Annotated in this window: 55 protein-coding genes, 1 CRISPR repeat array and 1 riboswitch (1 of these 57 running past the window's edge); of the genes, 30 read left to right on the top strand and 25 right to left on the bottom strand. The window is 43.8% G+C overall.

Annotation, left to right across the window (positions count from 1 at the left end; all coding sequences use genetic code 11):
- Positions 1 to 100 precede the first annotated feature (100 nt).
- Positions 101 to 970: a CRISPR direct-repeat array (repeat unit 36 nt; unit sequence AATAGAGATGTACCTTTGAGAAAAAAGGATTGAGAC).
- Between the two features lie 135 nt (positions 971 to 1,105).
- From cas1 to bioB, 5 genes are all read left to right on the top strand, one after another.
- On the top strand, positions 1,106 to 2,242 hold the full coding sequence (gene cas1 / locus KFV02_RS06200) for a CRISPR-associated endonuclease Cas1 (RefSeq protein ID WP_252380674.1): 1,137 nt from the start codon (positions 1,106 to 1,108) through the stop codon (positions 2,240 to 2,242).
- Positions 2,243 to 2,330: 88 nt separating this feature from the next.
- Positions 2,331 to 2,606, top strand: coding sequence for a CRISPR-associated endonuclease Cas2 (cas2, locus tag KFV02_RS06205; protein ID WP_252380675.1), 276 nt, complete (start codon positions 2,331 to 2,333; stop codon positions 2,604 to 2,606).
- A complete protein-coding gene (gene cas2 / locus KFV02_RS06210; protein WP_252380676.1) occupies positions 2,606 to 2,884 on the top strand; it encodes a CRISPR-associated endonuclease Cas2 in 279 nt (92 codons plus the stop codon). The genes cas2 (KFV02_RS06205) and cas2 (KFV02_RS06210) overlap by 1 nt, the downstream gene beginning before the upstream one ends.
- A gap of 31 nt (positions 2,885 to 2,915) precedes the next feature.
- Positions 2,916 to 4,043, top strand: a complete 1,128-nt coding sequence (gene csm6 / locus KFV02_RS06215; RefSeq protein ID WP_252380677.1) for a CRISPR-associated ring nuclease Csm6 — start codon at positions 2,916 to 2,918, stop codon at positions 4,041 to 4,043.
- Positions 4,036 to 5,025 (top strand): biotin synthase BioB, encoded by a 990-nt coding sequence (bioB, locus tag KFV02_RS06220; protein ID WP_252380678.1) that lies wholly within the window; start codon positions 4,036 to 4,038, stop codon positions 5,023 to 5,025. Before csm6 ends, bioB begins: the two co-directional genes overlap by 8 nt.
- Before the next feature lie 151 nt (positions 5,026 to 5,176).
- Here bioB and KFV02_RS06225 read toward each other — a convergent pair whose 3' ends face one another.
- From KFV02_RS06225 to bioF, 3 genes are all read right to left on the bottom strand, one after another.
- Entirely contained in the window at positions 5,177 to 5,920 is a 744-nt protein-coding gene (locus KFV02_RS06225) for a methyltransferase domain-containing protein (protein ID WP_252380679.1), read from the bottom strand.
- The gene (locus KFV02_RS06230; protein WP_252380680.1) at positions 5,892 to 6,521 is read right to left on the bottom strand and encodes an alpha/beta fold hydrolase; all 630 of its coding nucleotides are present in this window, start codon (positions 6,519 to 6,521) and stop codon (positions 5,892 to 5,894) included. Before KFV02_RS06230 ends, KFV02_RS06225 begins: the two co-directional genes overlap by 29 nt.
- 111 nt (positions 6,522 to 6,632) lie before the next feature.
- Positions 6,633 to 7,805 (bottom strand): 8-amino-7-oxononanoate synthase, encoded by a 1,173-nt coding sequence (gene bioF, locus KFV02_RS06235; RefSeq protein WP_252380681.1) that lies wholly within the window; start codon positions 7,803 to 7,805, stop codon positions 6,633 to 6,635.
- 86 nt (positions 7,806 to 7,891) lie between these two features.
- Here bioF and rfbC point away from each other — a divergent pair, with 86 nt between their 5' ends.
- The 9 genes from rfbC to KFV02_RS06280 all read left to right on the top strand — a co-directional run bounded on the left by rfbC (position 7,892) and on the right by KFV02_RS06280 (position 18,784).
- Positions 7,892 to 8,449 (top strand): dTDP-4-dehydrorhamnose 3,5-epimerase, encoded by a 558-nt coding sequence (gene rfbC, locus KFV02_RS06240; RefSeq protein WP_252380682.1) that lies wholly within the window; start codon positions 7,892 to 7,894, stop codon positions 8,447 to 8,449.
- A gap of 198 nt (positions 8,450 to 8,647) precedes the next feature.
- On the top strand, positions 8,648 to 10,063 hold the full coding sequence (locus tag KFV02_RS06245) for a mannose-1-phosphate guanylyltransferase/mannose-6-phosphate isomerase (RefSeq protein WP_252380683.1): 1,416 nt from the start codon (positions 8,648 to 8,650) through the stop codon (positions 10,061 to 10,063).
- A 226-nt stretch (positions 10,064 to 10,289) separates the two neighbouring features.
- Positions 10,290 to 10,853: a menaquinone reductase multiheme cytochrome c subunit QrcA gene (gene qrcA / locus KFV02_RS06250; protein WP_252380684.1), complete on the top strand. Its 564-nt coding sequence runs from the start codon at positions 10,290 to 10,292 to the stop codon at positions 10,851 to 10,853.
- Positions 10,854 to 10,867: 14 nt separating this feature from the next.
- Positions 10,868 to 12,922 carry a menaquinone reductase molybdopterin-binding-like subunit QrcB gene (gene qrcB / locus KFV02_RS06255; protein ID WP_252380685.1) on the top strand — a complete coding sequence of 685 codons (2,055 nt, stop codon included), beginning with the start codon at positions 10,868 to 10,870 and terminating at the stop codon, positions 12,920 to 12,922.
- 31 nt (positions 12,923 to 12,953) lie between these two features.
- Complete coding sequence (qrcC, locus tag KFV02_RS06260) at positions 12,954 to 13,721, top strand: menaquinone reductase iron-sulfur cluster-binding subunit QrcC (protein ID WP_252380686.1); 768 nt, start codon at positions 12,954 to 12,956, stop codon at positions 13,719 to 13,721.
- A 3-nt stretch (positions 13,722 to 13,724) separates the two neighbouring features.
- On the top strand, positions 13,725 to 14,954 hold the full coding sequence (qrcD, locus tag KFV02_RS06265; RefSeq protein ID WP_252380687.1) for a menaquinone reductase integral membrane subunit QrcD: 1,230 nt from the start codon (positions 13,725 to 13,727) through the stop codon (positions 14,952 to 14,954).
- 576 nt (positions 14,955 to 15,530) lie between these two features.
- Positions 15,531 to 16,346: a ZIP family metal transporter gene (locus KFV02_RS06270; RefSeq protein WP_289510101.1), complete on the top strand. Its 816-nt coding sequence runs from the start codon at positions 15,531 to 15,533 to the stop codon at positions 16,344 to 16,346.
- Positions 16,347 to 17,184: 838 nt separating this feature from the next.
- On the top strand, positions 17,185 to 17,937 hold the full coding sequence (locus KFV02_RS06275) for an L-2-amino-thiazoline-4-carboxylic acid hydrolase (protein WP_252380688.1): 753 nt from the start codon (positions 17,185 to 17,187) through the stop codon (positions 17,935 to 17,937).
- A gap of 130 nt (positions 17,938 to 18,067) precedes the next feature.
- On the top strand, positions 18,068 to 18,784 hold the full coding sequence (locus KFV02_RS06280) for a putative periplasmic lipoprotein (RefSeq protein ID WP_252380689.1): 717 nt from the start codon (positions 18,068 to 18,070) through the stop codon (positions 18,782 to 18,784).
- A gap of 37 nt (positions 18,785 to 18,821) precedes the next feature.
- Here the strand turns inward: KFV02_RS06280 and cobK are convergent, their stop codons facing one another.
- The 11 genes from cobK to alr all read right to left on the bottom strand — a co-directional run bounded on the left by cobK (position 18,822) and on the right by alr (position 28,603).
- Positions 18,822 to 19,583, bottom strand: coding sequence for a precorrin-6A reductase (gene cobK / locus KFV02_RS06285; RefSeq protein WP_252380690.1), 762 nt, complete (start codon positions 19,581 to 19,583; stop codon positions 18,822 to 18,824).
- A gap of 44 nt (positions 19,584 to 19,627) precedes the next feature.
- A complete protein-coding gene (cobJ, locus tag KFV02_RS06290) occupies positions 19,628 to 20,389 on the bottom strand; it encodes a precorrin-3B C(17)-methyltransferase (RefSeq protein ID WP_252380691.1) in 762 nt (253 codons plus the stop codon).
- Positions 20,344 to 21,123, bottom strand: coding sequence for a cobalt-precorrin 5A hydrolase (locus KFV02_RS06295; RefSeq protein WP_252380692.1), 780 nt, complete (start codon positions 21,121 to 21,123; stop codon positions 20,344 to 20,346). Before KFV02_RS06295 ends, cobJ begins: the two co-directional genes overlap by 46 nt.
- On the bottom strand, positions 21,104 to 21,754 hold the full coding sequence (gene cbiE / locus KFV02_RS06300; protein ID WP_252380693.1) for a precorrin-6y C5,15-methyltransferase (decarboxylating) subunit CbiE: 651 nt from the start codon (positions 21,752 to 21,754) through the stop codon (positions 21,104 to 21,106). Before cbiE ends, KFV02_RS06295 begins: the two co-directional genes overlap by 20 nt.
- An 18-nt stretch (positions 21,755 to 21,772) precedes the next feature.
- A complete protein-coding gene (gene cbiD, locus KFV02_RS06305; protein ID WP_252380694.1) occupies positions 21,773 to 22,828 on the bottom strand; it encodes a cobalt-precorrin-5B (C(1))-methyltransferase CbiD in 1,056 nt (351 codons plus the stop codon).
- A gap of 163 nt (positions 22,829 to 22,991) precedes the next feature.
- Positions 22,992 to 23,768 (bottom strand): precorrin-2 C(20)-methyltransferase, encoded by a 777-nt coding sequence (cobI, locus tag KFV02_RS06310; protein WP_252380695.1) that lies wholly within the window; start codon positions 23,766 to 23,768, stop codon positions 22,992 to 22,994.
- Positions 23,769 to 23,812: 44 nt separating this feature from the next.
- Positions 23,813 to 24,700 (bottom strand): sirohydrochlorin cobaltochelatase, encoded by an 888-nt coding sequence (locus tag KFV02_RS06315; protein WP_252380696.1) that lies wholly within the window; start codon positions 24,698 to 24,700, stop codon positions 23,813 to 23,815.
- 34 nt (positions 24,701 to 24,734) lie between these two features.
- Positions 24,735 to 24,968, bottom strand: a complete 234-nt coding sequence (locus KFV02_RS06320; RefSeq protein ID WP_252380697.1) for a hypothetical protein — start codon at positions 24,966 to 24,968, stop codon at positions 24,735 to 24,737.
- A riboswitch (cobalamin riboswitch) is annotated at positions 24,933 to 25,127 on the bottom strand. (Overlaps the previous gene by 36 nt.)
- A 159-nt stretch (positions 25,128 to 25,286) precedes the next feature.
- Complete coding sequence (locus KFV02_RS06325; protein ID WP_252380698.1) at positions 25,287 to 26,141, bottom strand: EamA family transporter; 855 nt, start codon at positions 26,139 to 26,141, stop codon at positions 25,287 to 25,289.
- An 88-nt stretch (positions 26,142 to 26,229) separates the two neighbouring features.
- Positions 26,230 to 27,435: a mechanosensitive ion channel family protein gene (locus KFV02_RS06330; protein ID WP_252380699.1), complete on the bottom strand. Its 1,206-nt coding sequence runs from the start codon at positions 27,433 to 27,435 to the stop codon at positions 26,230 to 26,232.
- Between the two features lie 46 nt (positions 27,436 to 27,481).
- A complete protein-coding gene (alr, locus tag KFV02_RS06335) occupies positions 27,482 to 28,603 on the bottom strand; it encodes an alanine racemase (protein ID WP_252380700.1) in 1,122 nt (373 codons plus the stop codon).
- A 1,060-nt stretch (positions 28,604 to 29,663) separates the two neighbouring features.
- Here alr and KFV02_RS06340 point away from each other — a divergent pair.
- From KFV02_RS06340 to KFV02_RS06415, 16 genes are all read left to right on the top strand, one after another.
- On the top strand, positions 29,664 to 30,239 hold the full coding sequence (locus KFV02_RS06340; RefSeq protein WP_252380701.1) for a hypothetical protein: 576 nt from the start codon (positions 29,664 to 29,666) through the stop codon (positions 30,237 to 30,239).
- Positions 30,240 to 31,619: 1,380 nt separating this feature from the next.
- A complete protein-coding gene (locus KFV02_RS06345) occupies positions 31,620 to 32,156 on the top strand; it encodes an HPP family protein (protein ID WP_252380702.1) in 537 nt (178 codons plus the stop codon).
- Positions 32,157 to 32,401: 245 nt separating this feature from the next.
- Positions 32,402 to 32,998 carry an NAD(P)H:quinone oxidoreductase gene (gene wrbA, locus KFV02_RS06350; RefSeq protein WP_252380703.1) on the top strand — a complete coding sequence of 199 codons (597 nt, stop codon included), beginning with the start codon at positions 32,402 to 32,404 and terminating at the stop codon, positions 32,996 to 32,998.
- An 806-nt stretch (positions 32,999 to 33,804) separates the two neighbouring features.
- On the top strand, positions 33,805 to 34,077 hold the full coding sequence (gene rbp, locus KFV02_RS06355; RefSeq protein WP_252380704.1) for an RNA-binding regulator: 273 nt from the start codon (positions 33,805 to 33,807) through the stop codon (positions 34,075 to 34,077).
- A gap of 1,180 nt (positions 34,078 to 35,257) precedes the next feature.
- A complete protein-coding gene (locus KFV02_RS06360) occupies positions 35,258 to 35,926 on the top strand; it encodes a hypothetical protein (protein WP_252380705.1) in 669 nt (222 codons plus the stop codon).
- A gap of 422 nt (positions 35,927 to 36,348) precedes the next feature.
- A complete protein-coding gene (locus tag KFV02_RS06365; protein ID WP_252380706.1) occupies positions 36,349 to 36,693 on the top strand; it encodes a 7-cyano-7-deazaguanine/7-aminomethyl-7-deazaguanine transporter in 345 nt (114 codons plus the stop codon).
- Positions 36,686 to 36,937, top strand: a complete 252-nt coding sequence (locus tag KFV02_RS06370; RefSeq protein WP_252380707.1) for a hypothetical protein — start codon at positions 36,686 to 36,688, stop codon at positions 36,935 to 36,937. Before KFV02_RS06365 ends, KFV02_RS06370 begins: the two co-directional genes overlap by 8 nt.
- Positions 36,938 to 37,370: 433 nt before the next feature.
- A complete protein-coding gene (locus KFV02_RS06375; protein ID WP_252380708.1) occupies positions 37,371 to 37,952 on the top strand; it encodes a hypothetical protein in 582 nt (193 codons plus the stop codon).
- 71 nt (positions 37,953 to 38,023) lie between these two features.
- Entirely contained in the window at positions 38,024 to 38,881 is an 858-nt protein-coding gene (locus KFV02_RS06380; RefSeq protein ID WP_252380709.1) for a DUF6920 family protein, read from the top strand.
- 762 nt (positions 38,882 to 39,643) lie between these two features.
- Entirely contained in the window at positions 39,644 to 40,096 is a 453-nt protein-coding gene (locus tag KFV02_RS06385) for a YaiI/YqxD family protein (protein ID WP_252380739.1), read from the top strand.
- Between the two features lie 349 nt (positions 40,097 to 40,445).
- Positions 40,446 to 40,904, top strand: coding sequence for a hypothetical protein (locus KFV02_RS06390; RefSeq protein WP_252380710.1), 459 nt, complete (start codon positions 40,446 to 40,448; stop codon positions 40,902 to 40,904).
- Between the two features lie 210 nt (positions 40,905 to 41,114).
- Positions 41,115 to 41,309, top strand: coding sequence for a YwbE family protein (locus KFV02_RS06395; RefSeq protein WP_252380711.1), 195 nt, complete (start codon positions 41,115 to 41,117; stop codon positions 41,307 to 41,309).
- A gap of 181 nt (positions 41,310 to 41,490) precedes the next feature.
- A complete protein-coding gene (locus tag KFV02_RS06400; RefSeq protein ID WP_252380712.1) occupies positions 41,491 to 42,165 on the top strand; it encodes a class I SAM-dependent methyltransferase in 675 nt (224 codons plus the stop codon).
- A 156-nt stretch (positions 42,166 to 42,321) separates the two neighbouring features.
- Entirely contained in the window at positions 42,322 to 43,221 is a 900-nt protein-coding gene (locus KFV02_RS06405) for an AEC family transporter (RefSeq protein ID WP_252380713.1), read from the top strand.
- A 390-nt stretch (positions 43,222 to 43,611) separates the two neighbouring features.
- Positions 43,612 to 44,403, top strand: coding sequence for a ceramidase domain-containing protein (locus tag KFV02_RS06410; protein WP_252380714.1), 792 nt, complete (start codon positions 43,612 to 43,614; stop codon positions 44,401 to 44,403).
- A 493-nt stretch (positions 44,404 to 44,896) separates the two neighbouring features.
- Positions 44,897 to 45,427 (top strand): hypothetical protein, encoded by a 531-nt coding sequence (locus KFV02_RS06415; RefSeq protein ID WP_252380715.1) that lies wholly within the window; start codon positions 44,897 to 44,899, stop codon positions 45,425 to 45,427.
- Positions 45,428 to 45,544: 117 nt separating this feature from the next.
- Here KFV02_RS06415 and KFV02_RS06420 read toward each other — a convergent pair whose 3' ends face one another.
- The 11 genes from KFV02_RS06420 to gatA all read right to left on the bottom strand — a co-directional run.
- Entirely contained in the window at positions 45,545 to 47,305 is a 1,761-nt protein-coding gene (locus KFV02_RS06420; RefSeq protein WP_252380716.1) for an aldehyde ferredoxin oxidoreductase family protein, read from the bottom strand.
- 63 nt (positions 47,306 to 47,368) lie between these two features.
- The gene (gene recJ, locus KFV02_RS06425) at positions 47,369 to 49,075 is read right to left on the bottom strand and encodes a single-stranded-DNA-specific exonuclease RecJ (protein ID WP_252380717.1); all 1,707 of its coding nucleotides are present in this window, start codon (positions 49,073 to 49,075) and stop codon (positions 47,369 to 47,371) included.
- A 37-nt stretch (positions 49,076 to 49,112) separates the two neighbouring features.
- Entirely contained in the window at positions 49,113 to 49,913 is an 801-nt protein-coding gene (locus tag KFV02_RS06430) for a tetratricopeptide repeat protein (RefSeq protein ID WP_252380718.1), read from the bottom strand.
- Between the two features lie 4 nt (positions 49,914 to 49,917).
- Positions 49,918 to 50,625: an orotidine-5'-phosphate decarboxylase gene (gene pyrF / locus KFV02_RS06435; protein ID WP_252380719.1), complete on the bottom strand. Its 708-nt coding sequence runs from the start codon at positions 50,623 to 50,625 to the stop codon at positions 49,918 to 49,920.
- Between the two features lie 12 nt (positions 50,626 to 50,637).
- Positions 50,638 to 51,261 (bottom strand): guanylate kinase, encoded by a 624-nt coding sequence (gene gmk / locus KFV02_RS06440; protein WP_252380720.1) that lies wholly within the window; start codon positions 51,259 to 51,261, stop codon positions 50,638 to 50,640.
- Positions 51,248 to 51,520 (bottom strand): DUF370 domain-containing protein, encoded by a 273-nt coding sequence (locus KFV02_RS06445; RefSeq protein ID WP_252380721.1) that lies wholly within the window; start codon positions 51,518 to 51,520, stop codon positions 51,248 to 51,250. The genes gmk and KFV02_RS06445 overlap by 14 nt, the downstream gene beginning before the upstream one ends.
- 110 nt (positions 51,521 to 51,630) lie before the next feature.
- Positions 51,631 to 52,512: a YicC/YloC family endoribonuclease gene (locus tag KFV02_RS06450; protein WP_252380722.1), complete on the bottom strand. Its 882-nt coding sequence runs from the start codon at positions 52,510 to 52,512 to the stop codon at positions 51,631 to 51,633.
- On the bottom strand, positions 52,505 to 53,056 hold the full coding sequence (locus KFV02_RS06455) for a DUF4416 family protein (RefSeq protein WP_252380723.1): 552 nt from the start codon (positions 53,054 to 53,056) through the stop codon (positions 52,505 to 52,507). Before KFV02_RS06455 ends, KFV02_RS06450 begins: the two co-directional genes overlap by 8 nt.
- A gap of 374 nt (positions 53,057 to 53,430) precedes the next feature.
- Complete coding sequence (mtaB, locus tag KFV02_RS06460; protein ID WP_252380724.1) at positions 53,431 to 54,726, bottom strand: tRNA (N(6)-L-threonylcarbamoyladenosine(37)-C(2))-methylthiotransferase MtaB; 1,296 nt, start codon at positions 54,724 to 54,726, stop codon at positions 53,431 to 53,433.
- A gap of 104 nt (positions 54,727 to 54,830) precedes the next feature.
- On the bottom strand, positions 54,831 to 55,898 hold the full coding sequence (gene mnmA / locus KFV02_RS06465; RefSeq protein ID WP_252380725.1) for a tRNA 2-thiouridine(34) synthase MnmA: 1,068 nt from the start codon (positions 55,896 to 55,898) through the stop codon (positions 54,831 to 54,833).
- Positions 55,899 to 56,065: 167 nt separating this feature from the next.
- Positions 56,066 to 57,236 carry the 3' portion of an Asp-tRNA(Asn)/Glu-tRNA(Gln) amidotransferase subunit GatA gene (gatA, locus tag KFV02_RS06470; RefSeq protein WP_252380726.1) on the bottom strand. It continues 293 nt past the right edge of the window, so only the last 1,171 of its 1,464 coding nucleotides appear in the window; its start codon lies beyond the right edge, outside the window — the gene reads right to left on this strand; the stop codon is at positions 56,066 to 56,068.

The raw sequence follows: 57,236 nt of genomic DNA on the forward strand, positions 1-57,236 counted from the left end.
CAATCTAGATCACTTAAATTTGCTTGATAACTCTATCTTATCTGCTCTTTTGGTTAAATTTAAACCGGACACTAGTGAAATTACCTTTACTGATAGAAACAATAGAGATGTACCTTTGAGAAAAAAGGATTGAGACCTTCTTAGTTTAATGAAATAAATTCTTTTCATTTTTAATTGCAATAGAGATGTACCTTTGAGAAAAAAGGATTGAGACGAACGCTTGTACGCTTCAAGATTTTTAGTCCACGCCTGCAATAGAGATGTACCTTTGAGAAAAAAGGATTGAGACTAAGCTCTATTCCATATTTAAAGCTAAGAAAACAAGCAGGTTAATAGAGATGTACCTTTGAGAAAAAAGGATTGAGACCTAATTCTCCATTTTCCCAAGCTTCAATTAATGCTTCAATAGAGATGTACCTTTGAGAAAAAAGGATTGAGACTAATTCGCAAAGTTGCCAAGCTTCTCCTTCTGTAAAAGTTGTAATAGAGATGTACCTTTGAGAAAAAAGGATTGAGACAGATTCTTCCCAAGAGTCCATATTCTCTACGTCTGAGTATGAATAGAGATGTACCTTTGAGAAAAAAGGATTGAGACTAAAGTTTTCCCGTTTTTAAATCTTTAAAATAAAAATAGAGATGTACCTTTGAGAAAAAAGGATTGAGACTCAACTTTATATTTTCTTGATTTTACTTTAATTTTATCAAAATAGAGATGTACCTTTGAGAAAAAAGGATTGAGACCCCTTTTGTTGGTTTTTAGGTAAAGCAGGACTAGATAAAGAATAGAGATGTACCTTTGAGAAAAAAGGATTGAGACTAACCTTCGTTGGTTGAATATATACAGTAAGTAAGTGATAATAGAGATGTACCTTTGAGAAAAAAGGATTGAGACATCAACAATATTGCCCTTATCATCAATTTTCTGTCCAACAATTATAGAAATGTACCTTTAGGAAAAAAGGATTGGCGCTGGTTCTGAGTGGTGCGAGTTGTGGCCTGAAAAGTTGTTGTGCAAATGTTTGCCAAACATTGAGTTTTCCCCTGGCTAGATTTTTTTTGCTAAAGTCCCCTTGTTTAGAATTATATTGTGCCAGGGGAGAAGATAATGTCTGTTGTCTATATAACAAAGCCGGGCGTAAAGGTGCACCTGGAAGCCAAGCACCTAGTGGCGAGGGGTGAAAATTTTCAACAAACCATTTACACCTTTAACCTGGAGCGTCTTATTCTGGTTGGCAAGGTTGAAATCACCTATGCTGCTTTATCTCATCTTTTACGTAACAACACTTCTGTTATCTTCCTCACCAGACAGGGCAACTATCTTGGTTCTTTAAATGGCTCTGATCCGAAAAATGTTTTCCTGCGCGTGTGTCAGTACGAAAAATTGCAGGACAAAGAGTTTAAACTCAAAACAGCGCGTTCCATAGTGGCCGGCAAGATTAGGAACATGCGCACATTGGCTATGCGCATGGGCAGGACTTTGCGTTCGGAAGAGTGCTCCGGCATTGCACAGAATTTGTCTCGTTTTTACACTCTTGTTCAATCTGCTGAAAGTGTGGAATCTTTAAGGGGGCTGGAAGGTCAGGCCACGAAAATTTATTTTCAGGCCCTGCGTCTGGGTTTTGCAAAAGAACTGGAATTTAAGAAGCGCACCAGGCGACCGCCAACTGATCCGGTCAATGCCTGTTTATCGTTTGGTTATACTATTTTGATGAATGTTGTGCTTGGAGCTATTTGTGCGGTGGGGCTTGATCCCGCCCTGGGCAATTTGCATGAATTAAGTTATGGTCGTGTGTCCCTGGCCCTGGATTTAATGGAAGAGTTTCGCACGCCCATTGTGGATATGACAGTGCTGGCCTGTTTTAATTTGGGTATTTTAAAAAAAGACGATTTCTGGCGCGATGAGCCAGAAGTAGCAGAAGATGACTGTGAAAGTGGAAAATGGGTAGAGCAGGTGGATATGCTGGCACCGGAGGAGAGTACACAGGAGCAGGCCCGTGCATTGGAGAAAGGAGGGGCAGAAGGGCCTGGGGAGGAGGATGCTGGAGTTGTTGGTGTTTTTTTAAAGAAAGAACCAAAGAAGCGTTTTTTAAACCGTCTGGAAAAGCGCTTGAGCATGCTTTTACATTATCCCAGGTTAGATAAAAAATTAACCTTGCGCCAGGTGATTGAGCGGCAGGCAGAGCATTATGCTTCCTATGTACGGGGTGAGTGTAGTCAATATGAGCCTATTGCGCCCAGGTAGGAGGTTATATGTGTAAAGCCTTCACAGAGCTCACCAAATTCGAAATTCGGATTTAAACAATTTTTAAATATCCTGTGAGCTTATTTATATGTTTGTGGTAGTAACTTATGATATTGCTGATCCCAAGCGGTTAAACCGGGTGCATAGGTTGCTCAAGGACTATGGCGTGCCAGTGCAATACTCGGTTTTTGAGTGTGATCTTGATTGGGGAAAAATTGATGAGATGTTGTTGCGATTAAAGGCTGAAATGGACATGGATGAAGATGCCCTGCTGGTTTATCCTGTTTGTCAGGAGTGCCGCAGAAAAGTGCAGATTTGCGGACAGGGCGAGATTTGGGTGGACAGAGATTGGTGGATTTACTGATGTGGATACTGGTGATTTACGATATTTGCGATGAAAAGCGTTTAAACAAGGTGGCCAGGCTGATGGAAAGCTATGGTCAGCGCGTGCAACGCTCTGTTTTTGAGTGTGAACTGGATAAAAACGCTTTGAGACGACTTCAGCAACAACTGGCCAGAATTATTAACAAGGATGAAGATGCAGTCAAATTTTTTCGGCTGTGTAACAGATGCTGGGAAAAATGTGTTGTCCTGGGACAGTGCGCGCGTGCTTTGCCTTTAAAAGAGATAGAGATTATTTGAAGTTTATTTTTGATTGATATATTAGAAATGGATGCGCAAAATACTCCTTTGCCTTTGCGGTTTGACCCCGCAGGTTATTACCGAGACCATTTATGCCCTTGCAGAACTGCAAAAACCGGCTTTTATCCCTGATGAAGTCCATGTTATCACTACAGGCACAGGCAAGATGCTAATCATGGAAAAGCTTTTGCATCCTGAACAGGGACGCTTTTATGCTTTGTGCCGCGAGTATGGGCTGGGTAATATTCATTTTCATGAGTCCACAGTGCATGTTGTTAGTAGGAACGGAGAAGAGGTTCTTGATCTCAGGGATGAACTTGAAAATAACATTACAGCGGATTTTATTCTCAATATAGTGCGTAAGCTTTGCTCTGATCCAGGCAGCCAGGTGCATGCTTCGCTGGCCGGGGGGAGGAAAACCATGAGTTTTTATCTGGGTATGGCCATGCAGTTTTATGCGCGGCCCCAGGATGAACTTTCTCATGTTCTGGTCAACCCGCCCTTTGAAAATCATCCAGATTTTTTTTATCCGCCTAAAACGCCCAAGGACTATACTGCCTATGACAGGTCAACCGGCAGACTTTATTCCGTAAACAGCCGCAAAGCAAAAATTGTTTTGGCCAGGATTCCATTTGTCAGGCTACGTGAGCGTCTTACGGAGATGGATACATCTCCTGTTTCTTTTACGAGAAAAGTAGAGTCTGCCCAGGAGAGCATTGCAGGGCAGGAATTGCCCTTGCTGTTGATGGACATCGCATCACTGGAGGTGGAATTCAATGGCCGGAAAACCAAGCTTACGCCTGTGGAGGCAGCCATTTATACGCAGCTTATCAAGATCAAAAAAAGATGCAAAAAAAGAGCGCGCTGCAAGCATTGTTTTGAATGCTATATAAATCCCTATGATTTGTCCGTGGAAGAAATTTTGGCTTTCTTGCGCGAGAGATGGGGAACCTTTTCACCCCGGCTGGACTCGATTCAGAAGCGACTGGAATCCAGGCTTGACCTGCGTGACTGGTTTTTGCAGAACCGCTCTAGGGTTAATCGAAAAATTAGGGCCATAGATCCGGAAGAGAGAGCTTTGATCAAGGCGGTTGGGTCTTATGGAAACAGGGTATATGGCATCGGAATAGAAAGGGAAAGGATAGCGCTGAATGGATAGTATGCGTAAACTTTTTTTAGATTTGGCTGAGAAAGCCATCCACCAGGACTTATCTGTCGGGGAGTTGGAGAGTATTGCCCGGGTTAAAGACGAACATGTTTTTGCTTTAATGGCCGGGGCAGACCTTATCCGGGAACACTTTTTTGGCCGGGGGATTCATCTGTGCACGATCTGCAATGCCAAGTCCGGGCGTTGTTCTGAAGATTGTCACTTTTGTGCCCAATCAGCTCACTTTGAAACCGATGTTCCTAGTTACCCATTAAAAGACAGCCAGGAATTAATCTCTTTGGGTCAATCCTTAGCAGAAACAGAAGTGCACAGATACTCTCTTGTTACCTCGGGTAAAGGTTTGTCTGCCACGGAAATTGATCATATCTGTGACGTATTTAATGAGTTAAAAGGTAAAAATATCCATCTTTGTGCCTCGCTGGGAATTATTCATAAGGATGACCTGACAAGGCTTAAACAGGCAGGACTTTCCAGGTACCACCACAATTTGGAAACAGCAGAAAGTTTTTTCCCGAGTATTTGTACCACCCACGAGTATGCTCAGCGCATTCAGACTATAAAGCAGGCCAAAGAAGCAGGGTTGTCAGTATGCTCGGGCGGGATTTTTGGCCTCGGAGAAAGTGATGCCCAGGTAGTTGAACTTGCAAAGACACTCAAAAGCCTTGATGTAGATGCAGTACCCGTAAATTTCCTGGTCCCGATTCCTGGCACGCCCCTGGAAAACAAGAGTTATCTCACTCCCTTAAGGTGTTTAAAGATCATCAGTATCCTGCGTTACGTTTTGCCGGACAAGGAAATAATTATTTGTGGCGGACGGGTGCAGAATCTAAAGGAGCTTCATCCCATGGTCTTTTTTGCAGGAGCAAGTGGGATCATGACCGGGAACTATCTGACCACTACAGGAAGAACATTAGAAGAAGATCTTCAACTTTTAGAAAATCTTGGTTTTTCACCGCGCGCAAACATCGGTTGAGCGATTTTCACCCGATGGGTGAGATTGCCACGGGCAGCTTCGCTGCCCTCGCAATGACAATCTCGCCCCTGTCATTGCGAGGAGCGAGCGTGAGCGAAGCGACGAAGCAATCTCAAAGTTTGAACTGCAAAAAAACGCTCAATTTAGGTACCTAGACCCCTCCCCACAAATACAAAACCACATAGGTTACTGGGATTTTGCCTTCTTCTCCAAAAGTCCTCGTATAGATTTTACAAAAATCCAGATATCTTTTTTTGCTTAAAGCCTTTTTTTGCCGGGTGTATCTGGCCCCGGTCTTTTTATGGCTTTGCAAAAAGTCCCTGACCGATGGATAGTAAATGGTGTAGGTCTTTTTACAGGTGTCAAAGTTAATGTTCAGGCGAGAAAAAAAATCTATATATGTTTTGGCCTGGGCAAGGGGATAAACCGAGCCAAATCCAGTAACCTCACTGGCATAGGCTAGCTCCTTAAATGTTCCCCGGACAAAAAAGGCCAGGGCAAATTGGCCGTTTTTTTTTAAATAAGTAAGATTTTCAGCGATACTTTGTACGCCTTTTTGGTACCATTGCATGGTAGATGAACTCAAAAGGAGGTCGAACGATCCAGGCTTAAACGGCAGCCTTTCTCCATCTGCCTGGATCTGGACAACATCTCTTTCCTGAATGCCTTTTAGCATGGCCAGGGAAAGGTCAACTGCTACGTAATACCTACTTTTTAACCTGCTTTTGGCCGCCTCTGTTAAGAGACCTCCGCCAGCACCGATCTCCAGGATCCAGCCAAAGTCGTTCCTGTTAAGTAATTCAAGACACTCCTTGGCCACTATTTTTTGTATACGGGCCTCTTGTTTGTAAGTATCTTTTGCCTGATCAAAATATTTTTGTATCTGTTTTTGCATAAACAAGCTGCTTTATTGTTTCTTCAGGAATATAATGCCCGGAGGGGACAACAATAAGTTCTGCCTCTGGTAGAAGAGAGCTTAGTTGTTTAGTTGCACTTAAAGGAACAATTTTATCCTCCTGGCCATGGATAATGAGGACCTTAGATTTCAACTCAGAGATTTCAAATTTAATTTTTGAACAAGCCAGAAATTCAAGTCCTTCGATTAGACTTGGTATATCCTCTTCTGGCGCTATATATTGTTCTTTAATGCCGCATTTTTTCCAGAATTTGCTCACCACCTTGTGCACGTCTTCTTTTATACCCTGGATCATCCTGTCTAAAACCCATCTGGGAGTGAAAGAAGTAAAGTCTAAAAAAGGGGCCAGCAGGAATACGTTTTTATTTTTAATTTCACTAAGCTGGTGGAGTAAGATATGTGCGCCAGTGGACCAGGCAATAATGGTTGAACCTTTAAAATTCCGGACATGATTAAGTATCTTTTCCGGACTATCCTGGACAAAGGGCAGCAAAGACCGGGTGTTCTGGCTCAAGCGGGGATAAAGAAACGGATACCCAGCCCAACCGGAGATAAACATTGAGTCTGTTAATGAGTTCATTTTTGAGTTCTGAGTTTTGAGTATGGAGATTCTTCGCCCCGCTTTTGGCGGGATGACTTGCTATACTCGTCATTTTGAATAGAGCGTAGCAGGGTGAAGATCTCCCAAAGTTCACAACTGTTTTTTGAGTTCCTCAAAGCTCCGCACAATTTGCTGCAAGTGTTCTTTTTTAAGATCAATGCGCAGGGATAGCCGCAGTCGGGAAGTATTTTGGGGCACAGTGGGAGGGCGAATTGCTGCTACATAAAGGCCTTTTGTCAATAAAAATTCTTTCGCCTTAAGTGTTGTCTCGATATCACCCAGGATAACAGGGATAATCTGGGACCCGGAGTCGCCCAGATCAAAACCCAGCCGATCAAGCTCAGTGCGCAAATACTTGCCCATATCCAGTAGTTTCTGACCCTGCTTCGGGTTTTGACTGACCAGGTCTATGGCTGCAAGGTTGGCTCCGATTACACCTGGGGGCAAGGCAGTTGAATAAATAAAGGGCCTGCCCGTGGTCGTTATCCAATCTATCCACTCTTTTGCGCCGGCCAGATATGCTCCATACGAGCCCAGGGCCTTGCTGAATGTGCCCATGTGTATGTCTATTTCCTTTTCCAGGCCCAAGGCATGGGCCAGGCCTCGCCCCTTGCCAAACACTCCTGTGGCGTGTGCTTCGTCAACCACGATGATAACATTAAATTTTTTGGCCAGGGAAACAATCTCTTCCAGCCTGGCCAGGTCTCCGTCCATACTGAAGATTGTATCCGTAATTAAAATTTTTTGTGTAGATGAAGCATGTTTTTTTAATAAATAATGCAGGTGTTCGATATCATTATGCCGGTAACGGATATGTTTGGCCCGGGAAAGAATAATTCCATCTATGATGCTGGCGTGATTTAAGCGGTCTGAAAAGATAATAGTTTTTCTTTGAGTCAAGCTGGTTACAAGGCACAAATTAGCCATGTACCCGGAGCCTATGACCAGGGCTTTTTCCTGTGTTTTAAACCTGGCAACAGCATCTTCCAGTTCGCAGTACAGGGAAAAATTTCCAGTGACCAGACGTGAAGCCGCCGCGGAAGTACCCCAGTGTTTGGTGGCCTCGCACGCTGCTTTCTTTAATACTTCTGTCTGACTCAGGCCCAGGTAATTATTAGAGGCCAGGTTGAGTAACCTTTTTCCCTTAAAATCAAGATATAGGTCCGCGCCATGATCTATATCAGGAATAGACCGCAGCAGATTTTGCTTTTTTAGGTCGTTAAGGGAAGAGCAAAGTTGTTTGTTTATCTGTTTATTGTCCACTGTTTTGTACTTATTTTTCCACTTTTTTCTTGTTTCCTAGCTAAAATTAAGCTACTAATCGCGGGCTAATAATAAAGGGGAAAGATATGCGATTTATCTCTACTGAGTTTCCTGGTTTATTTATTATTGAACCCCGGGTGTTTGAGGATCATCGTGGGTACTTTATGGAGTCCTTTAGCCAGGTTGCCTTTGAACAGCAGGGGCTCAATTACAATTTTATCCAGGACAATCATGCCCTTTCAAGAGCCAAAGGGGTCTTACGCGGGCTTCATTTTCAGATCCCTCCCTTTGCCCAAACCAAGTTGGTCAGGGTGACCAGAGGAGCCGTACTAGATGTGGTCGTAGACTTGCGTCAAGGCTCACCTACCTACGCCAGGTGGTTCAAGATAGAACTTTCGGCTCGAAATTTCAAACAATTATTGATCCCCAAAGGATTTGCTCATGGGTATATGACATTGGAGGAAAATACAGAATTTCAGTACAAGGTTGATGCACCTTATGCCCCTGAGCATGACCGCGGTATATACTATGCAGATCCTGATTTGAATATCACCTGGCCGACAGATAATCCTATTCTTTCGGAAAAAGACAAACATCTCCCTCTTTTTCGGGAATTTGACAATCCGTTTGTTTATGAAGGTTAAAATATAAAAAAGTGAAAAGGCTAAGTTGAGTTTTTTTGTAGTTTAAATTGAGATTGCTTCGGTGCTTCGCTCACGCTCACTCCCTCGCAATGACAGGATTTGTGCTATGTCATTGCGAGGGCAGCTTTGCTGCTCGTGGCAATCTCATTCAATGTGTTGAATATAAAAATAATATACTGATTTCACGGGAGTTAAATAATGGAAAACGTATTTGCTATTGTCCTGGCAGGCGGGTCGGGAACCAGGCTCTGGCCTCTGTCCCGGACTCTTTTGCCTAAACAGCTTTTGTCTATAAACGGGAATTTATCCCTGTTGCAGCAGACCATATCCAGGATTTTAAGGTTACTCCCACCGGAAAAGATTTTTGTAGTCACCAATGAGGAACATGTATTTGAGGTCAGAAGTCAACTTAAAGAGTTAAGTCCGGACCTGGATGCTCAGGTTTTAAGCGAGCCTGTAGGCAGAAATACTCTGCCGGCAATTTTACTTGGTCTGGATAAGATTATTGACTTGGAAAAAGAGCCAATCATTGGTGTCTTCCCATCTGACCATCAGATTCAGGATGAAAAGACCTGGACAGATGACATGCATATGGCCGCAAGCCTTGCCCAGGATGGCTGGTTTGTGACGTTTGGCATTAAGCCCTACAAGCCTGAAACAGGCTACGGTTATATAGCCATAGGAGAAGAAATCAAAGAAGGCGCGTTTAAAGTCAAGGCCTTTGTAGAAAAGCCAGATTTGCCCACTGCCCAAGAATATTTGAAGCAGGGTACATATTATTGGAACAGTGGCATGTTCATGTTTCCAGGGCAAAATTTTATTCAGGCTGTCGAGACTCTGCAACCCGAGCTGTTTAAGTGGTGGAAAAACAGAAAAGATAAGCCTCTGGAACAGGGATACGGCAGGATCCCCGATATTTCGGTGGACTATGGAATAATGGAAAAGGTGGATAATGCCGCGGTTGTCCCGGCTGATTTTGGTTGGGATGACTTGGGTAACTGGGATGCCCTGTACAGGCTGGGGGAGAAGGACGAGAACGGTTGTGTCATAAGTGGAGATGTCTTGCCTCTGGAGTGTAAAGATAGTCTTTTGTTTTCCACAGGTGGCAAACTTGCTGCCATAGGCCTCAAAGATATGATTGTTGTCCAGACCAGGGATGCCACTCTGGTGTGTCCCAAACAAGAGGTACAAAAAGTAAAAAATGTTGTTTCTATCCTGAAGGAGCAGGAGAGCCAACTGGTCGAGGCCCATGTGACTGTGAACAGGCCCTGGGGCAGCTATACGGTACTGGAGGAGGGTAAATTCTATAAGATTAAGCGTATCGTAGTTAAGCCAGGAGCTAAACTCAGTCTGCAAATGCATTACCACAGGAGTGAACACTGGGTAGTGATTAAAGGTACAGCAGAAGTAGTTGTCGGGGACAAAGAGATTTTACTTTGTGAAAATCAATCAGTGGATATTCCCAAAGCAACCAGGCATAGGTTGGCCAATCCGGGAAAAGTACCAGTAGAAATTATTGAAATCCAGAGCGGACCTTATCTGGAAGAAGATGATATTGTTCGCTTTGAGGATGTTTATGGGAGACACAGGGCAAGGAAAAAGGCTGAAGAGTAAATAATTGGGCGTTCAATCATGGACAAAAAGTTGTGTCTTGTGCCATGTGCTTATTCTGTTGCTCCTCTTGCTTTGTATCTTGAATTTTAAAGATTAAAATTTTGTATAAATACTTCGTGAATTTTTTCCTAAACTCTTGACACTCAAGTGCTACCTTGCATAGTGTGGCAGGGATTTAGCCTGGTGTATTGGTGTGCAATTTTCAAATTTCAATGAGGAATGTGGTATGGAGGGAAAAAAAGTGGCAAAAACAAAGAGTTGCGCAGTGCTCCCTTTTGTAACCTTTATTGTTGGTTTTGTGGGTGCGCTCGTCCTCGGTTGGTGGGGATTCCCCAAGGTGCTGTATAGTGAAAAGGCTCAGCCCATCCGGTTCAGTCACAAGGTTCATGTGGAGGACCAGGCCATGGACTGCGAGCAATGTCATTCTTACAGGGAAGACGGCTCGTACGCTGGTCTGCCCACGACTGAACAGTGTGCTGAGTGTCACATGGAAGTGATGGGTGAAGATCCTGATGAGGCAAAATTTGTGGAAGAGTATGTCAACGAAGAAAAGGAAGTGCCTTGGCTGGTTTATCAGAAACAGCCAGACAATGTTTACTTCTCCCATATTGCTCACCAGGATTTTGATTGTACCGAATGTCACCTGGATGTGGCTAACACTGATACACCGCCTGTCTTTTATGAAAACAAGCTGAGCGGATACAGTAAGCATACAATGAAGATGTGGCAATGTGAGAGATGCCATGCCCAAAATGGCGCCAGTAATGCCTGTTATATTTGTCATAAATAAAGAGGGGTAGAAATATGGGACTTGATCGCAGAGGATTCATCACATTTTTAGTTGGCGGCGCAGCCGGTACACTTTTTACCCCTGTGCCCTGGAAGTTGCTCGATGATGTATCCATTTGGAGCCAGAACTGGCCATGGATCCCTAAGTTAAAATATGGGGCCAAGGGGGTTACTCCTACAACCTGTAAACTGTGTCCTGCAGGTTGTGGATTGGATATCAATACCGTAGGCAAGAGGCCGGTTACTGCGGAAGGAAACTTCAGTCATCCTTTGAGTCAGGGCGGAATCTGTCCATTAGGGGCTGCTGCTGTTCAACTTTTATATAGCCCTGCCAGAGTGAAAGGGCCATTGAAAAATAATGGAGGCAAGTTTGAGTCCATTTCCTGGGATGAGGCCAAGAAAATTTTGGCAGAAAAACTGTCCACCCAGAAAGGCAGTGGCAATGTAGCCCTTATCAGCGGAGATGAGAATGGCACTGCCAATGAGGTCTTGGCAGCATTTTTAGCTGCTTTGGGCAGTTCTGACTACTATTTTATGCCGAGTGATGCGACTGCCTATGCCACCGCCTGGAATAAAATTATGGGTGGTCAGGGACAGATTGGCTTTGACCTGGAGAACTCCGATTATGTTCTTATGCTTGGGGCTGACCTCTTATCCAGTTGGGGCACAGTGGTCAGAAACCAAAAGGCATTTGGTCAGAAAAAAGGTCAATATATTTACGTAGGCCCGGTACAAACGGGATCAGCATCTGTTGCTGACAAATGGGTTCCAGTTCTACCCGGTAAAGAGAGCGTATTTGCCTTAGGTCTGGCTTATTATATCCTGAAAGCAGGAAAAACATGTTCCGCCAAAGGTTTTGCCGAGTTTAAAGAGTATGTTCTGACCAATTATACACCGTCTAAAGTTCAAGCTTTAACCGGTGTTCCTGCAAATGATATTAAGAAAATAGCTGCCGAACTTATAGCTGCCAGGAGGCCGGTCGTTGTTTCCGGTTCCGACTTTGGACAGGGAAGCGGTAGCCTGGATATGGTGGCAGGCATTTTCCTGAATCTACTTCTGGGCCGTTTGAATCAGCCTGGAGGTCTTGTGGCTCTGCCAAGTGTTCAGGCCGTGGATAAGGCACCTGACTTGAATCAACTTAGACAAAACAGCCTGATCAATTTTATTAGTGATGTGCAAAAAGGTGCTAAACGGCCAGATGTTCTGTTTATCTATGAGGCTAATCCTCTGTATGCCTTGCCACAAGGTGCTCAGGTAGCTTCGGTATTAGATAAGATTCCATTTAAAGTAAGCTTCAGCACTTTTCTCGACGAAACTGCAGCCAAAGCGGATCTGGTTTTACCTACTCCGCACTTCCTGGAAAGACTTGATGACGCATACACTCCCTTTGGTGCCGGGGCAGTTACTTACAGTGTAAGTACTCCCGTGATTAAGCCTGTTTTTGACGCCAAACCGACTCCGGATTTTATCCTGGAACTGGCCGGAGCACTGGGAGTTGACCTGGGTATTTCTTCTTTTGAGGATGTTTTGAGTGCCAAAGCTGAAAAGCTGGGCGCAGATTGGGAAGAATTGCAAGGTGGTCAGGCATACGTAGGGGACAAAAAGGTTTTTCAATCTGCTCTGGCCTTACCAACTCAGATTCTGTCAGGCGGCCTGAAAATGCCTTCTTCCGAATATCCGATCTATCTTGCTCCAGTGGCCAGGCCTTACATTGGTAATACCAAGCTGGCCACGCCTCCATTTGGAGTGGTTACAATCCGGGAGAACGAGCTCAAGGGAAAAGATTTTTATGTGCACCTGAACAAGGCTACAGCGAAAAAGCTTGGGCTTAAACAAGATAAGAAAGTCAAACTTGTTTCAGCCGCAGGTCAGTGCAAGGCCCTGGTCAACATCACTGAAACAGTTATGAATGATGTTGTTGCTGCACCTTTAGGTTTTGGCCACACTGCCTGGGATGACTTTAGTAAAGGCAAGGGTGATAATGTTTTTAACGTGCTTACCGTGACTCAGGAGAAGCCCACTGGTCTTTATGTGTGGAATAATTCTCAGGTAAAAGTTGTTAAAGCCTAAATTCAAGATAAAGATTTAAAAGAGGTAACCCATGCAAGTTAAAGAGTTTAAAGTTAAGTGGGGAATGGTTGTTGATCTGGACAAATGCACAGGCTGCGGAGCCTGTATGGTTGCTTGCCAGGCAGAAAACAACATCGCCCCCGTAACTGAAGGATCTAATAAATTGCGCACCTTGACATGGATGCTCGTATATGAGCTTTCCAATGGCAAAGACTTTCCTGAACATGATATTGCTTACCTCCCACGGCCATGTATGCAATGCGGCAAGCCATCATGTTCAACTGTTTGTCCTGTAGTGGCGACCACAAAAGATGAAGAAGGCGGTATTGTCAGCCAGATTTATCCTCGTTGTATCGGTTGCCGGTACTGTATGGCTGCTTGCCCGTACCACGCTCGCTATTTTAACTGGTTTGACCCGGTTTGGCCTGAAGGTATGGACAAGACCTTAAATATTTCTACTTCGGTTAGGCCCCGCGGTGTAGTAGAAAAATGTACTTTCTGTCACCATCGTTTTGCAGCAGCCAAAGAGAAGGCACGTATGGAAGGCCGTGATCCAATGCATCTGGAAGAAGAAGATTATATCCCTGCCTGTGTTGAAGTTTGTCCCACCGGAGCCATTGTCTTTGGTGATTTGAATAACCCTGAACACAAAGTAGCTAAACTGGCAAAAAGCAGGTACGCGTTTAGACTACTAGAAAGGCTGGGCACCGATCCCCAGGTTTATTACATGAGCAAAAGGGAATGGGTGCGCAGACAGGGTGATAACTACCTGGAAAACGAAAAGACCAAGGGAGAATAGACCATGCTGGATAAAGAATGGATACCCGAAGGAGTTGAACGTTGCTCGTTTGGCAAATTTATAGTCTGGCTGGGGCTTATCGGAGCTGTTCTGCTCTGGGGTCTCTATGCCACTATAAAAATCTTTGCTAACGGCATAGGGGTAACAGGGCTGGATAATTATTTTGGATTTGGCTTGTGGATCACCTTTGACCTGGCTGTGATTGCTCTGGGGGCCGGGGCATTTTTCTCCGGATTTTTAAAATACATTATCCGCGTCGATCAACTGAAAAATATCATTAATCTAGCCGTTATTGTTGGCTTCATTTGCTATTCCGGAGCCATGCTCATTTTAACATTGGATATTGGTCAGCCCTTAAGGGCCTGGTTTGGTTACTGGCATCCAAATGTGCATTCAATGCTCACTGAAGTTATTTTTTGTATTACCTGTTACTGCACTGTTCTGATTATAGAGTACATTCCTCTGATTCTTGAAAACAGAAAATTAAATAAAATTCGTTTTCTCCATCATCTGGCCCATAATTTCCATGTCTACATGCCACTTTTTGCCGGTATTGGAACATTTTTATCCACATTCCATCAGGGTTCTCTTGGTGGTATGTACGGTGTCCTTTTTGGTCGTCCCTTTGCTTTTCGTGAAGGCTTTTTTATCTGGCCATGGACATTCTTCCTCTTTGTATTCTCTGCTATTGCTTCCGGCCCGGCTTTTACCATGCTTGTAGCCACGCTGATGGAAGTAATAACAGGACGTAAACTGGTTGACTACAAGACAAAGGCATTAATGGGTAAGATTGCCGGTACACTCCTTGGTGCCTATCTCTTCTTTAAAATTCTGGACACCTGGTTTTGGGCTACTGACACTCTGCCAAGAATGGGCCTGACCTTTGACCAGATGTTTAATGATGTTTATGGCCAATGGCTGTTGTGGGCAGAACTCGGTTTGTGTGGTATCATCCCCGCTATCCTGTTGATCGTCCCCAAGTTCCGCAACATTCCGGCACTTTTGTACATTGGGGCCATCCTGGATTGTATAGGTGTTTGCATCAACCGTTTCGTCTTTACCGTGCAGACAATTGCCCTTCCGGTCATGCCTTTTGACAAATGGTACTCTTATACACCCAACTGGGCTGAATGGGCCACCACCTTTGAAATCATTGCCTACGGTGCCTTGGTCCTGAGTCTGTCCTATCGTTACCTGCCTGTATTTCCGCAGGAGAAGAAGTTGAATTCATAAAGTGGTGCTGATTGCTGATTATAGATCAAAAAGGTCGCCCAGATGGGCGGCCTTTTTTTGTGGATATCCATAAATCAGCATTTCCATGAGTTTATGCACGCCATTAACTTTGGTGGATCCGATGGCTGGAGTTTGGTTGAGTAGGTGAGTAGGGTTGGGATGGATGATATGAAAATGACTTTTGAGACTTTAGAAGCTTGGCCAATGCAGATGGAGTAGAGAGGGTATGGGGTTCCGGAGTAGAATTTTTCCCGGATTACCGGCGGATTCAGGATTATTACCACTGCCTAGGGCATCCGCAGCGGATGCGCCCCAAAGAAGTAAGCAAGAGGTTAAACTTTAAAAGAGGGAATCAAGTTAGTTACCACTTACCCCGTATCCCTTAATTCTTATCCCTTAAAAGGTCTACGTGGGTCTGCGGTTAAAGTATAATCTTTCATAAATAGCAGGTGCAACTAACGGGTGTCCCCGGATGTTTGCCATTGACGGCTGTAAATTACCAGGCAATGCTCCTAAGGAGTGGCGTGGTACCAGGGCTGATTTTATGAAAAAGGCAGGTAAGTTAGGAGACTAAAAATGATAGATTTCATACAACAATTCAATCCGGTTATGCAGGCGCTCATTGCCACACTCTTTACCTGGAGCGTAACTGCTGCAGGAGCAGCACTGGTTTTTTTTACAAGAGCTGTAAACCCAAAGATTATGGATTCAATGCTTGGCTTTGCTGCTGGCGTAATGATTGCTGCAAGTTTCTGGTCTCTTCTCGCCCCGGGGATAGAGATGGCGGGACAGTTGGGACATATACCATGGCTGACCGCAGTCATTGGATTTATGGGCGGTGGGACTTTTATGAGACTGACTGACAAATTCCTGCCACATCTTCATCCAGGGCTAAGTGTTGATAAAAGTGAAGGGATAAAGACCTCGTGGCAACGAAGTGTCCTTCTGGTACTTGCCATAACCCTTCACAATATACCTGAGGGTTTAGCTGTCGGTGTTGCTTTTGGAGCTGTAGCAGCTAATCTTTCTTCTGCCACAATTGGAGGTGCAATTGCTTTGGCAATCGGCATTGGGATTCAAAATTTTCCTGAAGGGGCTGCTGTATCAATACCATTGAGAAGAGACGGGATGACTAAGTGGAAAAGTTTCTTGATGGGGCAGGCTTCCGGTATAGTTGAACCCATTGCTGGAGTTATCGGAGCACTTTTTGTCCTGAAAATGCAAATGATTCTACCATACGCTCTCTGTTTTGCTGCAGGAGCCATGATTTTTGTCGTGGTGGAAGAACTAATTCCGGAATCTCAGAGAAATTATGCAAATATCGACTTGGTAACAATGGCAACAATGATCGGTTTTTCGGTAATGATGATTCTCGATGTATCTTTTGGGTGATAGGTCTAAATTTGGGTTGAGTAGGTAGGATGGTCAGTGGATATGGGATTCCGTAATAGAATTCTCCCCTGATTGCCGCCGGGTTCCGGATTGATAGTACTGCACAGAGCATCTGCACAGGTTTGATTTTTAATTATGGAGTCTGTGGCCAAGCCTTACTTAAGAGGACAATTTTTCATAATTATTTTCAATCCTGATTTCTTTCAAGCTCGTGCAAATGCCTGGATCCATCTATGGCTTGCTTGCGGGTAGAGCATAATGGGATATTTTGGGTAAACAAATAGTCTTTTAATTATACCTACGTTTTGCGATTTTCACACAATGGGTGAGATTGCCACGGACAGCTTCGCTGCCCTCGCAATGAGGAACTCGCTCCTGTCATTGCGAGGAGCGAGCTTGAGCGAGGCGACGAAGCAATCTCAAAGTTTGAACTGCGAAAAAATCGTTCAATTAAAACTATATAGATAGTCATGGCAAGTAGTCCTGGATACTTATAGCTTTGTCTCCCCGATGCTCTGCTTATCCGCAAGCTTCGTCAAGGTGGGTTACCCAGCCCTTTGCAATGCTTTCAAGAAACCAGGCTTTCTAACCTGGTGGTCAAAATGGGGTTTGGCTACAGACTCTATGACAAAAATTTGCTAAATATGAACAAGAAAAGAGAAAACAATCAGCAGGTGCAATGCCAAAATTAAGGCTTCACAAAGATCAGTGCAAATAGCTGATGCGTCTCATCTGGACGGCTTTCCTGTCTGCAGCTTACCTTCAATGTTCGGTCCTAAGATGTAAAAGAGGTTGTCCCATTGACGTGAGGAACGCGAAAAATGAAGAGGCGGACTTAATGCCAAGTCAAATAATGGGCTATTACAGCTCGCGTAAAGAGAAGCTCCTGAAGGATTTTGACAGAACCTCTGAGTTGATGAAAGGCTCGCTTGTCGCACGATACAACGAGAAATTCGCCAGTATGCTGCAGAGAGAGGTCCGTCAGGAATATGAGAAGCTCATTCCAGAGATTCCTTACATTAAAAAAGGAGTGCGAGCGAGGGTGTTGAACACCTTTCTTCTCATCACCGCCCAAGAGCTCGCTGCTTATAAGGCGATGAAGAAACAGGGGAAGCCACCTGCAGAGGCTTGGGAACTATGTCATCAAGCGCTGCGTTTGAGAGTCGCGAAGATTCCTCGATGGAAGCGGTGGCTGTTGAGGCGTCTCATGTTTTCAGGCCTTATGAGGAAGATTATTGCGAGGCGAGCGAGGCAACAGCAAAAGGTCCCTTTTGGCGACTTCGAGGTCGAGTATCTTATTGGCGAGGGGGATGATTTCGATCTGGGCGTCAATTACCTTCAGTGTGGCAATTACCGCTTTGTGATGAAACATGGAGGTGAGGCGTTTGCCCCTTACATCTGTATGTCAGACATCGCCTTAAGCGATGCCATGGGATGGGGCCTTATCCGCACCCAAACGCTTGCCGACGGCTGTCATTATTGCGATTTCCGGTTCAAGAAAGGAGCGGCAACGCAGATTTCCTCGAAAACGCATGAAGTGCAGGACACGATTGAGAGAATACGCCGCACTGAGGCCGAACACTCGCTTTGAAAAAATTCTGCTAGCGCAGATCATAATTTGACAGTAAGGCTAGCTTCTGGAATTTAAACTTACAGTTTAAATAATTCACGATTTGATATTCAACACCCAGAGTTCTGGGCTCATAAGAGAGGAGGAAAATATGAAGAAGATTTTTTTATTTATTTTGTTGGTCGGTTTTATTGTAGGCTGTGCACCGACCCATCCACTGCCTCAGCCCAGAAGAGTTGTTGACCCCAGTACCATCCAGGGCGCAGTGCATACTGAAAAGTGGGATATAGCAGCCTTGCGTTATGTTTATTCAGGCCAGGGGCTGAATTACACCAAAGCAAATCTTGAACCGGTTTTTCTGGTCTTTAAAAATAAAGATTTTGCCATGCCTGTTGTACGCAAAGATGATGTCCGTGGTATTGGGAAAACAGGCGAATTTTTGCCCTATACGGAAGACGAGGCCTTGCGTCTTGTGTTTGCCTCGGAGTCTTTTAAGCAAACCACGCGCAATGCCCTGCGCTCAGGCTCTCTGGGTGCGTTTGTAGGGGCAGGTTTAGGTGCCTTGTTTTCTGTCATTGGCGGAGACAATGCCCTTTCCGGGGCAGCCATTGGTGCGGGAATTGGCGGAATGGCACTGGGTGTATCATCCGTGCCAGAGGCCGAAAGAAAGTTAAAAGTGATGATCGAGCAGGAAATTTACGATTATGCCTGGAAAGAAGATTCTATCCCTGCCAATATTACCCGCATGGGCTACATATACCTGCCAGGCAACCAGGGTATAGACCGGATAAGAATCGCGGTCAGGGCGGATGGAGAAATCTATTCTTATGAACTGAAACTTCTGGATCCCCCGTTCACAGCCAAATAAAGATAGAGACAAAAAAAGGAGGCTTTGGCCTCTTTGTTTAACCTATCAAGTTTTTTAACTTTTCCACTAAATCGTCGGGATTTAAAAACCTTATCCCTTCAGGTTTATCTGGCCGTCTGACCATCACTACATAAGCACCAGCCTTTTTGGCGGCTTCAATCTTGGCTGGTACTCCGCCAGCCTGTCCGCTATCCTTGCTTACCATACAGCCGATTTGATATTTGCGTAAAAGAGACAGGTTCTCCTCTACCGAAAATGGACCCTTGGCGGTAATTATATCCTCCTGTTTTAACCCGGCTCGAAGACATATTTCTTGTGACTCCTGCCTGGGCAGGACCCTGGCAATGATTTTCAATCCTTTTTTCCGGGCCATTTCAACATAAGGGGCAATATTTTTGGAGCCAATGGTGAGTAGGATGGGTCGGTCAAAGGAAGCGGCAAGCATTGCTGCCTCTTTGTGATCGTTTGCCCATACGACTTTGTCGTATGAAATTCTGGTCACAGCCCGCCTGTATGTAAAATAGGGGAGATTAAGCCTTTGGCATATTTTAAAGGCCTGGAGGGAAATTTCTTGGGCATAGGGGTGGGTGGAGTCAACAACAGCCACAAACTTTTTATCAGCAAGGAGTCTAAAAAGTTGTTCTTCACTCAGCGCACCAGTCCGTCTGGTGATGTTTTTGGCTCCTAAATCCAGAGGCTCATCAGTGGCCGTGCTCACCAAAACATTATAGCCGGCTAACGCCAGGGTTCTGGCAATCTCTCTGGTCTCTGCCGTGCCTGCCAGATGGAGAATTTTCATATCACAACACTCACAGACTGGTGTCTGGAATTCAACATCCAACATTAATTAAGAGAATATCCCCTGGGCGTGACTAACCAGGGGCCGATTTTCCGGGTCTCGCTGCTGGCAATAATAATTGCCGAACGCATGTTTATATCGTGCTCCAGCATGTGCTCCAGGTCGGTGATAATCACCTTTTCCTCGTCAAGAGTTAAGTCAGTACCAATGGAGACCAGGTTTTTGGGGGAGCGATAAGATAAAAAGATCTCTTGGGCCTTTTGAATTTGCCAGACCCTTTTTTTGCTTTTGGGATTGTACAGGATCGTGGTCATGTCAGCTTGGGCCACAGCATGGAGTCTTTTTTCGATTACACTCCAGTCCACCAGAAGATCACTTAGACTTATGCAGGCAAAGTCAAGCATGAGCGGGGCACCAAGCTTGGCTCCCAAGGCCAGACCGGCTGTGACACCGGGCACGATCTCCACGGGTAAAAATTCGTTTTTCTGCCCCAGAATTTCCAGGGCCAGGCCAGCCATGCCATAGACCCCGGCATCACCAGAAGAGATCAAGGCCACCCGGTAGCCTGCGAGAGCTTTATCTACAGCCAGATGGCAGCGCTCAACTTCCTTGGTCATGGCAGAGGAATAAACTTCCTTTCCCTGTAGCAGATCCTTGATGTGTTCCAGGTAGCGAGGGTACCCGACCACAACATCGCTATTTAATATCGTCTGTTCACAGCGGAAAGTGCGGTCTAATCTATGCCCCGGACCTATGCCGACTACAGCAAGTTTTCCTGGGCCAGGGCAATGGTCACTCTGTTGCATATGGTCTTCTCCAGTATCAACCTGGTTCGCGTTCCGGCCAAAAGAGCAGCAGGCTCGGCAACACCAGGTAGTCCTATTTTTTGCTGGACAAACTCAGACGTGTTAAATTTGAAGTTGGTTTTTTTTATTTCCTCGGCCGGAATAAACCTGAGCGGTAAATTTAATTTTTGGGCCGCCAAAATAAGGCCGCTCTCGTTCTTTTTCAAGTCAACCGACGATAGCATACGCACTGCATCCAGTTTTTTGCCTACTTTATTTAAGGCCATGTGCAAGCAGGTAATAATCTCCTCGGCCTGTACCCCTTTTCTGCACCCGATACCGGCTATGACGTCCTTAACGGCCTCGGTCGTGGTGGTAATTATCGGTTCAGCGCCTAATATGTTGGCCACCTGGCAGGCCAGGGCATTTGCGCCTCCTTCATGACCGCTAAGCAGGCTTATGGCATATCTGGCACCTGCATCCACAACTACCACGGCTGGGTCGTCCAGTTTATTTTTCAGAAAAGGCGCAATGGCCCGCACCACTACCCCACAGGGGGCAAAATAGACGATTTTTTTGAAATTTTGAAAAATATCGCCAGAAAGGTCAAAAATGCGCTCAAAATAGCTACAGCGAAGGCTCTGAGTCTCCCGGGTCCATTTTTGATGGACAAAGATTTCTCCATCTATTTCCGCAGCCAGTTTTTTTGCCAGGTAGGCCCCGGGAAGAGACAGACTAACCAAGGCCAGGTTCACTTTTAGCCTCCAGGATTAACATGGCTTGGCCGTTTATGGATTGATTCAAATCAGCCTCTTGGCTGAGCTTGTCCAGCCTTTCGTTTTCAAGACTTAAATTTTGCACCAAATATACCTCAAAATTTTTATTAAGCTTTGGCCATAATGCTTTAAACCAGGTTAAATCTCTGCCCAATAAAATAACAACTACTGGATAAGATAAAAGTTCGCTGGCCTCAAATTCAGGTTCGCGGCCGTGTACACTGACGATCTTCGCTTTTGTCCACTCGAGCTTAAGCCGAGAGAGGGCAAGTTGCACCGAGCTAATTCCCGGGACTAGATGGCAATTTTCCGGGCCAAATTTGTGCACAACCTTCTGGCTAAAACTAAAACAGCCGGGGTCGCCACTGACGAGCACGGCTATCTTTTGGTCTTTAAAACTGGTCTCTATGAACTCAAGGGCTTGGTCTATGTCCGCACCTAAAGAAAATAGCCGGCCTTTAAACTCTGGAAAAAGCTCAAGTAGCCTGGGAGCACCAACCAGAATATCTGCTTTCTCCACTTCTTTTAGCGCGGCCAAAGTTAGAAAATCTTTGTCCCCCGGTCCGCAGCCAATAATAGAGATTTTGGGTTTATTGAGCTTGTTGATCATGATGCGACTTGGACGATATCAAAGGTTCTTGCCTAAAATTTCACCTTTTAGGTTGATTAAAACAACTTGTAAGAGAGGAACAGTACTTAGCCTTTGCTGTACCTTTTCGAATACCTGCTTGGCCAGGTGGTTGCCAATAACCTGTCGCTCTTTGGCTGCCAGACAGGAAAATCCTCCTTCCACGGTAGTCACATCTGTAAGTTTGATGCCCAGTACCTGTTTTACTGCGGCTAGAAATATGGGCACTGCTGAAGGAGAATTTTGGCTATGAGTCTGAAAGTGGCCGTTTATAAATTTTAAAAGTTTTCCAGCATGGCCGAGGATAGTTACTTTTCTAAAGTCATAGTTTTTGAGCTTGTCCAGAGCATAGGCCCATTCATTACTTACCTCAACAACTATATCCGCATTAAACCCAAGGCTCGTTGCAGCCCTGTTCCCGATATTTCCCGGCACCAGGACCAGTTCCCTGTAGCCCATTTCCCAAACCATATTTATATTTAAGCCTATGGTTTCTTTAATGGCCGCTACGGAATAGGGTCTGACCACACCAGTGGTGCCCAAAATCGAGATGCCACCCTTAATGCCTAAACGGGGATTAAAGGTCTTGTGAGCAACTTCTTCGCCGCAGGGAATGGAGATTTTTATTTGCACACCTAAAGCAGTTACTTCCCTGATGGCCTGGATGATCATCTGTCTTGGAACGGGATTTATGGCTGGCTCACCCACTGGTACTGGCAGGCCTGGTCTGGTCACTACGCCTAAACCTTTGCCGCGGACGAACTCAATTCTATTGCCTTCGCTGTTAAATCTTGCCTGTACATGAACCTCCAGACCGTGAGTTACGTCCGGGTCATCGCCGGCATCCTTTTCTACCCAGGCGCAGGCCAAATTATCCTGCTTGCTCCACCCTTTAATAGGGACCTTGATTTTTTTGCCCGTGGGCAGGGTAATTTCAACTGCCTGAACTTCATCTTTGTCCACGCTGCCGCTAAGTAGTAAAACTGCAGCCTTGGCCGCGGCAGCTGCACACGTGCCAGTGCTCAGGCCTGTTTTTAACTTGCTCTTTACCGGCATACCTTCTTCCAGACCTCTTTTCCTCTTAACCTTTTAGCTCCTTCGTCTTTTCACCTCTTCTCTTTTGAGCCAGTGGACACACCCTATTTTAACCGCTGATTGAAAGTCTTTGTACCAGCATGACCAGCATGAAAGAAATCAGGACTGGAATAAACCATGGGGATTAAGTTGAAAAGGTGTGGTCACAGGCTCTTTTATGGTTATTCCACTTTCTTCTTCCAATATTCACAATCACTGTGGCCAGGTAGCCGGGCATGGATTTCAAGGCCTGGGCCAGGTCTTCACAGACAAACTCTTTATCTTCCTGTTCTACATAACAGACCATTTTGGCCCTATGTTCCAATCCATGTTTTTTAAGAAGAGCGTAAAGCTCGGAAATTTTCTTGCCCACCTTATATAACACCAGTGTTTCACATCTGGTAAGGCATTTCTCCACTTCCTGCATGTCTGTGCCAGGAACGAGCAAAAGTCTATCTTCCTGCATGGTCAGAGGATAACCAAGCTTTGCACTCACGGCCTGAAATGCAGTGATGCCGGGCACCACATGGATCATCGAGCGATGCATTCTTTTGGATAAAAGGTGCAGAAGATAGCAACTGGTGCTATAGACCAGCGGATCACCAAGTGTGACCTGCACCACTATTTGGTTTTGATTGCATCGTTTAACAACCAACGAGGCCATTTTCTCCCATGACGTCCATGTCTTTTGTTCATCCCTATCCATAGGATAGACATGCTCGACTATTTCCTGGCGATCAAGCCATGGCTTGATCGCCTCTAAAGCGAGGCTGGTTTTAGAACGGGCTGAACAGGGGCAGATGATCACATCTGCCCCTTTAATCATGTTCACAGCCCTGATAGTCAAAAGGTCTGGCGCACCCGGGCCAACACCCAGGGCATAAAAATGTCCTTTCTCAGGATAAGTAACATATCGATGCATAAACTGATACGTCCTGTAGATGCGGGGTAACCCCCTTTCGTACTTTAAAGTTGGTCCACTACAGTTTTTAAGTGTTCGACCCAGATATCTACAATCTGATCATATTCAGCCGTGCCTTTAAGTACCGGTATACATTCTATTCCTTGTGCAGTGAGCACTGATTTCCAGGAGTCTGGTTCATCTCCGGCCATATCGTTGCGGGCATGGTCACCAGCCACAGACATAAACGGAAGGAGATACGCCTTTTTTATTCCGCGGCTTTTTAGTTCCTTGACAGTATCCTCAAGGGATGGCGCACCTTCTACAGTGCCCACGAAAATATTTTTGTCCTTTTGCCACAAGTAATATTGCAGGGCCGGATAACAGGCATTGGCCGAATGGTACGACCCATGCCCCATGTAAAGAACTGCCTCTTCCTGTTTTCTTTGTGCCGGGATGTTTTTGAGCAAGGCCTGAACTGTTTTTTGAAAATCTTCGTGTGTTGCCAATAACGGATGACCTACCAGGATTTTTTGTATGCCCTTGGGCAGACCTGAAAAGCTTTGTGCCACCTGGACCAGATAATCATATTCCGCGCCTGGAATAGTGTGCAATGATTGCACAGCCACATGGGTAAAGCCTTCATCCATCATTTTGGCCAGGGCCTGGGCCGGAGAAAGGAGTTTTTGCCCTTTCTTAGCCAATTTATGGCGGATAATCTTTGACGTATAGGCCCAGTACACAGGTATGCCCGGAAAGGCCTGACGCACTTTTTTTTCTATATTGGTGAAGGCTTTTTGAGCCTGCGTATAAGTCGTGCCGAAAGCCACCAATAAAATACCTATTTTTTTCTCTTGCTTATGGCCATGAGCAAGGACATCACTTGCCAAGGTAAGTAAGAAAAAAAGTCCCACCACAACGGGTAAAACCCGCAATCCCAAAAAATTACGCATAATAAACCTCCCAAAATTTTTTTGGGGCTAATAACTAAATGGTGTATATGGGGATAAATGCGACAGGCCTGCTAGGTAGCTTATAGCTTCTTTTAGCCGGGCACTCAAATTTTATGTAGTTTGGGCGCCCGGTATCAATTTTTCTTCGTTTTGAAGCTGAAGCTTTGAGCTTGATCGTTCCCAGCAGGTAGTCATACACCCGGCCTCCTGAACAAAGCCCCCGTTGTTCAGGAGAAAAGGATATCTTTTGGCAGGTCTTCCGGCTCATCCCATCAGCCTCGGCCTTCCCATCCATTTTGAGAACTCAAAATAGGACAGTGGCGCACACGGAGACTGACTTTTGTGGGAATCACGGCGGCGGGACCGCTCCCGATTTTCACGGGATTCCCTATTAAGCTTTACAAGCACCAAAAGATAAAATGAACAGTGACATTTTTTTAGCTCAGGACGCAGAGGAAAGCAAGGGAATTAGTTGAGTGGTCGAGTAGTCGAGTGGTTGAGTGGTTGAGTGGGAGAGTGGGTGAGTGGGGTGGTGGGAGTCTGGAAGTTGAGGCGGTTCAGTCCATCCAAGCTAAACGAAATTGAATCAGGCCGTCATCAGGAAAACTCCTGCCAGCATGATCATGGCCCCGCAAAGCCTTAGCTTTAAATCCTTTTCCTTAAAGACTAGTGCACCAATAATCACCCCGAAAACAATGCTTAATCGCTTGATGGCTATTACATAAGGTACCAAGCCGATGTTTACTGCTGACATTTGGGAAATGAGCCCCATTGCTGTAAATAGTCCGATTAGGCTCAGCAAAAAGATGTTTTTTCTGGAGCCAAGGGAAATACTTTTTTGCTGTTTGAATAAAAGCAAGGTCAGGCCGGAAGCAATAAATGCTTGAACGCAAAAGGCCCAGAAAAAAGGGGATGTCTCCCTTATGCCCATTTTATCCACATTGGCGGCGATGCTCCAGATAAGGGCTACACAAAGCATAAGCCTGGGGCCTTTTTCTGAAAACAGTCCCTTGATGGGCCCCCAAAAGCCAGGTTTTGAGCTGCCTAAAATATATGAACCCAGAAAAATCAGAAACACGCCCAAAAAACCAGTAGGTTCTGGCTTGTCGCCGACCATGAGCGGAGAAGTAAAGAGCAAAAAAATCGGCGTAAAACTAAGGAGAGGCAGGGTCAGGGATAGGTCAGAGGCTTGGATGGCCCGGATATACAGGATCGTGGCCAGGATATTTAATCCGCCTCCAAGGGCCAGGATCCCCAAAAAACGCAGACTTAAATATTCAGGGACAGGGGTTATGAAACTTAAAGGAAGGAGAAACGGCAGGGAAAAGGCCTTCCATGCCCAGGCAATGACCAGAAAATTATTACCCTGTAGTCCCTTTTTGCAGAGGCCATCTTTAATGGCCTCGCAAAGGGCGGTAAACAAAGAGAGAACAATCCACATCAGTTCGGTTAGTATGCAGGTTTCGGGCCCAGGTGAGGGTATTTAATAAAGTTATTCACGTGAAGGACACATTATGAACAAGCCTGGTTTATATCCTGCGATCTACCAGGGCGTTGCGCTGATAGGCCCTCAAATGAAATTCTGGCAAGGCAGCCAGGATATGGTCAAAAATATCGGCCTGAATAGCCTCGTAATTGGCCCAATTTGTATCATTCACAAAGCAGTAAATCTCCAGTGGCAGACCTTTATCCGCCGTAGGCTGTAGATGACGCACGATCAGGGTCAGGTCTTGTCTGATATTGGGATGGGACTTAAGATAAGCCAGGATATAGGCCCGCAAGGTACCCAGGTTTGTCAGGCGCCGGCCATTGAGCACTGATTCCGGACTGGCTCCTACATTTTTATTGTGCTCCTCGATTTCTATCCTTTTTTGCTCCAGATAACTTTTGAGAATATCTATTTTTGATAAACGCTCCATGAGCTCGTCGTCCAGAAACTTGATGCTGGACTGGTCTATTAAAATAGATCTTTTAATCCTGCGCGCTCCGGCCTCTTCCATCCCCCGCCAGTTTTTAAAGGAATGATCCAAAAACTTAAATGTAGGGATTGCCACAATGGTCTTGTCAAAATTTTGCACTTTGACTGTATGCAGGGCAATATCAATGACATCGCCGTCAGCTCCAAACGCAGGCATCTCAATCCAGTCACCTTTTCGCAAAAGATCGTAACTGGCAATTTGAATGCTGGCCACAAAGGATAAAACCGTATCCTTAAAAATGAGCATGAGCACAGCGGTCAAAGCACCAATTCCACTTATCAGGCCCCAGGGAGATTTATCCAGGATAATGGAGATAAGAAAAATTCCCCCAATAATATAGACAAAAATTTTGACTAGTTGCAGATAACCTTTGATGGGGCGCCTGGCTGAAATGGGGTAGGTATTGTAGATGTCAACAAAGGAATCGAGAAGTTTGTTTACGACAAGAATAATAATAAAGGTTACATAAATAGAGACAATTTTCTGGCCATAGGAAAACAATGTGGGGAGGGCCTTTAGACCATAATAAAAGACCATGGCCGGGATCAGTAAGATCAACTGGTTAAACACCTTGTTCTTGATCAATACATCGTCCCATTTGGTCTTGGTCTTTGTAAGAATTTTATTGATCAAACCGAGCAGGTATTTTTGGCTCACTACATAACTTAACCAGCTGACAATAAAGACAAAGGCTAATTTAACCAGGTCGATACCGTAAGGGATATTCGCTAATCCATCCCAGATTTTATCCAGCATAACTTCTTTTACCTCTTAAACTTTTAGCCTTTCTGAACATCGTGTTTTACTCATATTCCCTGGTGTTTTGCCCTAGTAGACAAAAAACCTCATAGGTGATGGTTCCCCACCATTTGGCCAGCTCTTCCGGCAGGATTTTCTCTTTACCCTGTCCACCCAAGACATAGGCCAGGTCCCCCGGCCTGGTCTGCGGAATATGGCTTATGTCTATGGCTGTGAGTTGCATACAGACGCGGCCGATAACGGGGGCTCTTCTGCCATGGACAAGCATCCATCCTTTGTTGGACAGAGCGCGGGAGTAATTGTCTGCATAGCCACAGGCAACAAGAGCCACTTGCATGTCTCGCGGGGCAGTAAAAGTTTGACCATAACTTATACTTTGTCCTCTGGACAGGTCATGTACGGACAGGACCGGGGCCGTGACCTCCATTGCCGGAGTAAGCTTCTGTCCCTTTGCCTCCCACTTGGTTCCCCAAAATGGATTGGAGCCGTACAGGGAAATCCCCGGACGTTGGCCATCATAATGAAGTTCAGGGTAGGCCAGTAGGCCGGCAGAATTGACCAGAACCCGGGCAAACGAAAGGCCCCCTTTGTGCAGGTCCAGGCAAATCGTATCAAATTTCTTGCCCTGGGCCAGGACAAATTCCTTGGTTTCCGGATCATCAGCCGTGGCCAGGTGAGAGCAGACCATCTTTACTCGCACGTGGGGCATGGATTTAAGCTTGTTGATAAGTTTTGGCACGTCGTCCCTGGTAAAGCCTAGTCTGGCCATGCCCGTATCAAATTTAAGGGCGATACTTACCTGCCTGTCATTTCCAATATATTCTTGCAAGTAAGCCATCTGTTCCCACGTATAGATAAAAGGCATGATTTTATGGGGCACAATCTTTTCATAGTCTTCTTTTGTCACAGGTCCGAGTAAAGAAATGATCTCCCCGTCAAAAGGAACCTCCCGCAAAACCACTGCCTCATCAACGGTACCAACAGCCAGGATTTTGGCCCCGGCCTGGGCCAGAGTCGTGGCCACAGGGGCCAGCCCATGTCCGTAGGCATCAGCTTTGATCACAGGGATAGGGTTAGGGGCCATGGTTTTCAAAAACAAAAAATTTGCCCTGATCTTTGACAGATTTATCCTTGTTTTTACCAAATTATACCAGATAGTAGACATATTTGCTCACTTTAATCCAGTAGATTTTGTTTTGCTGTATATTTTTTCTCTTTTGGTTTGTAAACCATTATTATGCCAACGAAAACAGTTCTTGCCCATGTCCTCCATTTGATCGGGTGGACCCGCTAGCGTTCTAACTCAAAAGTATTTTCCACTTTTCGTCATTCTAAGGGAGCGGAAGGACCGAAGGATCTCCTGCCGTAGCGAACGGGATTCTTCGCTTTGCTCAGAATGACGTAATCAGAGCAACTAGCTGATGCACCCGACAAGACCTATGTAACATTTGAGATGGTTCAGGTTTTTAAATCGATTAATATCCTTGATTTCAGTAAAAAGGTAATGGTCGTTTTAATCCTTGCCTTCGGGAAGGGATGTTGCGAAAATAGTGTACGTCATGATTCCGTTTGACTTCCCACCTTATCTCACAACGCATTAAAATAACATAAAATCAGACCCCATCCTAATATCTAACCCCTAAATAATTAAGCGATTTTTAATTGAGTTTTACATTAACTATTTGGAATAAAAGTAGATTTTAAGCCAGCGATTTTCACTCAATAGGTGAGATTGCCACGGGCAGCTCCGCTGCCCTCGCAATGACAATCTCGCCCCTGTCATTGCGAGCGGAACAAAGTGGAGCGAAGCAATCTCAAAGTTTGAACTGCAAAAAAATCGCGCAAGTTAGGATTTAACTTACTTTTAATCTTTCACGTCTCACGCAGTACGCTTTAAAAGAATAATTAAGAGAAGCGAGCCAATTTTTATATTATTATATTAGGTTGGCAAAAAGGAAGTTTTTTTAGATCTAATAATTCCTATGGAAAGTTTTAATTTTTACGCTAACCATTGAGTATAATATGTAATTTTAATGCAGGTGGTCTGATTAATAAAAATTTTATATTGTCATAAAGTCTTTTTTTTATTTTTTTCTTGTTATAAAGGTGAGTTGATGTTATCTTCTTTGGAATTCCTTTAGGGGAAAGGATTTGTGTTAAGTATCTTAAATTTATCTAATTTATGTTAGATCTCTGAATGTATCGAGGGGATCTGAGGAGGAAGCATGTATTCTATAGCCAAACGAAAAGGCCAGTATTTTCTGCTTTTGCCGCTTGTACTCTTTATTGTAGGCTGTCATTTATGGAACTCAAACAATAATACACAGTCTAATGAAGCAGTCGTAGAGGCTAGGCAGAAAATCGCGCAGTATAAAGAAGAGGCTACGCTATTGGCCTCACGCATTAAGCGTCAATATGAAGGTAATGAAAACACGCAGAACTATATCAAGGCCCGGGATTTGTACGATATTGCTATGACTCAGAATAACAGCTGGGTGACTTCGTTGAAGCTTGGCATCGCAAATAATGAAGACCTAGAAAAGACGCAAGCGTTTAAAGACAAGGCAAAGTCTGCCGCTGAGGCCTCTAAGACATTTAGAGAATTTGGTAATAGTGTAATGCCTAAGACTAAGATGGTTGGGGTATCATATATAGTGGTGAGCAACCTCATAGGATTACTAGTCGAGAATGGGCTCGTTATATGGAATAACTACAGGGGAGAGCAAGAAGCGGCCAGAGTAGCCGCAGCAGAGCGAACCGAGAAGGAACTTAGATGGTCTAGGTGGGAAGACATTAAGTAATCACGCCAATGAAAACGATCTAACCCTTCATTCCAACCGACCGGCTCCGCCAGCGGCTGGGTCCACATAATGAGCCTATAGAAAAACGCCAAAATGGCTGTTTTTCTGGAATTCGGGAATAGTAGTAATTTCATGTAGTTACAAACCCATAAGTTGTGAAAAATGATTTTTTCTACAGACTCGTTGGGCTCTAAATAAATGGAGGAGGTAATGTATTATCCAAAAGGCAAGAAGGAAATTTTCCAAAAGTTCCTTCAATTAGCGTATAAAAAATTGGTGATGAATAGATTTTTTCATACGGGTTATTAAAAGGTTATAGGTATAGGTTTCCTGAAGGGCGGAGTCTTTACGAATTGCAACCTAGGCAACCTCAATAATCACATAGCGTAGGTACTTGTTTTGCCTGTAAGTAATTCCTCTGTCATGATAATTTTCTCCTGATGAATATTGAAGAGACAAGACAGGGTGCATCCGCTAGTGTTCTAGCTCAAAAGTATTTTTCACCTCTCGTCATTCTGAGGGAGCGGAACGACCGAAGAATCTCCTACCGTAGCGAATGAGATTCTTTGCTTTGCTCAGAATGACGTAATCAGAGCAACTAGCGGATGCACCCGACAAGACCTATGTAAGATTTGAGATGGCTCAGGTTTTTAAATCGATTAATATCTTTGATTTCAGTAAAAAGGTAATAGTCGTTTTAATCCTCCCCTTCGGAAAAGGATGCTGCGAAAATAATAAGCGTTCATGATTTCGTTTGACTTCCCACCTTATCTCACAACGCATTAAAATAACATAAAATCAGAACCCATCCTAATATCTAACCCCTAAATTAAGCGATTTTCACTCGATAGTTGAGATTGCCACGGGCAGCTCCGCTGCCCTCGCAATGACAGGATGTGCGCTATGTCATTGCGAGGAGCGTTAGCCTTGATGCAATCTCAAACTTTAAACTGCAAAAAAATCGCGCAAGTTAGGATTTAACTTGTTTTAATCTTTCACGTCTCACGCAGTACGCTTTAAAAGAATAATTAAAAGAAGCGAGCCAATTTTTTATTTAAAATATTATGATTATATTAGGTCGATGAAAAGGAATTTTTTGGGCTAACTTATTTCTATGGAAAGTTTTAATTTTTACGCTAACCATTTAAGATAATATGTAATTTTTATACAGATAGTCTGGTTAACTTGATTTTTTGATTGTCAAAAAGCCTATTTTTTATTTTATCTTAATACAAAAGTAAGTTAGGGTTATTTTAATTAAATATTATTAAACCATATTAATTTATGTTAGCCAGTATCATAAACGACTAGTTTAATGTGTAATCTTATCAGATAGAAGTATCACTTATATTCTTTATAGGTGGTAGATGGAGATGTTTTATGAACTACTTTGACAAAATGAAAGGCGTAAAAAGAAGTCCGCCGCTTGTAAATTTATCTGAAATTTTTTGGTCCTGGGTCGGCGCTTTTTCAGGCATCTCATCTGTTGCATATGTTCATTACAATCTCCTAGGACAAACGGATTTAGTTATGATAATAGGCTCTTTTGGGGCTTCAGCAGTTCTTATTTATGGGGTTATAGAAAGTCCTTTAGCTCAACCCAGAAACCTAATAGGTGGCCATATTTTTTCGGCTATAATAGGTGTAGCCGCCTATCAGCTATTTCATAGCCATATGTGGCTTTCTGCGGCGGTTGCCGTTGCGACAGCTATTGCTATCATGCATGCTACAAAAACCCTTCATCCTCCAGGAGGGGCTACGGCATTAATTGCGGTAATCGGAAGCCAAAAGATTCATGACCTTGGTTATCTTTATGCAGTTATACCTGTTGGCTTGGGAGCGGTCATCATGTTGATTGTTGCACTTTTGGTAAACAATATCCCCAAAAGTCGCAGATACCCACAGTTTTGGTTATAAAGTGTTAAATTCACCGTAACTTTCGGTCCACCGCTAATGGAACTAAAAGAAGAAAAGTTATGATAACTTCTGGCTATTGTTGCCTAATTTAAAGAAAATGCGGTCTAATCAGTCGTTGAAGTCAGATGTGCGAAGGCTAGCGTTTTTATACGCCGCTGAACTTAATGTATTAGGCAAAAAGATGTCAGCAATGGCAAAAATTATGAATAAATACCAGGCGGTTAAGTTATTATAAGGAGAGGAATATGAAGAAGATTTTGGTGCTGTATTATTCAATGTATGGTCACACTGAAACAATGGCAAAAGCGGTTGCCGAAGGGGTAGGTTCAGTTGATAGTATTGAGGTAACGGTAAAAAGAGTGCCTGAGCTTGTGCCCGAAGAAGTCGCTCGTAAAGCCGGTGCCAAAATGGATCAGGAAGCTTCCGTAGCTGACCCCAAAGAACTAGATAAATACGATGCCATTATTTTTGGTTCTCCAACTAGATTCGGGAACATGGCATCTCAAATGCGTAATTTTTTAGATCAAACAGGATCCTTATGGCTCAAAGGTGCCTTGGTAGGAAAGATAGGCAGTGTCTTTACAAGTACTGGTACTGGTGGAGGAAACGAAACAACGATCCAATCATTTCATACAACACTATTTCATCACGGTATGGTTGTCGTTGGTTTGCCATATTCTTGTCAAGATTTACTGGATATATCTCAGGCAAGAGGCGGATCTCCATTAGGTGCCGGGACGCTAGCGGGTATTGACGGTTCAAGGCAGCCATCTGAAACTGAGCTTTCTATGGCAAAATTTCAAGGTAAGCATGTTGCCGAGATAACAAAAAGAATGACATAAAATTGCCTAACGATGAGGCATATCCGGACAGGACGTATCCAGTGTCTATACCTGTTGAGGTAAAGTTTAATTCTCTTCTTTTTTTAACCGCAGACCCACGCAGACTAACGCAGACATTTTTGTTCGGCAGATGTTGCCGAACAAGAACCTGACGGCCTTATAGGCCGTGTTTAAGCTTAGTAGCAATCACTTTCTGGGGTGATGATAGCCGTTCCGATTTTTTATTTGAAATATTATGATATTAGGTCGCTGAAAAGGAAGTTTTTTAGGGCAACTACATTTTAGGAGAAACTTGAATTTTTACGTTAACCATATAAGATGATATGTAATTATAATTCAGTTAGTTTGAATGGGCAAAATTTTAGAAAGTCAAAAAAGTTTATTTTTTATTTTCCTTGCTATAAAAATTAATTAATGCTAATTGTTTTGAATAACATTTAGGATAATGCATATATCGACAAAATGATTACGTTTTAATACTTGAAGTAAGAAATGGTTCTTACGGTTGGTTGCCAAAGGACGCGTGGGATTGGATAAGTGAAAATGTGCTACGTTAAAACATTTAAATAAGAGCATGCACCCGCCTACAAATCGGCGCTTTTCCGGCCGCTTGACTCCCGCTTAAAGTTTCGTGTTTTCAAAATGTTGTTGCCCAGCAATGTTAGCGCCAGGCGATGACTGTCGCTATTTGTTGCTGTTGTTATCAAAAAATAGCCAATGTATGGCTGATCGCTATCGATTAATTTGTGTGGTTGGTTATTAGATAGCGTTTTATCTATCAAGCCGCAGAAAAAAAGGAGTGTTTTATGAATATGTATGTTGGCAATCTTGCCTTCAGCGTGACCGAAGATGATCTGAATACTGCATTCTCAGAATTCGGAGAAGTAGAAAGTGTGAACATTATAACGGAAAAGTACTCAGGACAGTCAAAAGGTTTTGGCTTTGTTGAAATGTCAGACAATTCAGAAGCTGATAAAGCGATAAAAGCCTTGAATGGAACCGAACTGAAAGGGCGCGAAATAAAAGTAAACCAGGCAAAACCTCGTGGCGAGCGTTCCTCGCGCAAACCAAGATATTAACACCTGACAAGTGCATCAAGACTGACAGCTAGGCCATTGGCCTAGCTGCAGCTTATGCTGGCCGTTGTGATAGTAGAAAAGCCAGATTTTTATATAAACTAGCCCGTAAGGGCTAAGATCTAAGATTTTTATCTGCCACTCGGTGGCAGGAAAAGAAAACTTTGAGCCTTCCTGCCCTGTTGAATCCTGCCTTCTGGCAGTCAAGAAATGAAAAGGGTGCAGCGAAAAAAAACAGTATGCTCTCATCATTTCGTTAGACTACCCGCCTTATCTCTCAACATATTAAAATAACAGAGAATCTGAATTTATTCTTGTTGGTAATGCAACATCGTCAAAATTATATCTAAAAGCAAGTTTTGCTTCACCTTTAATTTTTAACGTCTCAAGCAGTACGCTTTAAAAGAATAATTAAAAGAAGCGAGCCAATTTTTTATTTGAAATATTATGATTATATTAGGTTGGCGAAAAAGAAGTTTTTTAGGTTTAATAATTTCTATAGAAAGTTTTAATTTTTACGTTAACCATCTAAGATGATATATGATTTTAATATAGATGCCCTTATTAATCGTAATTATAGAGCTCCAATAAACCTATTTTTTTTATTTTTTCTTGATACAAAGATAAATTGATGTTAGAATAGCAAATATTACTTATGAATCTAAATTTATGTGCTAGAAATACATGAAAAAAATAGAGATTTAAGATATAAATAAATGCTCGCTCTCATATAAAGAGTTCTATGGTCTTATGGACGAGCTTTTATTTAAGATTTTTGGACGTCTCACAAAAGAAATTCTAAAATTTGTACTCTTTAACGATGAGGTTGTGAATGTTTTGAAAAAAGTTCTTAAAGCTCCTAGTTACATAATTCACAGTATTTTCATCGAAAACTCGGAGTTACTTTTAAATAAAGAAGGATGAAATGAATTTTTATCAGAGGTTAAAAGCTATTAGAAATACAATCAATTCAGCATACCAATTGCTAAGTCAGGTCGTAGAAAGCCTAATGGAATCAAAGAGGTTAGAGTCTAATAAGATATTTAATAATATCGAAAGAAGATATGAAATGTAACTTTCTAACATAGCGCATCCACTTTGACCTCAAAAGCCTTGTGGCTTTGGCGTACGTGATGCGCACCGTTAAACAACCAAACCGTGCCGTAAAAAGGAGGGACAAGTCATGGAAGAATTATTCGTCTTTAGACTCAACAAATTAAAAATTCTGGACAGTCGTGAGTGGGGACCTGGCGAACTTAAGATACTAAGTTTCATTACAGGTGAAGACGTGAACCTTCCCGTGTTGGATGATCTTCAGCGCACAACAGATCCGGAGCGAAAAAAACAACTGATCAAGGTCGCTACCCAATCGGTTCTGAGTTCAAAGGTTTTAATGCAACTGGACAACGTAAGAGACGGTCATCAAATGACATTCGGTGACACAGGATACGCACTGTATACCGCTCAAAAGATACCGGAATCGTTCAACTGGCGTCTAATAATCCTTGAGATTGACGAAGATGTAAACAATCTAGGACGAAAGCTAGACAATGTGATTAACGCTCCGGAATTCGATGGTTTCGTGGGCAACGTTTTAGCTCTGGCCAGCGCTGCAGCGAATCCTGCTGCTGTAGCTGGAGTTGCTATTGCAAAGTACGTGTTTGGCATAATTGCAGATACGATGATTGAAAACAAAGACGACCAGGTGGGTCTAGTTTATCAGTCGTTTACTCGAGAAGAACATTACCCCCACGGAGAGAGAAAGCGTGATAATGTTCCGGACCTGAGCAATAACGTGCTGGTTGACTATTCGATTTTCGGGACGACTTACGAGAGACCTAAAGTTGCCTAACCATTAGGATTAATCAGACCGCAAACTGCGGAGCACATATTTCAAAAGGCTGCAGCCCTGTTGTCGGTCTGATTAATCCACACCTTGAAATTGTAGATAAGCAATTTTTTTATATTGCTGTTGTATTGTCTTATTCTTGAACTAAGAAAATTACATCAATTCGGCCTTGGATTTGGATGTCAGGTTAAAATTTTAGCTGAGTGTTCTTGTTTTTAGACCGGAAGTTGCAAACAAATTAGGAAAAAATAAGTAAATAATCAGCTCAGAATCCATTTTCACAAAGATTAGTCTGAAAGCCGCTGTTCAAATAGGCGGGAAGTAAACGTTGTATTTGTTTTTTTCTACAAACTCGGTAGCTCTGTTAATTGAAACTGCGGCGCACAGGACGCTTCAACGAATTTTCTGTAGGGAGGTATTTTTAGATGAAGGAAAACTGTGAATTACAAGCGCAGCTTACGTTCAGGATAGTGGTTATCGGAATCGCGTTCCTTTTGATTGCATTCGTTGTCTCTGTCCTTGTTTTCAAGAACTCGGAAAATCCGGCAGAAAGCATCGTCGCTGTGTTGGGAGCCGTTACAGGAGTGCTGGGGTCGCTAGTCGGCTATGTGGCGGGTCAGGCAGGAAAGGAGAAGGCAGAGGAGCGTGCTTCTAAAGCCGAACGTCAACTGACAGCAGTTGTCGATAAGGGTGGGCAAGGCATATTAGAGCAAGCCAGGGAGGCCTACCCTGACATATTTAATATAGTGAGGGATAGACAAAATGTATAAACATATCGAGGATAACGGAGATATTCATATGCTTGTAAACAGCAAAGGTGAAACATTGCTTGTATGCGCTGAATGTGGGCGGAGATGGCATGGAAGGGTTATCTCGTTCAAAGACGATAAGCCGCCGAGTCATCCCCAGAAGTACTTCGCTAAGCTGCATTCTGCTGGTTCAGCAGTTGTCGATAAGGGTGGGCAAGGCATATTAGAGCAAGCCAGGGGGGGCTACCCTGACATATTTAAATAATATAGTGAGGGGTAGACAAAATGTATAAACATATCGAGGATAACGGAGATATTCATATGCTTTAAATAGCAAAGGTGAAACATTGCTTGTATGCGCTGAATGTGGGGGGAGATGGTATGGAGAGTTCACCCCGTTCAATGACGATAAGACAAATACTACCCGGCAGTACTTTGCTGAGCTGCTTTCTGCTAATCCAGAGCTTCTTGTGAGTTTGAATATAGACTTGGACAAATTATTATAGTTTTATGAAGAGCTAACGAGCCAATTAAGGCGTCTCCTCGCTACGCTCGGTCCGCTTATTGGTGACGTTGAGCCTGTAGAAAACACCCAAAATAACCGATTTTCTGAAATTCGGGAATAGGAATTTCAGGTAGTTATAAGTCCATAAATTGTAAAAAAGGGTTTTTTCTACAGACTCGTTAGGGGGATAAAAATGAAATACAATGCTGATGTTTTCTGTGTACAGTTTCCGATCGTCAAACAATTTATTTATCACTTGATATGCTACAGGGAATTAAACCGTGTCCTCCAGGATCTTGACCTTAAGAACGAATTCTGGACATACACCTCAAATGCTCACCTTTTGCAATGCACCATTTTATGGTGCATGGTTTTCGGTTCAGATGGATGCAATCGGACACATTGGAAGAATTTATGTGGTTCAGATTCTGTCAAGCTTAAAGATAGCTTTAGGCAAGGTCTCTTCAAGTCGACAAAATTAAACCAGGAAACTTGGCAGGTGTATTGGAATAAGATGAATAGTTTCAGAGGTGGTTATGCCGCCCATCGGGAACTAGAATTTACTGATCCCGTTCCAGATTTTACTACTGCTCAAGAAGTCGCTTACTTTTACGATCAATGGATTCGTGAGGTGATTCTTCCAGATGTTTTTGATGAGCCGCCTTTAAAAAAATCAGCGTTTAAAATACAGCAGGAAATTAGGCCATTAGCTGTGCATTTTCTATCAGAAACTTATCTATTAAAATTCCACGCCAAGCAAAACGCTGGACACTGACTGGCAAAATTCGCTACGCTCGTTTGTCAGCAGGTCAGCGCTGGTGTTATGCATTTTAGGACCTAGCTCACATGGTTTTATGGCTAAAAATACCGCTTGTTCTCGTTGCCCTGGGCATTTTGGCTTTGATATTGGCCGCATGGATTGGAACAGTTATCTGGGACAAATCAACATCTCGCCTTGTTGAAACGCTTTCAGCATCTCAGGAGAACCATTCACAAGATAGAGTTAATTTCAAGGAACTTAATAGCTTGCCGGAGCCTGTAGCAAGGTATTTTCGTCTTGTTTTAAAGGAGGGGCAGCCAATAATTCGTTCCGTCAAGCTTTCCCAAAAAGGAGAATTCCGGACAAGACCAACGGACAAAAAATGGGCCAATATGGAAGCAGTGCAGCATTTTACAGCAAGAGGCCGGGGGTTCGTTTGGGATGCTAGTATTCGAATGATGCCACTTTTGACGGTGCGTGTTCGTGATACATATGTAAAAGGACAAGGGTTTATGACTGCTAAGCTTATGTCCTTAATAACCGTGGTTGATGAACACGATAAATCAGAGCTAAACGGTGCTGCTCTCCAACGATATCTGGCTGAAGCGGTCTGGTTCCCTACAGCACTTCTTCCCAGTCAAGGTGTAGAGTGGAGCGAGATAAATAATCACACAGCCAGGGCAACTCTCAGGGATTACAATACATCGGTATCACTGGAGTTTCATTTTAACCAGGTCGGCGAGATCGTAGGAATTTACACTCCGGGTAGATATCGTGAGGTAAATGGAAAGTACGAGCTGACACCCTGGTCTGGTCAATATAGAAGGTATGAAGAACGAAATGGTATCCGAATTCCTCTGGAAGGGGAAGTTAAATGGGAGTTATCTAGCGGCAGCTTTCCATATTGGAAGGGAGAGCTTGTTGAGATTGAGTATGTCTTTTAAGCGAACGCCGACATACAAAAAGAGAATTGCATAACATGGCGTTCACCTGACCGCTATTCCTCTGCTCTTCATTGCGCCTTTTGACTACCCGCCTTATCTCACAACAGATTAAAATAACATAAAATTTGAACCCTTCCTTATATCTAACACCTAAGTTGAGCGATTTTTAATTGAGTTTTTCGTTAACCTTTTGGAATAAAATTAGATTTTGAGCCAGCGATTTTCACTCAATAGGTGAGATTGCCACGGGCAGCTTCACTGCCCTCGCAATGACAATCTCGCCCCTGTCATTGCGAGCTTAAGCAAAGTGGAGCGAAGCAATCTCAAACTTTGGACTGCAAAAAAATCGCACAAGTTAGGATTTAACTTGTTTTTAACTTTTCACATCTCACGCAGTACCCTTTAAAAAAATTACGAGAAGCGAATTAGTTTTTTACTGGAAATAATGTTATTATATTAAGTTGGTGAAAAGTAAGTTTTAAGGCTAACTAACTTCTAGTAATAATTTAAATTTTTACATTAATCGTTTAAAATGATGGTATAAGTTTAATACAGGTGATCTGATTAATAATGGTTTTAAATTATCATAAAAGCCATTCTTCTCATTTTTTACTTGAAATAAAAATGAGTTAATCTTATAAAAAATAAGTATTAAATGACACATAAATTTATCTTGTTGGTATGTAACATACAGCGGATACAACAGAAGGTAGGCGAGTTTTGAGGTTTCCAAAAGCGAATATAGCAGGAAAAGATAATTTATTGCGAATTTGGGTCGACGCCGATGCATGCCCAAACGTTATTAAAGAGATCCTATTTCGTGCAGCTGTAAGAGTACAAGTCATTATCACTTTAGTGGCCAACCGGTCGCTGAGAATACCCCACTCACGTTTTATCAAGAACGTCCAAGTGCCACCCGGTTTCGATGTTGCAGATAACCACATCGTTCAACAAGTACGCCCAGGGGATCTGGTTATTACCGCAGATATTCCTCTTGCTGCCGCCATTATTGAAAAAGGAGGCCACGCACTTAACCCTCGAGGTGAACTTTATACAACTGATAATATCCGGCAGCGCTTGGCAATGCGTGATTTTGGGGAAGAGTTAAGAAGTACGGGAGTGGATACCGGTGGTCCATCACCTTTTAGCCGGCGCGACCGCCAAATTTTTGCTAGTAAACTAGATTGTTTTCTAGCTAAGTGCAAAATTGCGTAAAGGGTTGCAAATGCACATATCAATGGCATGCAGCTGACCGCATTTGCCCTCGGTGGTTTTTTGAAGCCTTGTCTCCCGCATGAAGTTTGGTGCAATTTTAAAGTTGTTTGCTCCGCGTGTTTGGCGCAGCTTACGCCTATACGTTGAGCCTGTTGAAAATCTCCAAAATGGGCGATTTTTTGAAAATTGGACATAGTAATTTCAGCTAGTTACAAGCCCATAAATCGCAAAAGATGGATTTTTTTACAGACTCGTTGTGTGGAATGAGGTGGCATGCAAAGACTTTAATAAAATTAGTTGAACAAATAGATATTCATATTAGAAATAGAACCTAAAAATAGGGGAATAAATGAAGAAAATATTGACCGTCTTGGGGGGTATTTTTGTTGTTCTTGTAATTGTGAGCATTATTGGATTTCTAATATTGAACTATTTCGGTAATAATTTAGATACAGAAAGTATGGCTTATGTTGATGAAAATATACCCAAAATTATTAGTGCATGGGATTCAAATGAATTAATCAACCAAGCAAGTCCTGAATTACTCCAAGTTATGTCTAAAGAAAAAATAGAATATTTTTTTAAATTTTTTTCAGATAGGTTGGGTTCATTAAAAGAATATAAAGGTTCTAAAGGTAAGGCAAATATTTTTATAACTACAGGAGAAGGGAAAGTAATTACTGCCGCATACTTAGCCGAGGCATTATTTGAAAAAGCTCCTTCGACGATCCAAATTCGCATAATAAAACATGACGACAAATGGCAGATTTTAGAGTTTCGTGTAAATTCCGATGCTCTTATCCCATAACTGTTTGATTTAATGATATCTTTTGCACACAACAAGGCTTTGTATCCTGAATGCGTTCCTGCTGGCATGTTGCCTTTAACGAGTATCGAATAAGCCCTAAACGTCATGCCCGTTTTCGCGTTCGGGGGGATGCGTCCGGTGAGCGTGGCCGTTAGTTGAAACATATATAATGTTCAAAAACATAGGGGTAGAAAAGATGAGATTAGAAGTATGAAAGGTGCAAATCGTGTAAATATAAAGCCAGGTTTGCGGGTTTTAATTGTATTAAAGAAGGACCAGCGAACAGGAAAACTAACGGAAGGAATAGTGAAAGGTATTCTGACAAAATCTTCTACTCATCACCATGGTATTAAAGTCCGCTTAGAAAGTGGTGAAATTGGGCGAATTAAAGAAATGTTAGGTTAAGGGTGTCAAATAATAAAAGGCAATGGCTAACAACTGGATGACCTCGGGTTTGCTGTAAGCTATTTGCTAGTATGAATTGCAAACTAAATATTGAATAAAAAATTTATTTCCTGACTACAACAGAGTATGGGGTGAAAGATAGGCCGCTAATTTCCGGTTGTAGGAATAGGTTGTAATGATAATGGGTGGCAAATTACAGGCGAAACTGAATTTTAAAAGCCAAACTTGTCCATTATGCAAAAAAGCGGAGCTTAGCAAAATCCACAAGGACAGGCGCCGTGACTATTTTCTTTGCCAGGCGTGTAAATTAGTCTTTGTGCCATCGGCGCAGTTTTTATCTGCGAAAGATGAAAAGGCCGAATATGATTTGCACCGCAACTCTCCGGATGATCAAGGCTATCGTCATTTTTTAAGCCGCTTATTCATCCCCCTGCAAGAAGTTTTGGCACCCGGAAGTCATGGCCTGGATTTTGGTTCCGGCCCCGGTCCTACGCTTTCTATCATGTTTGAGGAAGCCGGACATTCCATGGTAATCTATGACCGTTTTTATGCGCAAAATCCACTTGTGCTGGAAAATCAATACGACTTTATTACTGCTACCGAAGTGGTGGAGCACCTGCATGACCCGAAAAAAGAGATGGATAGATTGTGGGGTTGCTTGAAGCCGGGTGGCTGGCTGGGCATAATGACCAAGTTGGTTTTTGACCGTGAGGCGTTTGCACATTGGCACTATAAAAACGATCCTACCCATGTCTGTTTTTTTGCCCGGTCGACGTTTGAATGGATAGCCGACCAGTGGCAGGCTAAGCTGACTTTTGTTGGTAAAGACGTGATTCTTTTTTACAAAAAGAATTAGGAAAAGAGCTTTATCTGTGAAGGTCATAAAAAAGACAGCTATCAAAGCGGCTGCACCTGCGTTCCAATGCGCCCGGTGAGTTTTGACCTTCGGAGGAAAACAATGTAAACGTGCTAGTTCTTTTTATCGCTCTAAATTAGATATTCGTTACCTGCCATGGATAATTTTATCATCATTATAGCATACCTCCTTATAGGTATATTGTTGCGCCGAATATCTCGATTCCCGGATGAAACGGGAAATGTACTTAATCTGTTCGTTATTTATGTCTCCTTGCCAGCCCTGGTTTTACTAAAGATCCCAGAATTAACTTTTTCAAAAGAACTATTGGTTCCTACATTAATGCCATGGGCAATGCTCTTATTGTCTGCTTTTGTGGTTATAATTTTATCTAAAATTCTAAAATGGGACAGAGAAGTTACAGGCGCTCTTTTGCTTCTAGTGCCACTGGGCAACACTTCATTTCTCGGCATCCCTATGGTGAAGGCTTTTTTTGGGGATCAAGCTGTTTCTTATGCTGTGCTTTATGATCAATTAGGCTCCTTTCTGGCTCTGGCCACGTATGGTTCCTTGATCCTGGCATTATATGGGCAGCGTAAAAGCACTCCCTCAATATATGATGTAGCTAAAAAAATAATCACTTTTCCCCCTTTTATTGCGCTTGCTCTTGCATTTCTTCTCAAATCTTTTTCATACCCGATTATCATAAATTCTCTCCTTCAAACCCTGGCGGCAACACTGGTGCCGGTAGTGATGATTGCGGTAGGGTTTCAATTTACCTTGCGTTTAAGAAAACAAGTGGTCTCGCCTCTTTGCATTGGACTTGCGATTAAACTTGTTGCCGCGCCTCTTGCTGCCCTTTTTATATCCAAACTCTTTGGTTTTAGCGGACCTGCCGCAAAGGTCTCAATTTTTGAAGCGGGTATGCCCCCAATGGTATCAGCGGGTGCCTTGGCTATCCTGGCCGGTCTTTCTCCTGCCCTGACTGCAGCGCTGGTGGGGCTGGGTATTATTTTGAGCTTTGCTACACTTCCATTATTATACCAATTCCTGTAATTACTTATTATGATTAATTTTTGTCGTGAGATTAAGATAAACTTAAGTTGAGCGATTTTTAATTTAGACTTACATTAAAAACATTGGAATAAAAGTAGATTTTGAGCCAGCGACTTTCACCCAATGGGTGAGATTGCCACGGGCAGCGTAGCTGCCCTCGCAATGACAATCTCGCCCCTGTTATTGCGAGCTTAAGCAAAGTGGAGTGAAGCAATCTCAAAGTTTGAACTACAAAAAAATCGCTCAATTTAGGGTAAAGTAATCCAGGGTCAGAACCGGATGAGGGGCATGAACCCCCATATCACCAAAGCCATATCTCCATAAAACATTACTCAAAAAACCAGGGTTTATTTTCATAATTGCTTTTTCTACAATCACGTGAGGCGTATTTTGGGAAAGTCAACGAGGGATGGACATCAAAGATTTCGAAAAATTTTTACTATATATAGCGTCGCATTAATTGGCGTTCTCTTTGTGCTGCTTGCGCCACCAATCCCCCAAGACCCTGAATACCACAACTTTTCTGACCAGCGAACAATGATTGGAATCCCTCATTTTTGGAATGTGGTTACAAGCCTGCCTTTTCTTGTTGTAGGTATCATTGGTTTACTCACACTATTACACAGGAAATCTTTGAAATATTCACGTTCACTATTAAAATGTTATCTGGTTTTTTATGCTGCTACTTGTGCTATAGGGATTGGTTCGGCCTATTATCATTTGCATCCAACTAATGAAACTCTGGTGTGGGATAGATTGCCAATGACAGTAGCGTTTATGGCTTTTTTTTCCATTATCATTGGAGAGTATATTTCTGAAAAAACAGGGAAAAGGCTGTTTCTGCCACTAATTATTGCAGGTATTATTTCTGTAGCATATTGGTACTTTACGGAGAAGTACGGTCACGGTGATCTTCGTCCATATGCTCTGGTGCAGTACTTGCCACTTTTTCTAATCCCAATGATTTTAGTCATGTTTCGTTCGCGATTTTTACGTAGTAAATACATTTGGATTATGCTGGGTGTTTATGTTTTTGCAAAGGTTTTTGAAATATGGGATGGATATATGTACAATCTTACCGTTTTCATGGGAGGTCATTCTATCAAGCATGTTTTGGCCGCACTCGTGCCCTTGATTTTTATTGTCGCGCTTAAGAAACAAAATGATAACGAAGCCAACTAGTCTATTTTTGTACTTTTAAATATGGTATGGTTAGAAACTAGAGTAATCAGGGGATGCAACCATTTTGTTTCTCGCCTTCCAGAATTCAGGAATGGAAAATAGGGCAGTGAAATCATCTATTGCCCATGTTTCCGTTTAACTTCCTGCCTTGTCTTGTAACATATTTAGATTGATAAAAATCAAAAAACTTTATTTGGAATGCAAAAGGGGCAAGATTATATCTACAAACAAGACGTCACCTATTTTTATTCCTCATGTCTCACGCCGTACTCTTAAAAGATGTAAAAGAAGTCACCAAACTTTGTTGAAAACAGTGTGATTATATTATGTTGGTTAATGTAAATTTTTTATAATTTAAATATATATCAGCGTTAGATAAATTTATTTGTCAATTTTCCTTGACTAAGAAAGTGCTTAACAATAATAGGCAAAAGTTCTTGGAGCCATATAAATCTATGTTCTGCTCTCAGATGACTTGATTAATGGAGTAACAATGACCGACGTTATTTTAGAGAGTTTACGCGCAATGATAATTGGTTCGATATTTTTCTTTTTGTTCTTCAGTCGCGACGTGAAAGAAGTGCGTAAGATTGATGGGTGGTTTCATATTGTGATAGGGTTTGCTCTGATTTTTTGGGGAACGATAATCGATGTAACTGACGATTTCGAGAGTCTGAACCGTTTTATTATTGTCGGAGATACCGAGTTCAGGTCTTATTTGGAAAATGTTGTGGGCTATCTTTTTGGCTTCTTATTCCTCGCTATAGGCATTTGGAAGTGGCTGCCTAAGATTGTTGAGCAAGACAAACAAAACAAACAACAACTCAACAAGGCGATTGAAGAGGTTAAGGTTCTGAGCGGACTGTTGCCAATTTGCTCTTCATGTAAAAAAATCCGCGATGATAAAGGCTATTGGAATCAACTTGAAGCTTACATCAGTAAGTATTCTGAAGCTGAGTTTACTCACGGACTGTGCCCGGAATGTGCCAAAGCACTTTATCCTGGTATAAAATACAAAAAATGAGTTTAGATTAATTAAACTAGTTACGATTTAATCTGATATACTCCCGGAAAAGAATACCCTGTTAGATTTTACATTGACTAGTACCGTTTCTACTCACGGCACTATTTATCGAATCCTTTAATCCGTTCGCTCACTGTTCCACCCGCGCAATTTATAATATTCCCCAAGCATATATTCAAATTCTTCTTTGTTCAGGCTCTGGCCGTCTGGCAGGGCTTCGCTGTGCAGCCGCTTTGGAAGGCGGTCATGTTCGGGTTTTAGGCCTTCACGCAGGTTAAATTGCCGTGTCATATCGGCAATGGATGCGGCTATGTTTTTCAAATCCTCTTTGGTGACGGAAAGACCGGTCACCAGGTGTACGAGTTTGGCCAGCTCTTCCCAGGAATACAGGTCGCGGTAGAAACGACACAGGATCAAGCTGTCAAAGATGGTCAGCCTGTCTTCATAATCGATCAACATCTCGGCCTTGCCTTTAACTGCGTCAGGCGAGATATGTCCGGCCAGTTCCGGCTTGTAAAAAGTGCTACGCAGATGGCAGGCGCCGCGATCTGCTACAGCATAGGCCAGGCCCATGCCTTTGAGCACTCTTGGGTCATATCCGGCCGGTTCCAGACCTTTGACGTGGATGGCCAAGTCTTCTAGGCCCCAGGTTCTGGCAGCAAAAACAATGCCCTCGGCCAGGACAGAGCCGATTCCTCTGCGCATGGCTATATCCTTTAGCAGGTCGGCCACGGCCTGAGCCTGGCCGTAATCAATGGGATATTTTACTTTGCCCCGCCTGACCGCCTCAATGGTAAAGGCACAAAGATTTCCGCCAGTTATGGTATCCAGCCCCAGACGATCACAGAGGTCGTTTAAATAGGCGATCTGGTCCATCTCCTCAATCATACATAGCCCGCCAAAGGCATAAATGGTCTCGTATTCGGGTCCCTCAATGGTCAGGCCCTGGTGAGGACCGCTTTTTATTTTTGCCTTGCGGCTACAGGCCATAAAACATTTGGCACATGCGTGTGGGGTAACCTGATGTTCTTTATGATATGTCTCGCCACTGATCTTTTCCCAATGTGCACATGTACCTTGTTGCCAGTAACGGCTCGGGAATGCCCCGACAGTGTTCATCATGGCTACCATCATGGTCGTGCCCAGGGTTTTGTAAGCCTTGACCCCGGGATTATTCTTATTGGTGCTTACAAACTTTTTGCTATAGGCGGCCAGGTCCCTGGAGCTATATAGTGGACGTCTGAAGTCGCCCTGGAAAACAATGGCTTTGAGTTTTTTGGCGCCCATTACCGCACCGACGCCGGTTCGTCCTGCAGAGCGCCAGTAGTCGTTTTCAATTACAGCCAGCCGGACCAGGTTTTCGCCAGCCGGACCAATAACGACTGCTCCGGGATTGCGGTATCCGGGTTTGTTGAGACTAAACCTGGCCTTGGCTTCGTCTTCGGTTTTATAGCTGTCCAGTCCCCAGAGCTCTGAGGCGTCAAAAAAAGTGCAACCATCAGGATGAATGGACAGGGCAGTTGGTTTTTTGCTCTGGCCCTTGATGACCACGGCGTCGACACCGATAGAATCCATAGCCTCTGGCACTTTGCCCCCGGCATACGATTCCGTATAGAATCCGGTTAACGGGGACTTGGTAAACACGCCATAACGGCTTCCTCCCCAGATAAGGCTCTGGGTAACAGGTCCGGTGGTAAAAATCAGGTGGTTTTCCGGCCCCAGGGGATCGGTTCCGGGCGGATTCATTGTTAAAAGGAGATAAGTGCCAAGGCCTTTGCCTCCAAGGTGGGCAGCCAGGATATCATCAGGGATTGATTCAAAGGTATAAGATTGATCGTCAAGATTGATGACAATAATGCGGCCATAAAATCCAAACATGTTTGCTCCTTAAAGATAGTAGTTGAGGATCTTTTTACAACTACTCAATCCAGCCAGCTTCCACTATTCCACCTGTAAGATTTCCTTAATATTTAGGTCTATACTTACAAGACCGTTATAAAGTGAGAGTTTTGGGGTGAAGGCAATGGTTATGGATTTATTTTCCAGGTTGTTCTGGCCCCATTTTTCGCCTTTGCGCCAGACCTGCCCCCTCAGCGTGATTTTTCTTTGTTCGTCGCGCAAAAATAGTCCCAGATGTTTACCTTGACCAAAGAGTTTCTGTTTCTGGACGCGTAAATCTTTGCCCAAAAAAACTGGTCTGGGATTACCAGGTCCAAAGGGTTGGAGCAGCTCCAGTTCTTTTAAAAGCGTTGGCGTCAGGTCCTTGAAATTAAGACAGGCGTCGAGGACAATCCTGGGTTTCACGGGCTCTGGCCCTAATTCTTCTATTACCTGCCGGTTAAAAAGAGATTTTAATTGATCCAGGTTTTCAGGAAGCAAACTTAAGCCTGCTGCCTGCCTGTGTCCGCCAAAACCATGCAGAACATGACTTAAACCAGAGAGCCCCTGGTAGAGGTCAAATTCAGGGATGCTGCGACCGGAGCCCTTTAGCAGCCCGTTTTCTTTGGTTAAAATCAGGCATGGCCGGTAGAATTCATCCACAATGCGCGAGGCCACAATGCCAATCACTCCGGGATGCCAATCCGGAGAGTATAGGACCAGGCCTTGTTTAGCCTTTATCTGGGTTAGATGCGCTGCCTGTTCCCTGGCCTGCTCAAGGATTTCATCTTCTATTTTTTTCCTGTCTGTGTTTAATCTGTCCAGTTGCCTGGCCAGGGTGCGGGCGGTTTGTATATCTTCAGTTAAAAGTAGTTCCAGGGCAAGTTCCGGCTGGCCAATGCGACCGGCAGCGTTGATCCTGGGGGCCAGGATGTAGCCTACATCACCAGAGCCCAGGCTGGACGACTCTCCCAGGCCGCTAACCTCTTTTAAAGCCCTGATTCCCGGCCTTCTGGCTTCATTTAAAAGAAGAAGGCCGTTTTTGACCAGGATACGGTTCTCGCCGGTCAGGTCGACAATATCCGCAATGGTTCCCAGGGCCACCAGGTCCAGAAACTGCCGGATATCCAGCTTGTCTCCCGGTAGGACGGTGTTTAGGGCTGCACAAAGAAGAAAGGCTACGCCTACACCTGCCAGCTCAGGACAGGGACAGGAGCTGAGTTTTGGGTTGACGATAATATCGGCCGGGGGAAGGTCTTTTTGGGGCAGATGGTGGTCTGTAACAATTAATTTGAGTCCCAACTCTTTAGCTCTGGCAATTTCAGCATGGCTGGAAATGCCGCAGTCAACAGTTATCAGGGTCTTGACTCCTTGCCCTGCCAGTTGTTCCAGTCCTTCAATATTTAAGCCATAGCCGCTCTCAAGGCGGTTAGGGATATAATGGTCAATCTTGTATTCGCGGCGGGAGAAAAAATCTTTGACCATGGCCGTGGCTGTAATTCCATCCACGTCATAGTCGCCCCAGACCGCCAGCTTTTCCCCACGAGTTATACTCTGGGCCACAAGCCTGGCTGCGGAAAGCAGGTTAGGCCAGTTTTCAAGTGGGCTTAAATAGCGCAGGCCAGGGTTTAGAAAAAAGTGCATTTGTGAGAGGGTTGTGAGGCCTCTTTGATATAAAAGCTGGGCCAGAAGGGGAGATATATTTAGTTTTTGGGCCCAGGAATAAAGCTTGGCCGGGTTGTCTGGCTGGTCCCTTAGTTCCCAGTACATTGTCAGTGAGCAGCAATCATTTATCACTATAATGGATTCAGCTGGTTATGGTATTGATGGTGCCTTCTGGAATGAGGCGTTTTTTTTCTAAAAATTCAATGAATTTTTTTGCCTCTTCCAGATCCGGATTGAGTTCCAGGGCCTTTTTGAGATGGGCTAATGTCTGATCAATTTTGTTTTGGCCAAAATATGCCCGAGCAATATTGTAATGCAGGTTTTCATCATTCGGACTCAGTTCCAATGCCCGGCTATAATAGTCTACAGCCTGGTCATACATCTTTTGCTTACGCAGATTTATACCAAACTCATTGAATAAATGCTTGTGTTCGGCCTCAAAGGCAGCATCTAATTTGACCAGTCGTTCAAAGATGTCATTGGCCTTTTCTTTGTCTCCTCTTTCCAGATAAGTAAGCCCCAGGCCAAAATTGGCACGGATGTTTTCTTCGTCAATATTTAAAGCATTCTTGTACTCAAATTCAGCGCTGTAAGTTTCGCCTCGTTTACGGTGTCGATCGGCCCGGGCAATGGTTTTGTTTAGTTCACGCATTTTGGGGTAAACCGTGTAGGTGTAAAACTCTGGTTCCGGAGAAAATTTGTCCAGAAATTCATCCTTAGAGATGAGCTTCTTTGGACCGGAAGGGACGTAATTGACGTTGAGTGGCTGGACTTCTATCATGTCATTCTCGACTTCTTTGGCAAACCAGTAATTTTTCTGGATGGTCTTTCTCTGGGTGGTCCCGGTACCTACCTTCATGAGGGTTTGGAGAGAAAAGACTCCTTTGATTTTGTTGTGTTCTTCTTCTTTTTTTTGTGTATTTAAGTTTGCGTCATTAGCCATGAGTTTATCTCCTTGTAGCCGGATGAATTTCCTTTTGAAAGAGCCTGGCTGCTCTAACCGGGTCTTGGGCACAGGTAATCGGTCGACCAACTACCAGAAAATTGGCGCCCAACTTAACCGCTTCCCCAGGAGACATGGTTCTTTTCTGGTCATCACTTTTTTGGTCCAACCGGATACCAGGAGTCAGGTAATATAAACCAGGTTCAAGTTTTGCTTTTAAAAGGGCAAGCTCCTGGGCAGAACAGACCACTCCGTCCACCCCCCAGTTCTGACCCTTTTGGGCCAGATCCAGAACTACCCGGGAAATCTCTCTGCTTTCAGGCCAGGGCAAGTCTTTTCTTTCCAGGCTTGTGAGTATGGTTACTCCTAGGACGAGAGGCTTATGTTCATTCTCTCCTTGCCCCAGTTCTCTGCCTTTTAATGCTGCCCTGATCATAGACTCCCCACCCAGAAGATGGACAGTGAGCATGTCTATGCCGAGTGCTGTAGCACTGCGCACGGCTCCCAGGACTGTATTGGGAATATCCAGAAATTTAAGGTCTAAAAAGATATTGAAACCAAGAGCTTTTAGTTCTTTGGTTACCTCCGGTCCATAACGTGTGTATAGTTCCAGGCCAATTTTTAGCCATTTAACTTCATTTTTGAGCTGTTTGGCCAGGGATAGCGCCTGACTTTTTTTACTGAAATCCAATGCAACTATAAGTTCAGCCATGGTATTCCTGATTTATTCTTGTTTCAAAATATTTTCTGGTAAATGGGGGCGAAAACACGGCCTTAACTTTTCAGCAACAACAATGGAGCGTAGTTGTTCATAGGCTTTATTCAGGTCATCGTTTATAAGCCAGTAATCAAAAAAATGACTTTGGCTTATTTCAGCCTTGGCATTTTCAAGTCTTTTAGCAATAGTTTTTTCGTCATCCGTGCCCCGTTTTTGCAGACGCTCTTTTAGAGCCTCAAAAGATGGTGGAAAAATAAAGACATAACAACCTAGGCCCAGACTTTCTTTTAATTGTCTGGCTCCCTGGACATCGATATCAAAAACAAGATCCTGTCCCTGCTGAAGAGCTCTTAAGGTCATTTCTTTGGGGGTGCCGTAAAAATTGCTATGAACCAGGGCCCATTCAGCAAAGAAGTCTTTTTGCTTTAAACGCAAAAATTCATCTTTAGACACGAAAAAATAATCCCGGCCATGTACCTCACCTGGCCGTGGTTTCCTGGTGGTATAGGAGATGGAGAAATTAAGCTCAGGAAAATCTTTTCTAAGCATGGAAATAAGGGTGCTTTTCCCTGTGCCTGAAGGAGCACTGATGACCAGAAGCAGGCCCTTGCTTTCGCTATTTTTTTTCATTCTCATCTTCTTCCTGTTCTAGACGTTGGGCAATGGTTTCCGGCTGGATAGCCGAAAGAATAACATGGTTGGAGTCAGCAATGATGATCGACCTGGTCTTACGTCCCTGGGTAGCATCAATAAGCCGGTGGTCGTCCCGCGCATCCTCCCGCAACCTGCGCATAGGAGAAGATGTGGGATTAACAATGGCCACAACCCTGGACCTGACCACATAGTTGCCAAAACCAATATTGATAAGTTTCTGTTTTTGTTTGGACATACGCAATAGAAGAAGTTGAGAAGTCGGGAAGATAAGAAGTTTGGAGAATAAGGATGAGATCGTCCTGTCTTCTTAACTTCCCATCTTCCCAACTTCCTATTTTCTTGATTTTATTCCAGATTCTGTGCCTGTTCGCGGCATTTTTCCAACTCGGCTTTAAAGTCAACGGCAATTCGGTTCATTTCTATATTGTGGCATTTGTTGCTGCAAGTATTTATTTCTCTGAATGTTTCCTGGAGCATAAAATCCAATTTACGGCCAATTTCTCCTGGTTTGTCAATCAGTTCTTGCATGCTATTAAGGTGACTTTTAAGTCGAGTGAGTTCTTCAGACACATCCAGACGATCGGCAAGCAAGGCAAGTTCCTGGAGCATCCTGGATTCATCTGTTTGTATAGAATATTCCTGGAGAAGTTTGTCTACCCGTTGTTTGAGCTCGGCATAGCGATTCTCGGCATTGTCAGTGGCCAGTTCTTCCAGCTTGTAGACAAGGTCGCTAAGCTTGCTCAGGCGCGTCTTTAAATCCTCAGCCAGGGCAACACCTTCTTGAAGTTTACTTTTATCCCAGTCTATCAAGGCATTTTTTAGAGTTTTATGGAGGTCTTCTTTTAGGGCAGGGTCGATTTCTCCGCCTTTATCCCGCCACAAATTGGATAAATTTAAAAATCTATTTAAGTCCGGGCGAAACTCAGTGTTTGTTTCCTCGGCGAGGTTAGCTAGTTGCCCGAGCATGGCCACGGCCGTAGCCCGGTCAAAAGTTAAACCCAAAAGGGAAGGATCTAGAATTTGCAGGTTTAAATATAATTCAACTCTTCCTCTTAAGGCGTGATCCCTGACGACCTTCTCCCATTCTGGTTGCAATGCGTTCAGGCTGTGTGGAGTTTTCCATTTCAGATCCAAAAAGCGGCTATTTACACTCTTTATCTCCCAGGAAATGGCCCACTTTTCGGTTTGCATCTGAGCCTGTCCAAATCCTGTCATGCTTTTAGCCATTTTTAATACACTCCTTGTGGTATTGTTCTCTTATTTTTCGCAAATGTATTTTTACTTTTTCTGAAGCATAGTCGGGAAAAGTCCAGGGCAGATTTTGAAAGTCGCCTTTGGTAAAAATGAGAGTTAAATCAGCCCAGATGCCATCTCTTAAGTAAATGCGGTGGGTAAAGTTTTTGCCTGTGGCCAGAACCAATCGTTCATGGGTCAGGATGCCGGGGTCTAAGTTGAAAATGCGCTTGTTGCCGGGTGTACTGTTGGTGGTTTGCGCGTACTCGTTTTCAATGGAGTTGGTCCAGAGTTTGATTTCAGGCAGGATATCGAGTGGGACCAGGGGAGAGAAACTGAGTATACGTCTGAATATGGGGGTCCCCAGTTCCTCATCATAGTATCTGGTTTCGGTGAAAGGGATAAGCTCACTTTGATAGTCAACTCTCCCCATTTTCTTTTCCAGGGTCGATAAAAGTCCTGGCCAAAATAATTCCCACTTGGCGCTTAAGATTGAGAGAATAAGTTTGCCTGGTTTTGGTATTTGGGGAGTGCTCATTTTTCCTTCAATTATAATTATTTCTATTTCTTTTAATTTGACTCATATCTCTTTAGAGCCTGTAGTCGAATCTTTTTATCAACTTAATTTCCCTGGTTTATTTCAGTCTTGGTTTCTTTCATGCTGGTACAAAGACTTGGACCCATCTAAAGCTTGCTTGCGGACAGAGCATAAAGGGATATTTTGGGTAAGCAAATATTCTTTTTATTACCGATGGTTATGGCAAATATCGCAAAGTGTTTAGCTCATTCACCCCGATGCTCTGTCTTTTTCGCAAGCAAAACTCAAGATTGGGTTGCCCAAGTTGTTTGTAATGCATTTCAGAAACCAAGACTTTCAATCTGCGCTTAAAATATGGTTTGGCCATAGGCTCTTTATAATTCAACATCCAACATCCAACATTCAACATTAATCCCTTTTGGCTTGGCCTTAATTATTTGCCTGGCACAAAGGGATGGGTCGGGATTTTTGAGCCTGGCCTGGACATAATACTCGGTCATCCCCTGGTTTTCATTTTCCACTACCAGATGTACCTGGGGCAGTTTTACGAGTTTATTTAAAAACAATGTTTTCTTTTTTTGGATTAATTCTCTTAGGGCTGCAGCACGTTCTTTTTTGACGCTGGCCGGGATTTGATCGGGAAACCTGGCTGCGGGCGTACCCGGTCTTTTTGAATAAGGGAAAACATGGGCGTAAGACAAGGGGATGTGTGCGCAAAAATCATAAGTGGTTTGAAAATCCTTTTCGGTTTCTCCCGGAAATCCAACGAGGATGTCCATCCCCAGTCCAAAGAGAGGCCAGATATCTTTTAATTGATGGACAAACTTTTCAAGTGATTGTGGACGATAGTGTCCTCTTCCCATGCGTTTCAAGACATTTAAACTTGCACTCTGCATGGATATGTGCAGATGGGGGCAGACCAGACTAGACTGACTTAAAACGTTCAGGGCCTTGTCTGTCAATTCTGACGGTTCCAGGGAGCTGATGCGTATCCTCGCCTTTCCCTGCCATTCAGGGCCGAAATGTTGCTGAATCTGCAGGAGCAGATCCCAGAAATCTATTTTGGGAGTCAAATCACGGCCAAATTGTCTCAGATTAATGCCACCAAGGGAAATTTCACGCACGCCGCTGTTAAAGAGCCGCTCAATTTCATCTAAGATAGCCTTTGGAGGTCTGCTGCGGCTGGGTCCACGAGTCAGGGGCACGATGCAGTAGGTACATTTATGGCTGCAACCGTCTTGAATTTTGACCACTGCCCTGGCCCGAAAGTAGTTGGAAATTTCAAGGGCAAAGGAGCAAGAGGTAAAGGGTAAGGAGTGAGAAGAGGTCGAGCAAAGAATATTTTCGGGTTGCAAAAAGAGATTTTTTTGTGACTGGGGAATAATCGTGTGGACTTCTTTTAATTTTTTTAATTCTTCAGCCATAACCTCGGCTGCACAGCCAGTAACTATAATTCTGGTATCAGCCACAAGCTTTGCCAACTGGCGCAGCAATTTTTTTAAGTCCCGTACAGCCCTGGCAGTTACAGCGCAACTATTGACAATTATAACCTCAGCCTCTTGCGGGGTTGCAACTAGGTCATATCCTTTTTTTTGCCACGCCTCTGTTATAGCCTGGGTTTCATACTGGTTAATTTTGCACCCTAAAGTGGTTATGTAAAACTTACTCATCGTCTCTTTCATGTTCAAAGTTCAACGTTCAATATTCAATGTTTTCCTAATGTAAAATCTGCTTATTGTTCCTATAGTTTTTTCATAATTTCAATCCGCAATCCTCAAATCTTGAGCCCCGAACCTTGAACGTTGAACTTTGAACTTCTAATAATCCCCGCTCCAAGGACCTGTCCTTGAGGTGAAAAGATGGCTGCCACCTGGCCTGGGGTTGGTTTTTTTTGCGGTTCTAAGAAATGGATATGCAGGTTATTATCTTTAATCTCTACCCATCCTTTTTTTGCCTTTTGTCTGTACCTGGTCTGGACCAGAATTTCTTCCGGCCACTTGGCAGGGGGGACCAGAAAGTTAACATTCTGGGCTATGCATCCTTTAGACCATAATTCTTCTTCCGGGCCAACAATAAGGGTGTTCCGGGCCAGGTCTTTGTTGATGACATAGAGCGGATGTTTATATGCAACGCCTATTCCTCTACGTTGTCCCAATGTATATCGCCACAGCCCCTTGTGCGTTCCCAGAACTTCACCTTTGCTGGTTTTAATGGGACCTGGGCCAGGAAGTTTTACTCCTCTTTGGAGGAGAAACGCACGGTAGTCATCTTCAATAAAGCAGATTTCATTACTCTCTCTGGAGATGACAGGCTGGAGTCCCTTTTGCTCCAGTACCCGGTATACATCTTTTTTGGACCAGGAAGCCAGAGGGAAAACAACGTTCTCAAATCTGTGTTTTGGCACAAGAGAAAGAAAATAACTCTGATTCTTTGAGCTGTCCTTTGCCCACCACAGGGTGGGCTGATCGTCTATGATTTTTACTTCAGCATAGTGACCCGTAGCCATTTTTCGGGCACCAAGGCCAAGTGCTTTATCCAGAAGCAGGCCAAACTTCATCGTGGCATTGCACAAGGCACAAGGGTTGGGAGTATAGCCCTTAATGTAAGTATGCACAAAAGGCGAAATAACCTCCTGCTCAAACTCGTGTGAGAGATCAAGAATGTGCAGGTTTACCTGCAGGCTGCGACAAATCTTTTCTATTTTTTTGCCCAGTTGAATAAGCTCATCCGAGGGAGGCAGGAAGTGGGCGTGGACAGCAAAAACATCATGGCCCTGTTCTTTGAGGAGTAGCAGGGCCATGAGACTATCTGCTCCACCACTGAGAGCAACAGCTATTTTCATGATTTAGGTATATGGGTTAATGTGTATATGAGTTTATGGGTTAATGGGTACATGGGTTAATAATGGGTGTAGCCCATTATGTCCTAGTGTTGCACGCTCTGTTGAATAGGATTCCCTTCGGCAGATTACACAGGGCCCGGACCCCATCCACTCATCCTCCCATCCACTCATATACCCAATGGATAACCAGGACCTGGCAGGGCTTGTTCCAGGACGTGGCAGACCCGGAAGATAATTTCTTCTCCAAAGGCCGGTCCGAAAAACTGCATGCCCACGGGCATGTTCGTTTCCTGGCCTAGGCCTACCGGCAAAGTCAGCCCGGGCAGTCCGCTAAGATTTAGAGAAATAGTAAAAATGTCGGTTAGATACATTTGTAATGGGTCGTCTATGTTTTCACCCAGTCTAAAGGCGGTGGTGGGTGCAACAGGAGCGCAAATAAGATCACAATTTTTTAGTGCATCTAAATAGTCCTGGCGGATAAGCCGTCGCACCTGAGCTGCCTTTTTATAATAGGCATCGTAATATCCGGCAGAAAGGACATAAGTCCCTAGCATGATCCTTCGCTTGACCTCTTCACCAAAACCTTTTGAGCGGGAGCGGAGATACATCTCTATCAGTTCTGTGGCATCTTTGTCCCGATAGCCAAAACGTACTCCATCGTACCTGGCCAGGTTGGATGATGCCTCGGCCATTGCAATGATGTAGTAAGTGGCAATAGCATAGGGAGTATGTTTTAGATTGATGGGTACAATTTCTGCGCCTAATTCTTTGGCCTTGTTCAAGGCCTGTTCACAACAATCTTTAACCTCCGGGCTTAAGCCTTCTCTCCAATATTCAGAAGGGTATCCCAGGCGTATCCCCTTGAGGTCATTCGCCTTCTGCAAGCTCTGAACATAATCAGGCACATCTTTCTGACTGCTTGTGGAGTCTTTGGGATCATGGCCGGCAATTACTTGCAGCATGAGCGCTGCATCCTGGACTGACCTGGTCATGGGGCCGGCCTGGTCCAGTGATGAGCCATAGGCAATGAGTCCGAAACGCGAGACCCGGCCATAGGTTGGCTTTAAACCAACAATACCGCAAAAACCAGAAGGTTGACGAATAGACCCGCCAGTATCAGTACCTATTGAAGCAAAAGCTTGTGCTGCGGCCACACTGGCTGCTGAACCGCCACTGGAACCACCGGGAACCCTGGTTAAATCCCAGGGGTTTTTGGTGGGGCCAAATGCGGAATTTTCCGTGGACGAGCCCATGGCAAATTCATCCATATTGGTTTTACCCAGGATGATGCTTCCGGCCTGTTTTAGCTTTTCCACTAGAGTTGCGTCATAACAGGGG

It is taken from the genome of Desulfovulcanus ferrireducens, assembly GCF_018704065.1.
In the GTDB taxonomy this organism is placed as follows: domain Bacteria; phylum Desulfobacterota; class Desulfovibrionia; order Desulfovibrionales; family Desulfonatronovibrionaceae; genus Desulfovulcanus; species Desulfovulcanus ferrireducens.

What these genes read in the sequence shown, in the direction of transcription:
- alr (WP_252380700.1), bottom strand. Translation starts at nt 28,603, where the DNA reads ATGTCTACTATCTGGTATAATTTGGTAAAAACAAGGATAAATCTGTCA.
- KFV02_RS06270 (WP_289510101.1), top strand. Translation starts at nt 15,531, where the DNA reads ATGATAGATTTCATACAACAATTCAATCCGGTTATGCAGGCGCTCATT.
- KFV02_RS06415 (WP_252380715.1), top strand. Translation starts at nt 44,897, where the DNA reads ATGACCGACGTTATTTTAGAGAGTTTACGCGCAATGATAATTGGTTCG.
- KFV02_RS06405 (WP_252380713.1), top strand. Translation starts at nt 42,322, where the DNA reads ATGGATAATTTTATCATCATTATAGCATACCTCCTTATAGGTATATTG.
- cobK (WP_252380690.1), bottom strand. Translation starts at nt 19,583, where the DNA reads ATGAAAATTCTCCATCTGGCAGGCACGGCAGAGACCAGAGAGATTGCC.
- KFV02_RS06370 (WP_252380707.1), top strand. Translation starts at nt 36,686, where the DNA reads ATGTATAAACATATCGAGGATAACGGAGATATTCATATGCTTGTAAAC.
- KFV02_RS06315 (WP_252380696.1), bottom strand. Translation starts at nt 24,700, where the DNA reads ATGCGTAATTTTTTGGGATTGCGGGTTTTACCCGTTGTGGTGGGACTT.
- KFV02_RS06280 (WP_252380689.1), top strand. Translation starts at nt 18,068, where the DNA reads ATGAAGAAGATTTTTTTATTTATTTTGTTGGTCGGTTTTATTGTAGGC.
- rbp (WP_252380704.1), top strand. Translation starts at nt 33,805, where the DNA reads ATGAATATGTATGTTGGCAATCTTGCCTTCAGCGTGACCGAAGATGAT.
- KFV02_RS06360 (WP_252380705.1), top strand. Translation starts at nt 35,258, where the DNA reads ATGGAAGAATTATTCGTCTTTAGACTCAACAAATTAAAAATTCTGGAC.
- KFV02_RS06345 (WP_252380702.1), top strand. Translation starts at nt 31,620, where the DNA reads ATGAACTACTTTGACAAAATGAAAGGCGTAAAAAGAAGTCCGCCGCTT.
- gmk (WP_252380720.1), bottom strand. Translation starts at nt 51,261, where the DNA reads ATGAAAAAAAATAGCGAAAGCAAGGGCCTGCTTCTGGTCATCAGTGCT.
- mnmA (WP_252380725.1), bottom strand. Translation starts at nt 55,898, where the DNA reads ATGAAAATAGCTGTTGCTCTCAGTGGTGGAGCAGATAGTCTCATGGCC.
- recJ (WP_252380717.1), bottom strand. Translation starts at nt 49,075, where the DNA reads ATGTACTGGGAACTAAGGGACCAGCCAGACAACCCGGCCAAGCTTTAT.
- KFV02_RS06330 (WP_252380699.1), bottom strand. Translation starts at nt 27,435, where the DNA reads ATGCTGGATAAAATCTGGGATGGATTAGCGAATATCCCTTACGGTATC.
- KFV02_RS06375 (WP_252380708.1), top strand. Translation starts at nt 37,371, where the DNA reads ATGAAATACAATGCTGATGTTTTCTGTGTACAGTTTCCGATCGTCAAA.
- cas2 (WP_252380676.1), top strand. Translation starts at nt 2,606, where the DNA reads ATGTGGATACTGGTGATTTACGATATTTGCGATGAAAAGCGTTTAAAC.
- cbiE (WP_252380693.1), bottom strand. Translation starts at nt 21,754, where the DNA reads ATGATCAACAAGCTCAATAAACCCAAAATCTCTATTATTGGCTGCGGA.
- qrcD (WP_252380687.1), top strand. Translation starts at nt 13,725, where the DNA reads ATGCTGGATAAAGAATGGATACCCGAAGGAGTTGAACGTTGCTCGTTT.
- KFV02_RS06390 (WP_252380710.1), top strand. Translation starts at nt 40,446, where the DNA reads ATGAAGAAAATATTGACCGTCTTGGGGGGTATTTTTGTTGTTCTTGTA.
- KFV02_RS06225 (WP_252380679.1), bottom strand. Translation starts at nt 5,920, where the DNA reads ATGCAAAAACAGATACAAAAATATTTTGATCAGGCAAAAGATACTTAC.
- rfbC (WP_252380682.1), top strand. Translation starts at nt 7,892, where the DNA reads ATGCGATTTATCTCTACTGAGTTTCCTGGTTTATTTATTATTGAACCC.
- KFV02_RS06320 (WP_252380697.1), bottom strand. Translation starts at nt 24,968, where the DNA reads ATGAGCCGGAAGACCTGCCAAAAGATATCCTTTTCTCCTGAACAACGG.
- KFV02_RS06450 (WP_252380722.1), bottom strand. Translation starts at nt 52,512, where the DNA reads ATGGCTAAAAGCATGACAGGATTTGGACAGGCTCAGATGCAAACCGAA.
- cobJ (WP_252380691.1), bottom strand. Translation starts at nt 20,389, where the DNA reads ATGCAACAGAGTGACCATTGCCCTGGCCCAGGAAAACTTGCTGTAGTC.
- qrcC (WP_252380686.1), top strand. Translation starts at nt 12,954, where the DNA reads ATGCAAGTTAAAGAGTTTAAAGTTAAGTGGGGAATGGTTGTTGATCTG.
- cas2 (WP_252380675.1), top strand. Translation starts at nt 2,331, where the DNA reads ATGTTTGTGGTAGTAACTTATGATATTGCTGATCCCAAGCGGTTAAAC.
- KFV02_RS06445 (WP_252380721.1), bottom strand. Translation starts at nt 51,520, where the DNA reads ATGTCCAAACAAAAACAGAAACTTATCAATATTGGTTTTGGCAACTAT.
- KFV02_RS06275 (WP_252380688.1), top strand. Translation starts at nt 17,185, where the DNA reads ATGCCAAGTCAAATAATGGGCTATTACAGCTCGCGTAAAGAGAAGCTC.
- wrbA (WP_252380703.1), top strand. Translation starts at nt 32,402, where the DNA reads ATGAAGAAGATTTTGGTGCTGTATTATTCAATGTATGGTCACACTGAA.
- KFV02_RS06230 (WP_252380680.1), bottom strand. Translation starts at nt 6,521, where the DNA reads ATGAACTCATTAACAGACTCAATGTTTATCTCCGGTTGGGCTGGGTAT.
- KFV02_RS06340 (WP_252380701.1), top strand. Translation starts at nt 29,664, where the DNA reads ATGTATTCTATAGCCAAACGAAAAGGCCAGTATTTTCTGCTTTTGCCG.
- bioB (WP_252380678.1), top strand. Translation starts at nt 4,036, where the DNA reads ATGGATAGTATGCGTAAACTTTTTTTAGATTTGGCTGAGAAAGCCATC.
- cobI (WP_252380695.1), bottom strand. Translation starts at nt 23,768, where the DNA reads ATGCATCGATATGTTACTTATCCTGAGAAAGGACATTTTTATGCCCTG.
- cas1 (WP_252380674.1), top strand. Translation starts at nt 1,106, where the DNA reads ATGTCTGTTGTCTATATAACAAAGCCGGGCGTAAAGGTGCACCTGGAA.
- KFV02_RS06455 (WP_252380723.1), bottom strand. Translation starts at nt 53,056, where the DNA reads ATGAGCACTCCCCAAATACCAAAACCAGGCAAACTTATTCTCTCAATC.
- KFV02_RS06430 (WP_252380718.1), bottom strand. Translation starts at nt 49,913, where the DNA reads ATGGCTAATGACGCAAACTTAAATACACAAAAAAAAGAAGAAGAACAC.
- csm6 (WP_252380677.1), top strand. Translation starts at nt 2,916, where the DNA reads ATGCGCAAAATACTCCTTTGCCTTTGCGGTTTGACCCCGCAGGTTATT.
- KFV02_RS06380 (WP_252380709.1), top strand. Translation starts at nt 38,024, where the DNA reads ATGGTTTTATGGCTAAAAATACCGCTTGTTCTCGTTGCCCTGGGCATT.
- cbiD (WP_252380694.1), bottom strand. Translation starts at nt 22,828, where the DNA reads ATGCCGGTAAAGAGCAAGTTAAAAACAGGCCTGAGCACTGGCACGTGT.
- qrcA (WP_252380684.1), top strand. Translation starts at nt 10,290, where the DNA reads ATGGAGGGAAAAAAAGTGGCAAAAACAAAGAGTTGCGCAGTGCTCCCT.
- KFV02_RS06325 (WP_252380698.1), bottom strand. Translation starts at nt 26,141, where the DNA reads ATGTGGATTGTTCTCTCTTTGTTTACCGCCCTTTGCGAGGCCATTAAA.
- qrcB (WP_252380685.1), top strand. Translation starts at nt 10,868, where the DNA reads ATGGGACTTGATCGCAGAGGATTCATCACATTTTTAGTTGGCGGCGCA.
- KFV02_RS06395 (WP_252380711.1), top strand. Translation starts at nt 41,115, where the DNA reads ATGAAAGGTGCAAATCGTGTAAATATAAAGCCAGGTTTGCGGGTTTTA.
- mtaB (WP_252380724.1), bottom strand. Translation starts at nt 54,726, where the DNA reads ATGAGTAAGTTTTACATAACCACTTTAGGGTGCAAAATTAACCAGTAT.
- KFV02_RS06420 (WP_252380716.1), bottom strand. Translation starts at nt 47,305, where the DNA reads ATGTTTGGATTTTATGGCCGCATTATTGTCATCAATCTTGACGATCAA.
- pyrF (WP_252380719.1), bottom strand. Translation starts at nt 50,625, where the DNA reads ATGGCTGAACTTATAGTTGCATTGGATTTCAGTAAAAAAAGTCAGGCG.
- KFV02_RS06400 (WP_252380712.1), top strand. Translation starts at nt 41,491, where the DNA reads ATGGGTGGCAAATTACAGGCGAAACTGAATTTTAAAAGCCAAACTTGT.
- KFV02_RS06365 (WP_252380706.1), top strand. Translation starts at nt 36,349, where the DNA reads ATGAAGGAAAACTGTGAATTACAAGCGCAGCTTACGTTCAGGATAGTG.
- KFV02_RS06245 (WP_252380683.1), top strand. Translation starts at nt 8,648, where the DNA reads ATGGAAAACGTATTTGCTATTGTCCTGGCAGGCGGGTCGGGAACCAGG.